This window comes from Glycomyces sp. NPDC046736 (assembly GCF_040645615.1).
GTDB lineage: Bacteria > Actinomycetota > Actinomycetes > Mycobacteriales > Micromonosporaceae > Glycomyces.
In genome coordinates this window covers 167889-224673 of sequence record NZ_JBEYYO010000003.1, presented here as the reverse complement: position 1 = coordinate 224673, position 56785 = coordinate 167889, and the positions used below count along the sequence as shown (strand labels likewise).

The window sequence follows — 56785 nt, the reverse complement described above, 5'->3', positions numbered from 1 at the left end:
CTCCACCCGCCGTACCGTTCGCGCCGCTGACCTGCGGACTTGTCGCGGCGGGAGCCGAGTTGCTACGCTCGCCACTTGTTGGTAACGTTACCAATCCCAAGATCATCTCGACCCGGACAGGAGGCGCGCGATGGAGCTCGGCATCGACTTCGGCGGCTCCGAGATCAAACTCGGCGTCCTCGACCAGGGCGAACCCCTGCGCACCGCCGCCGTCCCCGCCGCCGCGGGCCTCGCGGGCGCCGCTGCCGCCGCCGCCGAACTCATCGGCGCAGACGAACCCACCGCCGCGGGCATCGCCGTCCCCGGCGTGGTCGACCGCGAGGTCGGGACCCTCGTCAAAGCCCACGACAAGCACCCCGCCCTCACCGGCCTCGACCTCGTCGCCTGGGCCCGCGCGACCTTCGACCTGCCCGCCGTGATCGAGAACGACGCCCGCGCCGCACTCGTCGGCGAGACCGCCGCCGGATCGGCCGCCGGAGCCAAGGACGCCGTCCTCATGACCCTCGGCACCGGCATCGGCACCGCCGCGATCATCGACGGCGTGCTCCTGCGCGGCGCGCACGACCACGCGGGCATCCTCGGCGGCCACCTCACCGTCGACCTCGAAGGGCCGCTGTGCAACTGCGGCAACATCGGCTGCGCCGAATCCATCGCCGGAGCCTGGGCCCTGCGCCGCGACCTCGCCGCCCGCGGCGACGCCGTCACCGACGTCAAGGACATGCTCGCCGCCGCCGCGAACGGCGACACCGCCGCCGCGGCCCTCCGCGACCGCGCCGTCCGCGCCTGGGGCGCGAGTGCCGTCGCCCTCTGCCACGCCTACGACCCCGACGTCGTGATCCTCTCCGGCGGCATCCTCCGCGCCGGCCCCGCCGTCGCCGAACCCATCGAGGCCCACGTCAAAGCCCACCTGTGGACCAGCTCCCACCGCCCCGCGTTCGTCATCCCCGACCGACCCGACCTCTCGGTCCTGCGCGGACTCTCCGCGCTCGCCGCCGACCACCGTTCACAAAGGAGCGCACGTGTCCACCGCTAGTCCGTCCACCGAACCGATCGGACGCTACGAGAAGCAGCCCACCGTGCCGCTTCCCGCCGGCGCCCGCGTGCTCACCGGCGCCAGCGCCTGGACCAGCGCCGCCGCCCAGGCCCAGGACCGCGCGCAGGGCACCGCCCCGCTCCTGGTCGTCGACGCCTACCCCGGCGCGGACCTCCCGCTCATCGCCAAGGCGGTCGCCGACGCGCTGCCGGACTGGCGCGTCCTCGACGTCGAGTCGGCCGCCGCCAAGACCGTCGGCGAGATCGAAGCGCTCATCGCCGACAACCTCACCGACGACCGCGTGTTCGGGGTCCTCTCCCACGCGAACGTGGACGCCTTCTACGACGCGGGCCGCCTCGACGCTCTGGCGGCCGACCTCGCCGCCGACGAGCGGCCCACCGTGCTCCTCGGCTGGGGCGCCGACCTCGCCGCGCGCCGCACCGAGGGCCCGTACACGCTGGTCCTGGCCGACATGGCCCGCTGGGAGATCCAGCTGCGCCAGCGCCAGGGGGCCACCAACTGGCGCGCCGAGAACCCCGACGAGGACCGGCTGCGCAAGTACAAGCGGGGGTTCTTCGTCGAGTGGCGCATGGCCGACCGGCACAAGCGGGCCTTCTTCGACCGGGTCGACTTCGTGCTGGACGCCAACGCGATCGGCGCGGCCGGGGCTTCCCGCGAGGCCGGGATGATCACCGGGGACGCGTTCCGGGCCGGGCTCGAAGCCGCCGCGAAGGCCCCGCTGCGCGTCGTCCCGTTCTTCGACCCCGGGGTGTGGGGCGGCCAGTGGATGAAGGAGAAGCTGGACCTGCCGCCCGAGCAGCCGAACTACGCGTGGTGCTTCGACTGCGTGCCCGAGGAGAACTCGCTGCTGTTCGAGGACGCGGACGGCGCGGTCGTCGAGGTCCCGTCCCTGGACCTGGTGCTCTCCGAGCCCAAGAACCTGCTCGGCGAGCGCACCTATTCCAGGTTCGGCGCGGAGTTCCCGATCCGGTTCGACTTCCTCGACACGATGGAAGGCGGGAACCTGTCGCTCCAGGTGCACCCGCTCACCGACTACATCCAGCAGACCTTCGGGATGCACTACACCCAGGACGAGTCGTACTACCTGCTCGACGCTGGCGACGACGCTGTGGTCTACCTGGGGTTCAAGGACGACCTCGACTCCGAGGCGATGATGGCCGACCTCCGCGCCGCGGCCGAGGGCGGCCCGGCGTTCGAGGCCGAGAAGTACGTGAACGCCTTCCCCGCCAAGAAGCACGACCACTTCCTCATCCCGGCCGGGACCGTGCACTCCTCGGGCGCGAACTCGATGGTCCTGGAGATCTCGGCGACCCCGTTCATCTTCACGTTCAAGCTGTGGGACTGGGGCCGTGTGGGCCTGGACGGCATCCCCCGGCCCGTCCACCTCGACCACGGCGAGCGGAACCTGGTCTGGGAGCGCGACACCGCCTGGACCGAGGCGAACCTGGTCGGCCAGGTCGAGGAGCTCTCCAGGGACGGCGAGGACGTCGAGGAGCGCACCGGCCTGCACGAACTGGAGTTCATCGAGGTGCGCCGCAACTGGTTCACCCGCGAGGTCGCGCACGACACCGAGGGCACCGTGAACGTGCTCAACCTGGTCGAGGGCGACGAAGTCGAGATCGTGAGCCCCACGGGCGCGTTCGCGCCGTACACCGTCCACTACGCCGAGACGTTCATCGTCCCGGCCGCGGTGGGCCCCTATCTGATCCGCCGCACCGAGCGCTCGCAGAGCGAACGGTTCGGCACCGTGAAGGCCTCGGTGCGCGGCACGCGCACGACCTGACATATACGACAATCCAACCCCTTGAGAACAAAGGAGTTCGCAATGAGAACACGGAAGATCGCCGCCACTGTGGCGGCCGCCGCCTCGGCGGTGCTGCTGCTCGCCTCGTGCGGCGGCGGCGCGAAGGACGACGGCGCGACGAGCGGCACGCTCGACTTCTACACGAACAAGGCCGCGTGGGAGCCCGACTTCGACGAGCTGAACGCCTCCAGCTCCTCGGCCGTGGACATCGACTTGAACACCACCGGCTACTCCGACGCCGCGCAGTACGACGCGTTCATCCGCCAGTCGTTCCGCACCCAGAAGAGCCCGGGCCTGTTCACGTGGCAGACCGGTCCCTCCCTCAAGGAACTCGTGGACGAGGGCCTGATCGCCGAGACCACCGACATCTGGGACCAGGCCGTCGACGAGGGCTGGATCGCCGAGGACATGCGCGAGGCGTACACCTTCGACGGCAAGCAGTACTGCGTTCCCATGAACGTCGCCTACTGGGTGATGTACTACAACAAGAGCATCTTCTCGGCCCAGGGCATCGAGGAGCCCACGACCTGGGAGGAGCTGGACGCGGCGGCGGCGAAGCTGAAGAGCGCGGGGATCACCCCGTACTACCAGACCAGCACCCTGTTCACGTTCCCGTGGTTCCAGCAGCTCGTGGCCGGCACCGACCCCGAGCTGTACAACGGGCTGGCGACCGGTGAGGTCTCCTACACCGACCCGCGGATCGTCGAGATCATGCAGATCTGGGCCGACCAGCAGGAGGCCGGTTGGTTCTCCGACGCGGGCAGCACCGTCGACCCGGCCGTGGGCCTCAAGCAGGGCGACTACGCGATGATCAACTTCGGGTCGTTCTTCAACGGCTCGCTGGACGGGGCCGGGATGGTCTCGGGCGAGGACTACGACATGTTCGTGATCCCCGCGGTCAACCCCGACCTGGAGAAGACTCCGGTCGCGGTCGAGTCCGGCCCGCTGTGCGTGGCCGAGAACTCCTCGCAGAAGACGCTGGGCCTGGAGTACTCCAAGTGGTGGATGACCCCCGACGCGCAGACCTCCTGGAGCGAGGCCCGCGGCGACGTGGCGTTCAACCCGCAGGCCACCGTGGCCGACCCGATGCTCGAAGAGCTCGGCACCACGGTCTCGGGCGAGGACTACGAGCGCTACGACCGCTACTACGAGGCCACGCCCACGCCGATCCTGACCGTCGCGCTGGAGCAGTTCGGCGCGTTCAACGCCAACCCGGGCGACCCGCTCCCGTTCCTGGAGGCGATCCAGGCCGAGGCGGACAAGTACTGGGCAGACCAGGGGTAAGACGAGATGACGTCCGAGAAGACCCTCACGGCGCGGGCCCGCAAGGCCGACAAGGACCCGTACGCCAAGTCGGCGCTGGGGTTCATCGCGCCCGGCGTGATCGCGGTGGCGGTGCTGCTCTACCTGCCGCTGCTGTGGACGACGTTCCTCAGCTTCACCGAGTACAACGGCCTGGGCGACCCCGCGTGGATCGGCCTGGCCAACTACGCGGAGATGTTCGACGACCCCGAGTTCCTCGGGTCGGTGCTCAACACGCTGCTGTGGGTCCTCGGCACGCTCCTCGTCCCCGTCGGGATCGGCCTGGGCATCGCCCTGCTGACCTGGCGGCTCCCCGGCGGCGTGTGGCTGCGCCTGCCGTTCCTCATCCCGTACGCCCTCTCAGGGATCGGGGTGGGCGTGATCTGGTCGTTCATCCTCGGCGGTGACGGCGCGCTCGACCAGGCCCTCGCGGCCTTCGGCGTGGCCGACACCCCGAGGTGGCTCGTCGACGCCCCGCTCAACACGGTCGTGATGATCCTCGCGACCGCGTGGCAGGGCGTCGGCGTCAACGCCCTGCTGTTCACGATCGGCCTCCAGTCGATCCCGCGCGAACCGCTCGAAGCGGCCCGCATGGACGGCGCGAACGGCCTGCGGCTGTTCCGGTCGATCCTGTGGCCGATGCTGCGCCCGCTGACGGCGGTCGTGGTCGGCCTCTCGATCGTGGCCTCCCTCAAGACCTTCGACATCGTCCAGGGCATGACCAAGGGCGGTCCGGGCCGGGAGTCGGAGACGCTCGCCCTGACGATGTACAAGGAGACCTTCGTGAACTCCGACTACGGCCTGGGCTCGGCGATCGCCGTGTTCCTCACGATCGTGACGCTCGCGGCCTCCATCCTGTACCTGCGCCAGCAGCTCTCAGCCAAGCACGGGGTCTGACATGTCTCGCATCATCCGCACCACCGTCCTGGTCGTCCTCGGCCTGTTCTGGCTGCTCCCGGTCTACCTGCTGGTCATCAACGCCGCGAAGGACCCGGCCACGTTCACGACCAAGGACTCGTGGGTCCCCACCGACTTCTCCCTGTTCGGGAACTTCGCCGAGGCCATGAGCCTCTCGGGCCTCTCCGACAGCCTCGCGTCCACGCTCCTGTACGCGATCGTCTCCCCCGCGATCGCGGTCGTGGTCGGCGCGTGCGCCGGGTTCGCGATCGTGGCGCTGCGCCTCAAGCACGGCTTCGCGTGGTTCGTGGCGATCTTCGGCGGGACCGTGTTCCCGCTCCAGATGATCCTGCTGCCGCTGTTCGACGCCTACTCGCGCACCGGCCTGTTCGACACCCGCACGGGCATGATCGCCGTCTACACCGCCATCTCGATTCCGTTCTCGGCGTTCGTGATGCGCAACTTCTTCTCCGGGATCGCGCACTCGGTGTTCGAGGCCGCGGTGATCGACGGCGCCACCACGTGGCGGATCTTCCGCCGCGTGTACCTGCCGATGGCCTCCAGCGCCCTGGTCGCGATCTTCATCCTCCAGGCCACGTTCATCTGGAACGACTTCCTGCTGGGCCTGGTCCTGAGCCAGTCCGACACGGTGCGGCCCATCGTGACCACCCTCGCGGGGATGCAGAGCACCTACGGCGGCGCCCAAATGTCCACAGTGCTCGCCGGTGGCCTGCTCGTGTCGCTGCCCACGGTGGTGCTGTTCCTGTTCACGCAGAAGTTCTTCGCCCGCGGCCTCGCGCTCGGGCAATATTAGGAGTCCCCATGCGAACCGTCCCAACGGTCGACGACCTCGCGGCCGACGCCGTCACGCACCACTACGACGACATGATCGCGCCCAGCGGCCTGACGAACTTCCTCGGCACCGCCCGGGTCGACCACGACCTGACCGCGATCAGCGCCGTGACGTTCCCGCCGGTGTCCCAGGGCCTCACCCAGACCGCGGTGTGCTTCGTGGACGGACGCATCGTGGAGTCCTACGGCGCGCCCATCACCCACGAGTGGCGACCCGACCGGGTCCGCCGCAAAGCGACCCTCCCCGGGCTCGACCTCGTCACCGACACCGTATGCGCCCCAGGGCAGACGGCCGTGGCGATCGAGGTGAGCGTCACCAACACCGGGGAGTCCCCCCGGACGGTGCCGGTGGCGCTCACCCTCACCGCCGGGGCCGCCCGCTCCACCGAGGCCTGGCTGGACGCGGTCGCCCCCTCCGAAGGCAACACCGTCGAAGCCGGCCAGGCCCGCCTCGTGTTCGCCAACCGGTCCCAGACCGCCTGGTGCGTCCAGGGAGTCGACCGCGAGGCCGACGTGCGGCTCTCGGGGATCGCGCCCGCCACCGGCGCGCACGAAGTCGGCATCGGCGGCGCTGAACGCGGCGGGGAGATCGGCGTGACCCTCGACCTGGCCCCCGGCCAGAGTGCCCGCTTCGGCTACGTCCACGCCGTCGGCGCCACCCGCGAGGCCGCCACCGCGGCCTTCGAAGCGATCGCCGCCGACGTCCCCGGGACCGTCCGGGCCGCCGAGAACTTCTGGGACGCGCAGCTGGACGCCGCGTTCACCCCCGGCAACGAGGAGTTCTCCGGGCATCTGCCCACATTGGAGACCAGCTCCGAGCCGCTGCGTCGCCTCTACTGGTGGGGCGTGCTCGGCACGATCTGGTTCCGCCGCGAGTTCGAAGGCAACGTCCTGGGCCGCAGCTACGACACGCTCATGCCGAACTACTGGGCCACCACCACGTTCATCTGGGACTACAGCCTCTCCTCGATCACCCACGCGCTCCTGGACCCCGAGGTCATGGAACGCCAACTGCGCCACTGGATCGACTCCGACATCCACACCCACTTCGGGACCTCCTCGCTCACCGGCGGGCCCGTGGGCCGCTGGTACTCGGTCAACGACTACGCGATGACCCGACTCGTCCACGACTACGTGCGCTTCACCGGCGACAAGGGCCTGCTCGACACCGAATCGGGCGGGCGGCCCGTCCACGAGCACGTGCGGGAATGGGCCCGCGCCTGGCACGCGCTGCGCGGCTCCTCGCCGCTGGCCGACTACGGCGAGATCGACAACCTCCTCGAATGCGTCTCCTCCTACACGCACGAGGTCGCCAGCCTCAACGCCGCCAACGTGTGGAACCTGCGCACCGCGGCCGAACTCCTCGCCGCGCGCGGCGACGAGGACGAGGCCGCGAAGCTCCGCGCCGAAGCCGACGACCTGGTCGGCGAAGTGGTCGACCTCTACGAGACCGGCACCGGCCATTTCGCCGCGCGCCAACCGGACGGCACCCGCGTCCCGGTCCGCCACGTCTACGACTTCTCGGTCGTGGGCACCACGATTCCGGCCGACCTCGACGACAAGACCCGCGCCGAGATGGTCGACTTCTACCGCGACGAACTCCAGACCGAGACCTGGCTGCGCTCACTGTCCCCTTGGGACCCCGACGCGAGCTTCTCGGTCCGCCCCGACCACCAGTGGAACGGCGCGTACCCGGCCTGGCCCGCCGACGCGGCCCGCGCCCTGGTCGCCCTCGGCGCACCGCAGGTCGCCCTCGACTGGCTCCCCGGCCTGGCCCGCTCGGCCAACCAGGGCCCGCCCGGACAGGCGCACTTCACCGAAGAGGCCATGCCCACCGTCGCGGGCGGCGCCCGCAAGGCCCCGCCGCAGCTGCCGTACATCATCGACTGGGCCTGCTCCTCGGCCGGAGCGTATGTGGCCCTGGTGATCGAGTCGTTCTTCGGGGTCGACCCCAAGACCGGCTCGACCGACCTCGACACCGCGAAGGCCTGCATCGCGGCCCTCGACCCCGACGCGGTCCTCAAGGGACTGCGCATCGGCGATCGAGTGGTCGACGTCCACGCCGACGGCACCGTGGTGGACTCCCAATGACATTGCAGCGCATCGACATCGAACGTGCCATGATCCGTGGCGCGGTCGAGGTCGAGCAGTCCGTGCGGGGCCTGGTCCCGCACCGGCTCACCGAACGTGCCCGGCGGCAGATCCCGCCGGGCACGTTCATGACCCAGGTCAGCGCCGAGAGCACCGGCGTGCGCCTCGCGCTGCGCACCGCCGCCGACGTGATCGAACTCGACGTCCAGGCCCAGCGCCTGGCCGCCGACGCGTCGGAACCCATGCCCGACAGCGTCTACGAGCTCACCGAAGGCCCCGACCTCGCCGCCTCGGCCGCCGTCCCGGTCGGCTCCCGGTACGTGTTCACCTTCGAGGAACCCAGCGGCGAAGTGGTCCCGGGACCGGACGCCACGGTCCGCTTCACCGGGCTCGCCACTGGGGCCGAACGCGACCTCGAACTCTGGCTCCCCTACTACGACCACGTCGAACTCCTCGAACTTCGCGCCGACGCCTCCGTGGCCGCGCTCCCCGAGACCGGCGCGCTCCGGTGGGTCCACCACGGCAGCTCCATCAGCCACGGCTACCGGGCCGACACCACCACCGGCACCTGGCCCGTCGTGGCCGCGCGGCGATCCGGTGTGCGATTGACGAACCTCTCCTTCTCCGGCAACGCGGTCCTCGACCAGTTCACCGCCAGGACCATCCGCGACACCCCCGCCGACCTCATCAGCCTCAAGATCGGCGTCAACATCGTGTGCGGCGACCTCATGCGCATGAGGGTGTTCGAACCCGCGGTCGAAGGCTTCATCGACACGATCCGCGACGGGCACCCCGCCACCCCGATCGTGCTGCTCTCCCCGATCCACTGCCCCCCAGTAGAAACCTCGACCGGTCCGACCATTCAGGACCCGTCCAAGGACTACGAGTGGAGCGTCAGCGCCGGAAGCGAAGACGAGGTCGCCGCCGGGAAGCTCTCACTCCAGACCGTCCGCGCCGCAATCGAATCCATCGTGGAGCGACGCCGCTCCGAAGGCGACCAGAACCTCCACTACCGGAGCGGCCTGGACCTCTACAGCGCCGAGGACGCCCGGGCGATGCCGCTGCCCGACAACCTGCACCCCGGCCCCGACGCACAGCGTCTCATCGGCGAGCACTTCGCCGACCGAGTCCTCACCGCGTTCAACCCCTGAACCGGCGAGACCCAGGGGCGGCCCCCCGCCCCGGAACCTGCAAAGGAGCAGATCATGACGCCACGACCGCTCACACTCTCCGCAGCCGCCCTCACCGGGCTCGCGGTGGCCGCCCTACCCCTGGCCGCCGCGCACGCAGCCGACGCATCGCGTTGCGCCCCTTCCGTACACGCCGAAGTCAACACCGAACTCACCGAGCGCTTCGGCACCTACGGCGACACCGCCGGGCGCTGGACCGGCGCCGACTCCGCGTACAGCGTCGACCTCCCCGACGGGTCGGTCGCCTGGCTGTACTCCGACACCTTCATGGGCGAGGTCGACGAGAACCACGGCCGCCCCATCGAGTCGCCGTTCCTGCACAACTCGATCATCGTCGACGACGGCGGCGACCTCACCACGATCACCGGCGGCACCGAGGCCGAGCCTGAGTCCCTGGTCAAGGTCGCCGGGGCCGACGAGACCCAGCGCTGGTACTGGTTCGGCGACGGCACCGTCGAAGGCGATGTGCTGCAAGTGATGCTGCTCGAATTCGTCAAGACCGGCTCGGGCGTGTTCGACTTCGAGTTCACCGGCAACGCCGTCGCCACATTCGACACCGACGACATGAGCCTGACCGGCGTCACCGAACTGCCCGAATCCGAGGTCAACTGGGGCTCGGCGATCTACGAGGACCCGGCCGACGGCTACACGTACGTGTTCGGCGTCGAGGACAACCAGGCCGACAAGTACGCCCACCTCGCCCGCGTCCCTTCGGGTTCGCTCACCACCGGCGAGTGGGAGTACTTCGCCGACGGCTCGTGGGACGCAGGGCCCGACGGGTCGGCCCGCATCCTTGAAGGGGTCTCCAACGAGTTCAGCGTGACCCGCTACCAGGGCAAGTTCACGCTCGTCACCGGTGACGCGACCGAAGCGCTCAGCGCCAAGATCGTGGCCTACCGCGCCGACGACCTGACCGGCCCGTACACCGGCAAGATCGAGCTGTACACGACCCCCGAGACCGGCGGCAACGTGTTCACCTACAACGCCAAGGCCCACCCGAACCTCGGCGACGACGGCCGACTCCTGGTGACCTACAACGTGAACAGCTTCGTCCCCGACGACCTCTACGAAGAGGTCGACAACTACCGCCCGCGCTACGTGGACGTGTACGTCACCTTCTAACTCCCCAATGGACGAAGCCGCCGCCCGATCCCCAGGCGGCGGCTTCGCCGTGCCTAGCGCGGCGGCCTTTCGAGGTACCGCCTACCGTCCGTAGAGCCGCGGCAGGTCGACCAGCACCACGTCCTCGCGTCGCAAGGAACGCAACGAAGGTGCGAACTCCGATCCGCTGAACAGCGCCAATCTGGTGCGGCTGGTGTCGTACCGCCGCGACAGCAGACCGCGGATGTGTTCGAGCCGTTCGAGATGCGCCAGTCCCACCGTCTCGTTCAGTTTGGCCTCGCCGATGGCGAGCAGCCGCTCGCCGCCCCCGTCGCCGGTGGTGAAGACCGCGACGTCGACCTCGTGGGCGGTCCGGTTCCCCGGATCGTTGACCGTGCCGCTCGCGACCCGGTCGGCGAAACCGCCGAAGTCCTCCTCCTCGGCGAAGTGCCGCGCCCACTCGCGGCAGACCTGCTCGAAGCGCGGGCCGAGCACCTGGCTGGAGAACCTCGGCTGCGCACGGGCCCAGAGCCGTTCAGGATCGCGGCCCCGCTCCCAATCGGTCCAGCTCGGCCGCAGCACCGCCTGGTGGAACGCGATGAGCGGCTCGTTCACCCGGTAGACGGTGCGGTTCTGGCGGAACGCGTCGGTCTCGCGGCGCAGCAGGCCCGCGTCTTCGAGCACGTGCAGCGGATGCGCGACGTCGCCCGCCTTGCGGCCCACGAATCCGCCTATCCCGCCGGTCGTGGCGTTGCCGGCGGTCACCGCGGCGAGAACGGAGTGGTACAGGCCCGGATCGCGGATGTCGGACTCCTCGCTCAGCAGATAGCGGGCCTCCCTGAACAGAGGGCTGGCCGGATTCAGCGGATGCCGCAGCATCCAGGCGTCGAAATCGCCGAGCGAGGCGGGCGCGTCGTCGGCGGTGAACTGCCGCCGGTAGGCGGGCGTGCCGCCGACCACCGAGTTGACCTTGAACGCGAGCAGTGGATCGTCGATGCCCCAGAAGTCGGCGGCGAGCCGGTAGTCGAGGGTCGGGACGACCAGTTCGAGTCCCGCCCGTCCCCGCAGCGGCGCATTGCCCGCCAGAAGCCCGCCCATGAACGACATCGCCGAGCCGCACAGCAGCAGCCGCGTCCGCGAGGAGGTGAACTCGGGCCGCCGCGGCGCGAGCGCGGCCTGGATGATCGAGGGCAGCTGCGGGCTGGCCCTGACCAGGTAGGGGAATTCGTCGATGACCACCGAGACCTCGCGGTCCGCGCCGATCGCGAGCAGCGCGTCGATCGCCTGCCGCCAGTCCTCGAACGCCACCGGCAGCGGCGACCGGGCGAAGGCGCCGACCGCCGCGGCGAACGAACGCAGCGATTCGGCCTCGGAAGCCTGCTCGGCGGCGATGAAGAGACCGCCGGTCACCTCGCTGAGCGCTTCGAGCAGGAAGGTCTTGCCCTGACGGCGCCGCCCGGAGACGACCCCCAGCGTCGCGCTCGACTGCCCGCTGCCCACGAAGCGGCCGAGCGCCGACCACTCGCGCTCGCGGTCGAACATGTCGGGCGGCTTCGGCAGCTCCATCGGGTCCCCAAGAAGTTGAAGTACAGTTCAACTAACTATAGTTCAACTAGGTCGCCGAGGGGGCGCGTCAGCGCGGCGGCGCGGTCGATTCCCTGATGACCAGGCTCGTGGCCAGCTGCACGTGGTGCGAGTCGGGCACGCGGCCTTCGGCCAGTTCGAGTGCGGTGCGCGCGGCGACGCGGCCCATCTGGCGCAGCGGTTGGCGGACCGTGGTCAGCGGCGGGTCGGTCCAGGCCGCTGAGTAGGTGTCGTCGAAGCCCACCAGGCTCAGGTCCTCGGGCACCCGCAGGCCACGCGAGCGGGCCTCGCGCAGCACCCCGAGGGCCATCGTGTCGTTGGCCGCGAAGATCGCGGTGGGCGGCTCGTCCAGGCTCAGCAGCGCCCTGGCCGCCTCCCCGCCCGAGGCCGCGTCGTAGTGGCCGGTGGCGGTCAGCGCCGAGTCGGCGTGGATCCCGGCGGCCTCCAGCGCCTCCCGGTAGCCGTGCAGGCGCTCGCGCCCGAACACCGAGCCGTTCGGGCCCCCGATGTAGCCGATCCGCCTGTGCCCCAAGTCGATGAGGTGCCGGGTGGCCTGCACGCCCCCGGCCCAGTTGGTCGCGCCCACGCTGGTGACGCGGTCGTCGAGCGGGTTCACCGGGTCGATCACGACCAGCGGCAGTCCGAGGCTCTCGCAGGTCTCGATCTCGGCCCCGGTGAGCTCGGAGGTCACCACGATGAGCCCCACGTGGCCCCGCGCGGCGATGTCCCTGATCCGGGCCTCGCCCATCGAGCGCGCGTTCGGGGTCTCCTCGGTGGCGACCACCCCGGTGACCACGTCGACGTCGAACGCGGCGGCCCCCTCGATCACCCCGTCGAGGACGTACAGCGAGTACATGTCGAGGATGTGGTCGAACACGACGTTGATCGAGCCCTTGCCCTGCGGCTCCCTCGGCCCGGTGCTCGGCATGTAGCCCAGCTCCTCGATCGCCTTGCGCACCAGGCGCCTGGTCTCGTCGGAGACCCCGGGGCGGCCGTTGAGCACTTTGGACGCGGTGGCCTTGGACACGCCCGCGCGCTCGGCCACGGCCGCGAGCGTCGCGCGTGGATTGGCCGTTCTGCTCATCGCTGCACCTCGTCTTCGCTGGAGCCGCCAGTCTAACCAGTTTACGAAACAGATTCCGCCCCAGGTGCCTCCCTACACCCGTATACGCAGGCGTGGGCGCGGAACTTTACCCATCTGTAACTTGACGCACTCGCGAGAGCGGCGTAGGTTCGAAACACTGAGAAACCAGTGCGAAACTGTTTCTATACTTCCGGTCCCTCGACCGGACTTCTGAAAGGATTCCAGCAATGGAGCTCGGAACTCGCCGCCGCTCGGTCCTGGCGCTCGGCGCCGCAGTCCCCGTCGTGGCCGCCCTCGGCGCCTGCGGCAACAAGCCCGGCGCGGGCGCCGACGGCGCCACCGCGTGGGGGCTCACCGGAGGCGCCGAAGAGGCCATGCGGGCCTCCTTCGAGGCCTGGAACGAGGCCAACCCGGACAACGAGATCACCGCGGAGTACTTCGCCAACGACGCGTACAAGGAGAAGATCCGCACCGCGGTCGGCTCCGGCAACGCCCCCACCCTGATCTTCGGCTGGGCCGGGGCCACCCTGGCCGACTACGTCGCCAACGACCAGGTCGCCGACATCACCGAGTCCACCGCCGCCCTCACCGACCGGCTCCTGCCCTCGGTGGCCGAGGTCGGGATGGTCGACGGGAAGGTCTACGCCGTCCCGAACAACCAGTCCCAGCCGGTGGTGCTCTACCACAACAACGACGTGCTCGAAGCCGCCGGAACCTCGATCCCCACCACCTGGACCGAGCTGCTCGCCGCCGTGGAAGCGCTCAAGGCCGCAGACGTCACGCCGATCGCCCTCGCGGGCCAGAGCGTGTGGCCCGAGCTGATGTGGATCTCCTACCTGGCCGACCGCGTCGGCGGCGAGGCCGCGTTCCAGCGCGTCCTCGACGGCGAAGCGGGCGCCTGGTCACACCCGGACATGGTCCGCGCCGCCCAGATGATCACCGAGCTGGTCGACGCCGGGGCCTTCGGCGACGGGTTCGCCTCCGTCGTCGCCGACGCCGGGGCCGACCACGCCCTGGTCTCGACCGGCAAGGCCGGCATGATCCTCCAGGGCTCGTGGATCTACCCCGAGTTCCTCACCAACGCACCGGATCTCGTCGCCAGCGGGGGCCTCAGGTTCTCCACGTTCCCGGTCGTCGAGGACGGCGCGGGCGACCCGTCGAACATCGTCGGCAACCCGGCCAACTACTGGTCGGTCTCGGCGTCGGGCTCCGAGGACGACCAGGCCACCGCCGCCGACTACCTCTCCGAGGCCGTCTACGACGACGAGCACCTGGCCTCCCTGTTCGCGATCGGCGCGGTGCCGCCGGTGGCCGGGCTCGAAGACCTCATCGCCGAGCAGGACGACCCCGAGTTCCTCGACTTCACCTACGGCATGGTCCGCGACGCGGCCCACTTCGAACTGTCCTGGGACCAGGCGATCCCCGCCGCCCAGGCGCAGGAGCTGCTCAACAACCTCAGCCGGCTGTTCCTCGGCGAGCTGAGCGCCGAGGAGTTCGCCGCGGCGATGGACGCCACGCTGTGAGCGTCGCCGCCACCGTTCGCCGGGGTGCGCGCCGTCGCGGCGCGCGCCCGGGCGGGCCCTCCCGCTGGATGGCCGCGCCCGCGCTGATCCTGTTCGGGGTCTTCGCGATCGTGCCGCTGTTCGGCGTCGCCGCGCTGTCGCTGGTCCACTGGGACGGGCTCGGGGCGATCACGTGGGCCGGGTTCGACAACTGGACGGCGGCCGCCGCCGACCCGGTGTCGCGGGGCGCGCTGTGGCTCACCGTGAAGCTCACCGTCCTCTGTGTCGTGTTCCAGGCCCCGGTGAGCCTCCTGCTCGGCGTGTTCCTCGCCGGACGGCAGAAGTACCGGGCATTGCTCGGCACGCTGTTCTTCGTACCGCTGCTGTTCTCCTCCGCGGCCGTGGCGATCACGTTCACCGCGCTGCTCGACCCGAACTTCGGCGCGGGCTCGGCGCTGGACCTGCCGCTGCTGGCCCAGAACTGGCTCGGCGACCCCGACCTCGCGCTCTACGTGGTGGTCTTCGTGATCGCGTGGTGCTTCGTGCCGTTCCACACCCTGCTCTACCAGGCCGGGACCCGGCAGATCCCCAAGGAGCTGTACGAGGCCTCGCGCATGGACGGCGCGGGCCCGACGCAGCAGTTCTTCCGGATCACGCTGCCGATGCTCAAGTACACGATCGTCACTTCCACGACGCTCATGACCGTCGGCTCGCTGACCTATTTCGACCTGATCTTCGTTCTCACCGGCGGCGGACCCGGCAACGCGACCCGCGTCCTGCCACTGGACATGTACCTCACCGGGTTCCGCTCCTACGACATGGGCCGCGCCAGCGTCCTCGCGCTCGTCCTGGTCGTGGTCGGCCTCGCGGTCTCGCTGGGCCTCAACCGGCTCACCGGTTCGAGCCGCATGGAAAGCCAGTCGGAGGGCTCATGACCAAGCAGCAGAGCGAACATCGACCCAACGTCCTCGGCGCGGCCTTCGCCTGGCTCTGGCTGGCGATCATTATCGTGCCGATCTACTACATCTTCGTCACGAGCCTGCGCCCGCGCGAGGACTACTACGCCGAGAACCCGCTGGCCTGGCCCGGCAGTCCGAGCCTCGGCGCGTACCAACGCGTGCTGGAGAACGACTTCCTGCGGTTCTTCCTCAACAGCGTCGTAGTGACCGCCTCGGCGGTCGCGGTCACCCTCGCGGTGTCCATCATGGCCGCATACGTGGTGGTCCGCCGCCGGGACCGCTTCGGCGCCAACCTGTTCCGCGTGGCCCTGCTCGGGATCGCGATCCCGATCCAGGCCGCGATCATCCCCGTGTACTACCTCATCGTCCAACTCGGACTGTACGACACGCTCGCCGCGCTGATCCTCCCGTCGATCGCGTTCGCCATCCCGCTGACGCTCTTGATCCTGACGAACTTCCTGCGCGAGATCCCCGAGTCGCTGTACGAGTCCATGCGCATGGACGGCGCGACCGAGTGGAAGATCCTGCTGCGCCTGGTGGTCCCGCTCTCGCGGCCCGCGCTCGCCACCGTGGGCGTGTACCAGGCCCTCCAGGTGTGGAACGGGTTCCTGTTCCCGCTGGTGCTGACCCAGAGCGCCGAGACGCGGGTGCTCCCGTTGTCGCTGTGGAGCTTCCAGGGGCAGTTCGGGGTGGACGTGCCCGCGGTCCTGGCCGCGGTGGTCCTGTCGGTGCTGCCGATGCTCGCCGCGTACATCCTCGCCCGCCGCCAGCTCGTCTCCGGCCTGACCGCCGGTTTCGGGAAGTAACGAGAGAAGGCTCATCAATGGTCGAATCCTGGCAGGACCCGAAGGCGCCCATCGCGGCCCGGGTCGAAGCCCTGCTCGCCGAGCTCACGGTCGAGGAGAAGCTGGCCCAGCTGGGCAGCTTCTGGCCCGCGCGCGACGAGGACGAGGGCGACGGCGAGGTCGCGCCGATGGAGGACGCCATGGACGGCGGCCCGGCGACCCTCGAAGCGGCCTCGGCGCACGGCCTGGGCCACCTGACCCGGGCGTTCGGGACCCAGCCGGTCCACGCCGCCGAAGGCGCTGCGGCCCTTGAGAAGGCGCAGCGCGAGATCGCCTCGCGCAGCCGCTTCGGGATCCCCGCGATCGCCCATGAGGAGTGCCTGACCGGGTTCACCACGCTCGGGGCCACGGTCTACCCGACCTCGCTGGCGTGGGCCGCGACGTTCGCGCCCGACCTGGTCGAGCGCATGGCCGCGCGCATCGGGGCCGACATGCGCGCCGTCGGGGTCCACCAGGGGCTCTCCCCGGTGATGGACGTGGTGCGCGACTACCGTTGGGGCCGCGTCGAAGAGACGATGGGCGAGGACCCGTACCTGGTGGGCCTGACCGGGGCCGCGTACGTGCGCGGCCTCGAAGCGGCCGGGATCGTGGCCACGCTGAAGCACTTCGCCGGGTACTCGGCCTCGCGGGCGGCGCGCAACCACGCGCCGGTCCCGATGGGCCCCAGGGAGTTCGCCGACGTGATCCTCCCGCCGTTCGAAATGGCCCTGCGCCTTGGCGGGGCGCGCTCGGTGATGAACTCCTATTCGGACGTGGACGGTGTGCCCGCCGCGGCCGACCGGCACCTGCTCACCGAGCTGCTGCGCGAGCAGTGGGGGTTCACCGGGACCGTGGTCTCGGACTATTGGGCGATTCCGTTCCTGGACACGATGCACCGCGTGACCGCGACCCGTGTCGACTCCGGCGCGGCGGCGCTCACGGCGGGCATCGACGTGGAACTGCCGACGACGGACGCGTACGCGCGCCTGGCGGACAAGATCGCCGCTGGCGAGTTCGACGAGGCCATTGTGGATACTGCGGTGCGGCGGGTCCTGACGCAGAAGGCCGAACTGGGCCTCCTCGACGCCGAACCCGACCTGGCCGCTCCGAACCCGGACGTGGACCTCGACAGCCCCGAGAACCGAGCCCTCGCGGCCGAGATCGCCGAGAAGTCGGTGGTCCTGCTCGACAACGACGGTTTGCTTCCGTTGTGGCCCAACACGCAAGGCGGCGGAACGACCTCCGGCGAAGACGCGGACGGGCTCGACTCGTCCTCCTCTGGCGGCAAACTGGCCCTCATCGGCCCGACCGCCGACAACGCCCGCACCTTCCTCGGCTGCTACTCCTTCCCCAACCACGTGCTCTCCCGCTTCGAATCGCGCGGCACCGGCATTCCGATCGCCACGCTCCGAGAGGCCCTGAGCGCCGAATGGCCCGACGCCGAGGTGTCCTACGAGCAGGGCGTGCCGATCCGCGAGCTCGACCGCTCCGGCATCCCCGCCGCCGTGGCCGCTGCCGCCGCAGCCGAGGTCTGCGTGCTCGCCGTCGGCGACCTCGCGAGCCTGTTCGGGCGCGGCACCTCCGGAGAAGGCTGCGACGCACCGGATCTCGCGCTCCCGGGCGCGCAGACCGAGCTCGTCGAGGCCGTCCTCGCCACCGGCACCCCCACGATCCTGGTCGTGGTCTCGGGCCGACCTTACGCGCTCGGCGACTACGCCGACCGCTGCGCGGCCGTCGTCCAGGCGTTCCTGCCCGGCGAGGAGGGCGGCGCCGCCATCGCAGGTGTCCTTTCTGGACGAATTAACCCGAGCGGCCACCTCCCCGTGGGCGTCCCGCGCACCCCGGGCGGCCAGCCCGGCACCTACCTCGCCCCGCCGCTGGGCCAGTACAGCGAAGGCGTCTCGAACATCGACCCCAGGCCGCTCTACCCGTTCGGCCACGGCCGCTCCTACACCGAGTTCGCCTACAGCGCAATCGAACTGAGCGCGACCGCCATCCCCAACGACGGCGAGGTCGACATCGCGGTCACGGTCACCAACACCGGCGACCGCCACGGCGAGGACGTCGTCCAGCTCTACCTCACCGACGAGGTCGCCCAGGTGACCCGCCCGGTGCGCGAACTCGCGGGCTTCACCCGCGTCGCGCTCGAACCCGGTGCGTCCCAGCGAATCACGTTCACCCTCCACGCCGACCGCACGTCCTTCACCGGCCGTGACGGCACCCGAGTGGTCGAACCCGGCGCCTTCACGGTCGCCGTGGGCCACTCCAGCACCGACCTGCCGCTCCAGGGCAGGTTCACGATCGAGGGCGCCCTCCGCACCGTCGAAGGCGCGCGAGTCATGACCACAGGCGTCCGAAGCGCCGAGAACTGAAGCAGGAAAGGAACAAGCACATGAGCAGCGAATACACGCCCACTCCGGAAGACAAGTTCTCGTTTGGGATTTGGACGGTGGGTTGGGCGGCGCAGGATGTGTTCGGGTCGGCGACGCGGGCGCCGATGAGTGCGGATCGTGCGGTGCGTGAGCTGGCGGCGATCGGCGCGTACGGCGTGAACTTCCACGACAATGACGTGTTCGACTTCGACGACACGGAAGCCGAACGCGACGCGAAGATCGGGGCGTTCCGGAAAGCCCTGGATGAGACGGGTCTGAAGGTCACGACCGCGACGACGAATCTCTTCAGCCACCCGATCTTCAAAGACGGCGGGTTCACCGCGAACGACCGGGACGTGCGCCGGTTCGCCATCAGCAAGGTGATGCGGAACATCGACCTGGCTGCCGAGTTGGGTGCTGAGGTGTATGTCGCGTGGGGTGGCCGTGAAGGCGCCGAGTCGGGTGGGTCGAAGGATGTCCAGTCGGCGATGGCCAGGATGAAGGAAGCGTTCGATGTCCTGGGCGAGTATGTCGTCTCGCAGGGGTATGACCTGCGGTTCGCGATCGAGCCGAAGCCGAACGAACCCAGAGGCAACATTCTCCTGCCGACGCTCGGGCACGCGTTGGCGTTCATCAACGAACTCGAACGCCCGGAGTTGGTGGGGATTAACCCCGAGATCGGGCATGAGGAGATGGCCGGGCTCGACTACGCGGCCGGGATCCGGCAAGCGCTGTGGCACGGGAAGCTCTACCACATCGACTTGAACGGCCAGACCGGTCCGCGGTATGACCAGGACCTCAGGTTCGGTGCCGGGAATGTCGGCGGGGCGTTCTGGACCGTGGATGCGGTCGAAGAGGGCATCGCGAAGGGCCAATACACGGGGCCGATCCACTTCGATTTCAAGCCCCCGCGCACCGAAGACGATCGGGGCGTGTGGGTGTCGGCGGCGGCGTGTATGCGCAACTACCTGATCCTCAGGGACAAGGTCAAAGCGTTCCGGGCCGACCCCGAGGTGCAGGCAGCGCTGAAGGCCGCAAGGGTCGACCAGCTCGCGGTCCCGACCCTGGCCGAGGGTGAAACCTGGTCGGATGTCAAGGACCTTGAGGTCGACGTCGCGGCCCTGGCGGCGAAGGGTATGGCGTTCGAGGCCCTGGACCAACTCGCCCTCGAACACCTCTACGGCGTCCGTTAAACGAAAAGCGGCACACGGCAAGGGGAGGGTCCCGGAGCTTCGCTCCGGGACCCCCGCTTGCCGCTGACGTGTTTCCGGTTACGGCGCAGGCGAATACGGCGTGTTGTGAATAGTCCCAGTCCCAAGGCAGTCATGCTCGTAGCATGGTTGTCATGGAATCCGATCGAACCGCCGAGCACACAAGTGCCGCTGACGAGGCGCCCGAACGCATCAGCGTTCAGGAATTGCAGCGCCACACCTCTGAAGTGCTCGAACGTGTCGCCAGCGGCGAGAGCGGCCAGATCCTCATCACTAAACATGGGCATGTCGTCGCTCGCATTCTCCCGCCCGATCCTGCTGAAGAACAGACCAACGCGGCGATAGCGGCGGGGATTCTCGACCCGCGCGCGTTGACGCAGCCGTACTCGAACCGGCAGATGCTCCTCGACTTTCCTCCCGAGTCGCGAAGCGTCGGAGGCGCTTCGCTCTCCGATGCGCTCACGGCGCTGCGGGAGGATGAGGGCGAGCGATGATCCGCTGGACCTACTTCGACACCAGCGCAGCGGTCAAGCTCTTCCTGAAGAAGGAGGAGCACGCCGAGGACCTCGATCAGTGGCTGGCCGCGCACGCCGAAGGCCGACCCGTCACCTCCGACCTAACTCGTACCGAACTGCGACGCGCGCTTTTGGCCGCCAATGCCGACGAACAGGCGTGGCAGGACGCCGAACACTGGCTCGGCAACACTGCCCTGATCAGACTCACACCGAGTTTGTGCGATGCCGCCGGGAGACTCGTCAACGAATCGGGTCTGCGGTCGCTCGATGCGCTGCACCTCGCCGCGGCCTTGGAGATCAATGCCGCGATGGAAGCGTTCGTCGCCTACGACCGGCGGCTGCTCTCGGCAGCCGAGGGATATGAGCTCCCGGTCGCAAGTCCCGGCGCAGACTGACCGGTTAGCGCCGAACTGGACATGGAATCGGGCCTGGAGCAGAAGCTCTGGGCCTGTTTTATTTCGTACAAATCGGGCAAATTGTGCCGTGTTTTGGTTCACTGTCGGAAAGGTGACAGTGTCGTTCCCCGGAAGTCGATTCGTGTATCCATAGCCTCATGCGTGTGGTGACATACCAACACGAAATTCCGTTGCGCCTCTTGCAGGCCAATCCGAAACTCGCTACCGAGCTGTATTGCGGCCTGCTCGGCGAGCGGCTTCCCGAGTACACCGACATCCTGGCGGGCTCCGAAGCCCTGACCCGTTGCGACAGGCCGCTTGAGCGCAACTGCGACAACCTCGAAGTGTTCCTGTCCGGGAAGGACCCGGTCTTCGCGCTCATCTTCGAAGTCCAACGCGCCGAGGATCCCGAGAAGCTCTACTCCTGGCCCGACTACCTCATCTCGGCGCGGACGCGCCTGCGCTGCCCGGTGGCGCTCGTCGTCATCTGCCCGGACGAGAAGACCGCCCGCTGGGTCCGCCACGGCGTGGACACCGGCCACCCGGGCTTCGTCCTGATCCCACTCGTCATCGGCCCCGACCAGATCCCGGTCATCACCGATCCCGAGCGGGCTCGCGAGTCGGTCGAGATGACGATCTACTCTCTGCTCGCCCACGGCGAGGGCCGACACGGCGAGGAAATCATGCGCGCCTACTACGCCGCGGTGCCGAATCTCGACCAAAATAAGCAGGACAAGTACACTCGATTTGCACTCAATGCGCTTTCAGAGGAGGCGCGCCAGCGACTGGAGGCAATCATCATGTCAGACGAAACCTCATTCGGCAGCAACCTCCTCGACCGCATCGAAGCAAAAGGTGAGGCAAGAGGCGAGCGCAAGTCACTGTTGGCGGTTCTCGAGGCCCGGGGGATTCCGGTGGACGAGTCGACCCGTGCACGGATCGATACCTGCGATGAAACCGAGCAGATCGTGGCGTGGCTGGTTCGCGCCGCCAGTGCTGACAGCATCACTGAAGTCTTCGACTAGGAGCGTCCGAGCATCATGTCAGATCAGAAATCGTTTGGTGGCAACCTTCTCGACCGCGTTGAGGCCAAAGGCTGGGTGGACGGCTGGTCCAGGGGTGAGCGCAATGCGCTGATGCTGGTCCTCAAGGCCCGGGGATTCACGGTGGACGAGCCGACCCGCGCGCGGATCGAGATCTGCGATGAGTCCGGGCAGCTCCAGTTCTGGCTGGTCCGTGCAGTCAGCGCGGACAGCATCGCCGAGGTCTTCAGGTAGGGCCTCGTGAGTTTGGTCGGGCCTGGAGCGTTCGCTTCGGGCTCGATCGTTTCATCCTCGGGCACCCCTCTCCCCGTGGCGCAATTGCACCGACCCCGATGAAAGGCACTCCTCAAATGTCCGCAGATCTTGACCGTGTCATCCGTGCGCATCGCGCCTCCGATGCCGTGCTTTCGCTTACCGCCGCAGGCGAATCGCTTGCTGGGCGGGAGGTCCGCATCGAGCAGGTTCGGCACAAGTTCCTGTTCGGCTGCACCGGCTTCGAATTCGAGGCCTACGCCAACGGGGACTCGACCGACCCCGACCGGGACGAGCGCCTCGCCGCCCGCTGGGACGGCCTGTTCAACTTCGCGACCCTGCCCTTCTACTGGGGCCGTTTCGAACCCGAGCGCGGCAACCCCGCCACCGAGCGGCTGCTGCGCACCGCCAGGTGGTTCGCCGAGCGCGGACACCCCGTCAAAGGCCACCCGCTCGCCTGGCACACCGTCACCGCGGACTGGCTGCTCGACCTCGACAACGCCGACATCGCCGCCGCGCAGGTCGCGCGGATCGAGCGCGAGGTCTCCGGATTCGCGGGCGTCATCGACATGTGGGACGTCATCAACGAGGTCGTGATCATGCCGATCTTCGACAAGTACGACAACGGCATCACCCGCCTGTGCCGCGACATCGGGCGCATCCCCATGGTGCGCATGGTCTTCGACGCCGCCCGCGAGGCGAACCCGAACGCGGTGCTGCTGCTCAACGACTTCGACATGTCCGCCGCCTACGAATGCCTCATCGAAGGCGTCCTCGAAGCCGGGATCAGGATCGACGCGCTCGGCCTGCAAAGCCATATGCACCAGGGCTACTGGGGCGAGGAGAAGACCCTCGCGATCCTCGACCGCTTCGCCCGCTACGGCCTCCCGATCCACTTCACCGAGACCACGATCGTGTCCGGCGAGATCATGCCCGCCGAGATCGTCGACCTCAACGACCACCAGGTCGACTCCTGGCCCACCACCCCCGAAGGCGAAGCACGCCAAGCCGACGAGATCGAACGCCACTACCGGACCCTGCTCTCCCACCCTTCCGTGGAGGCGGCCACCTACTGGGGCATGTCCGACGGCGGCTGGCTCGGCGCCCCCGGCGGGTTCCTCCGCGCCGACGGCACCCCGAAACCCTCCTTTGATCGCCTCCACGCCCTCGTCAACGAGGAGTGGGGCACCGACGAAACCACGATCGCCGACGACGCTGGACGCGTGCGCTTCAACGGTTTCCACGGCGACTACCGCGTCACCTGCGAAGGGCGGACCGCAGGTTTCACGCTCGACGGCCCCGGAGAGGCAATTCTCAGCGTCGACCTCTCCTGAGGGTTGTGGGCCGCGGTCATGATGGAGTCGTGACGGATGGTCCTAGTGTTGCGAGTCGGCAGGGACCGAAGGGAGCCGCAGCATGAGACCTCTCCGTGCAGAGGAGCCGAGGGAGATCGGGCCGTATCGCGTGCTCGCCGAGATCGGCGAGGGCGGGATGGGCCGGGTGCTGCTCGCGACCGCAGCCGACGGGAAGCTGGTCGCGCTCAAGGTCATGCGCCCGCACCTGCTGCACGACTCGCAGTTCCACGTCAGGTTCCGCCGGGAGGTTCTCACCTCCCGCGAGGTCGCCGCGAGCCGGTGGACGGCCGCCGTGGTCGCCTCCGACGAGAACGCCCCCGAACCCTGGCTCGCCTCGGAGTTCTTCCACGGGCCCACGCTCGCCGAGGCCGTGGCCGCGAACGGACCCCTCGACGAGGCCGCCGCGCGCCGCCTCATGCACGGCCTGGCCTCCGCGCTCGCCGAGATCCACTCCTACGGCGTGGTGCACCGCGACCTCAAACCGTCCAATGTGATCCTCACCGAGGACGGGGTGCGGCTCATCGACTTCGGCATCGCCCGTGCCCCTGCGGCCGGGGGCGAATCGAGCACCATCACCGAGACCGGCGCGCTCGTCGGCGCCCCCGCGTACATGTCGCCCGAGCAGATCACCGGCCGCGAGGTCGGACCGCCCTCGGACCTGTTCTCGCTGGCCGCCACCGTGATCACCGCCTGCACCGGCACGAACCCCTTCGACGCCGAAGCGCTGTTCGAGATCATGAACCGCGTCGTCAACAACGAGCCCGACCTCACCGCCGTCCCCGAAGGCCTGCGCCCCTTGGTGGAGCAGTGCCTGCGCAAGGACCCCGCGCAGCGGATCTCCGCGGTCGACCTCGTGGCCCGCATCGGCGAGCCGCTCGCCGGCCCCTGGCCGCCCGCCGTGGCCGCGGTCGAGGAGCGCCAGCGGGCCGAGGTCGCCGACCTGGCCCGCGCGGTGGGGTGGAGCACGATGGTGCGCCCCGACCGGACCGTGGTCGCCTACGGCCCCGGCCTCGTCGCGGCCGAGGGCCCGGCCCCCGACACGGTGGCCTACCCGGGCGCGAGCCCCTACCAGGCCAGCCCCGCCTACGCGCCGTACTCGCCCGTGCCCGTCTCGGGCCCCGCAGGTGCTCCCGGTCCCTACGGCCCGCCCGGCTACGGCCCGCCGGGCCCCTACGCGCAGATGCCGGGCGGTGTGCTTCCGCCTGCGCCGCAGAAGGACCGGACGGGCCTGTTCGTGGGTATCGGGGTCGCGGTGGTGGTGCTCATCGCCGGGGTGCTTCTCGCGGTGAACATGGGCGGCGGCGATGACGACAAGAAGGAGGCCGGCGACGACAGCACCGGCTCGTCGGAGTCGGCGGACTGGGATGACGACGACTACACGTCCACTGAGGAGGTCGAGCCGGACCCGATCGCCGAAGCGGTCGTGGGCGACTGCTTCTTCAACTACGGCACCGAGACCACGCCCGACCTCGAAGAGTCCTGGGGCTGCGACGACGGCAGCTTCGAGGTGGTGGACCTCTACCCGGGCTCCTCGGATCTGTCCTCTTGCGACTCGGTCACGCTCGCCGACCTCGCCGTGTCCTACCCGGCGGGCGACCTGGTGCTGTGCCTGAGTTATCAGCATCCGCTCGGGGACGCCTATCACGCGCAGCCCGGCGAGTGCGTGTTCGGCCCGGCCGAGGACGACTCGCCGTGGTGGGTGACCGACTGCCAGACAGGGGCGTTCAGGGTCCTGGAGCGGCTGCCGGGCGTGACCGACTCGGGTGCCTGCACCGAGGACACGTACTACAACCACTACATGGGGTACACCACTTCAGAGTCCTATCTGGACGTGATGCTGTGCATGTCGTTCATCTACCCCGACGACGCGGGCTACGCCACGATGGACAACTGCCTCTACATGGACGGCGATCCGGAGTCGGACGACACGACGTACACGTTCGCCGACTGCGCCGACTCGAACATCTACGTGACCGGCCGGACCGACGAGGCCTGGGCGTCCTCGTTCTGCGGCAACCACGGCTGGAACACCTGGGAGTCCTACGACTTCCCGATCCACTCGTACACGATCTGCTGGCAGTACCTCTAAAGCGTCGTCGAACGCCGCTTCGACCTCGCCCGCGCTGAGGCCGTACCGCTCCAGCGAGTACTGGTGGGCGCTCTCGCGACCGGCGGGGCCGATGAGGTCGTTGAGCCCGGCCTGGTCCTCGTAGGCCCAGGCCGCGCCGAGGCGCTCGTAGACCTGCGGGACGAAGCGGTGGGGGTCGGAGACGAGCCGGTGGTAGCTGACGTCGACTACCGCGCTCTCGGGCAGGGCTCTGCGGTGCTTGCGCCCGCGCGCGATGGCGTCGGCGAGGATGCCCAGCCAGGTCCGGCCGATCCATTTGGGGTCGATCGCCTTGCAGTGCAGCGTGGTCAGGGCTTCGGCGAGGGAGCAGAACGAGGCGAGCGCGGTGGCGGGGTCGCGGTGCATCCACACGAAGCTCGCCTGCGGGAACACCTGGCGGATGACGTCGAGATGGGCCACGTGCCCGGGGAAGCGCAGGATCCAGCGCTTGCGCGGTCGTCCATATTGGAGTACCTGGAGTACTTGCCGAAGATACGTGTAGTCGTCGATCGGGTCTGTCTGTTCGAGCCAGGTCCGGTACTCCTGCATCGGAGCGCACGCGAGCGGGAGATAGGTGCGCCACATGACGGCCGAGGACTCGCCGGGTTGCTCGGCATGCACGGGCTGGATCGAATCGTATGCGGGCGAGAGCCGCCTGAGGGCCTCGGAGCGGCGGGCGACGGCCTCGCGGGCCCGGTCGGCGCTGAGCGGGTCGTGGTCCAGCCCGGTGCGCTGGAGCTCCCACAGGAGCGGGCCCCGATGGCCTTCGGTGCGCGAGAGCAGCCGGTGCACCAGAGCGGTCGCGGTGCGCGGGAGGCCCACGATGAACACGGGCCGGTCCACCGGCTCGGCGGCCACTAGAGGGTTGTTGGCGTGGATCCACTTGACGCGCAAGCGGTTCTCATAGCGCAGTTCGGCGTCTTCGAGGCGGAGGTTCCAACCGACGGGGGTGAGGTCGGGGACGCGAGCGAGGCATTGGAGGAGGAAGCCGAGTTCGGCACTGAACGCGTTGTCGTCGGTGTCGGGCTCGATGTCGGCCGCCGCCGCGATCTCCTCCGCACTGGTGCGCCAGTTCGCCAGGGCCCGTTCGGGATCGCGCCGGGCCCTGGTGGTGCGGCCGAGCGCCGCATTGAGCACCATTCGTCGCATGCAGGGGTCCTCACGGCGCGATGTCCCTGAAGGGACGGAAATGTGACTGCTAAGAGGCACAATATAACCGACGGGAGCCTATCATGTACAGACCCGGTCGCATTCACCGAAACCTCCCGTTAACAATTCCTAGTCCTGAGTGGACACAACAAAACTCAGAGGACGGTGAATTCTGTTGGGAGCGTGAGTATCTGGACCCGGGTGGCCCTGGCATAGCGCGCGCAAGTCGTTTGCTACGCTCATGCCAAGCTTGTCTTCGAGGGGTATGGGCCCTGGTCGGCGGAAACGTCGGCCAGGGCCCGTTTTGCGTCTTTCGCCTTCCGGCGCTTCAGGACCGGTCCGCCGAGGCGACCACGGCCGCGATGTCGGCCCGCGCCACGGATTCGGTCAGCGTGGCGGGGGCGATCTCCAGACTGCTGAAGCGCCAACCGTTCTCGGTGTGGCGGGCCTCGTACCGGGCGGTTCCGGCCGCGAACGACACGTTCGCGTCGTCGACGACGAACACGGCCAGGTCGTTGATCCGCACCGAGGCGGTGTCGCCGTCGAGGTCGATGACGAGGTTGGACTTGAAGTGGACGGTCCGCTCGAACCTGTCGTGGCCGCGCCTCACGAGCGCGAGCAGTTCGTCGAAGCCGTGCGCCTCGCCGCGCGGGGAGCGCGTGGTCACGTCGGGAGTGAAGATCTGGTCGGTCTCGTCCCAGCGGCCCTCGTCGATCCAGCGGCCGTGGCGGGCCACGAGGTCGGTCAGCTCGGCGCGGTCGGCGAGCTCGCGGAGCAGGTGTTCGGTGGTCATGACGGTCTCCTTCATGTCGTTAGTGAAACTAACGTTTATATCGCTAACGAATCTACATCGTTAGTCTCACTAACGCAAACGGGTAGGATGACCGCATGGAGACCACCGGTGAACTGCGGTTCGACTACGACGGCGAGGGCCCCGAGCGTCTGAGGCGCCAGATATCGCGCCTCGCGGGCATGACGAGCACCCTGATGAGCCGCACCGCCGCCGACGCGCTCGCCTCGATCGGGGCCCACAAGGCCCATTTCGTGGTCCTCGCCGTGCTCGACGAGACCGGCCCGGCCAGCCAGGCCGCCCTGGCCGACCGCACCCGCATCTTCCGCAGCGACCTCGTGGCCGTCCTCAACGACCTCGAAACGGGCGGCTGGATCACCCGCGCTCCCGACCCCGAAGACAAGCGCCGCAACGTCATCACCATCACCGAAGCGGGCCGGGGACGCCTCGCCGAGATCGACGCCGTGCTCGAAGGCGTCAACGAGCACATCCTCGCCCCGCTCGACGGGGGCGAACGCGCGCAGCTGTTCTCACTGCTGCGCCGCGTGGGCGCCCACCTCGCCGGGAGCCAGTTATCCTATATGATTCGGGCGTGAGTGCCCACTTCGCAGGGCATTACCGCAAGCGCCGCAGCACCTGCTCCTTCACCGCCGTGAACGGCGGGTACACCACCCGCAGCGTGTCCGGCGCGAGCGGCTTCTCCAGCACCGACTTCGCGTGGCTGAACGTCTCGATCGACGCCTTCCCGTGGTAGGCGCCCAGACCCGAGTGCCCGACCCCGCCGAACGGCAGCCCCGGCACGTCGATGTGCGCCATCGCCACGTTGAACCCCACCGCCCCCGACGAGGTGCGCGTCAAGAGCTTGCGCCGAGACAGGTCCGAACCGGTGAACGCGTACAGCGCCAAAGGCTTCTCCCGCTCGTTCACGAACGCGATCGCCTCGTCCAAGGTCTCCAGCGCCACGATCGGCAGCACCGGCCCGAACACCTCCTCGCCCATCACCGCGTCCTTCTCCGACACGTCCGCCAGCACCGTCGGCGCGATGTACCGCTCGTCGCGGTTGTGCCCGCCCCCGCACACCAGCCGTCCCTCGCCGAGGAACCGCGCCAGGCGCTCGAACGAGCGCTCGTCGATGATCCGCCCGTAATCCGGGCTCTCGGCCGGAGCGTGCCCGTACATCTCCCGCACCGCTTCGGCCAGCTCGCGCTCCAGCTCAGGGCCGGTGCCGCCGACGGCGATCACGTAGTCGGGCGCGATGCACGTCTGCCCGGCGTTCATGAACTTCGCCCACGCGATCCGCCGCGCCGCCGCGGCCAGGTCCGCGCCCGGCTCCACGATCGCCGGGCTCTTCCCGCCCAGCTCCAGCGTCACCGGGGTCAGGTGCTCGGCCGCCGCCTTCGCCACGATCTTCCCCACGCGCGGCGAACCGGTGAAGAAGATGTGGTCCACCCGCTCCTCCAACAGCGCCGCGGTCTGCGCCGGACCGCCCTGCACCACCGCCACCGCGTCCGGGTCCAGGTACTGCCTGATGAGCCGCCCCAGCACCACCGCCGTCGTGTTCGCCGCCTCGCTCGGCTTCACCATCACCGCGTTTCCGCAGGCCAGCGCCCCAGCCAGCGGCGCGAGCAGCAACTGCACCGGATAGTTGAACGGCCCGATCACCGTCACCAGCCCCAGGGGCTCGCGCAGGATGTAGGCGCGCGCGGGTTGCAGGTGCGGCGGCGTGTAGACCCGCTTGGGCCGCAGCCACGACCGCAGGTGCTTGCGCAGCGACCGCACTTCGGCGGCCACGAAGTCGATCTCGGAGAGGAACGATTCGGGCGCGGCCTTGCCCAGGTCGGCGCGCAGCGCGTCGGCCAGCTCGTCCCCGGCCTCCCGCAGCATCCGGTCCAGGCCCTTCAACTGCTCCAGCCGCCACGGGATCGGCTTGGTCCGGCCCGTCGCGAAATGGGCCCGCAGCCGGGCCGCCGTCTCGGGAATCGTCTCCGCCTCAGCCGCGGCCTCGCCGCTCGTGCTCGCCATCACACGACTCTATCCACTCCCGCGCACCCGTGCACGACACCCGCAACGGCCTCGAACAGGGCACAGGGGACAGCACGATTGTGTCACGTCACATTCCGCGGGTGTGGCCCCGGAGACACTGCGACCGCCTCGTGACAGGATTTCGCACATGAGTGCCGCGAAACGATCCCCGCTGTTGTCCTGGACCGTCATCGCACCGATCGTGGGCATGATCGTCCTCGCCGTGACGTGGGGAAGGCACTCGGGCCCGGTCATGGTCGCCATCGCGGCCGCCGCGCTCATCGCGACCGTGCTCGCTGCCGTCCACCACGCCGAGGTCGTGGCCCACCGCGTGGGCGAACCCTACGGCTCGCTCGTCCTGGCCGTCGCCGTCACCGTCATCGAGGTCGCGCTGATCCTCACCGTGATGGCCTCGGGCGGCCACGACGCCGAGACCCTGGCCCGGGACACCGTGTTCGCGGCCGTCATGATCACCACCAACGGCATCATCGGCATCGCGCTGCTCGTCGGCGCGCTCAAGTTCGGGTTCACGCACTTCAACCCCGAAGGCTCCGGCGCGGCCCTGGCCACCGTCGCGACCCTCGCGACCCTGTGCCTGGTCCTGCCGACCTTCACCACCAGCGAGATCGGCCCGGTGTTCTCCACCTCGCAGCTCATGTTCGCGGCGCTGGCCTCGATCGTGCTGTACGGCCTGTTCGTGTTCACCCAGACCGGCCGCCACCGCGACTTCTTCCTGCCGGTGACCTCGACCGGGGTCGTCAAGGAAGAGGAGCACGCCGACCCGCCCAGCGGCAAGACCGCGCTGCTGAGCCTTGCGATGCTCATGGTCGCGCTGGTCGGGGTGGTGGGCTTGGCGAAGGTCGAGTCCCCGGCGATCAAGGCGGGTGTGGACGCGGCGGGCTTCCCGGCCTCGTCGGTCGGTGTGGCGATCGCGCTGCTGGTGCTGCTGCCCGAGTCGATCGCGGCGGTGCGCGCGGCCGGTCGCGGGCGCCTCCAGACCTCGATCAATCTCGGGTACGGCTCGGCGATGGCCTCGATCGGTCTGACGATCCCGGCGATCGCGATCGCCTCGTTCTTCATGGACGGGCCGCTGCTGCTGGGCCTGGGCTCGACCCAGATCGTGTTGCTGGGCCTGACCTTGGTGGTGAGCGTCCTGACCGTGGTCCCCGGCCGTGCGACGCGCCTCCAGGGCGGGGTGCACCTGGCGCTCTTGGCCGCCTACCTGTTCTTGGCGATCAACCCGTAACCGGGCGCTCCACACGTCCCAGCCCAGGCGGGCCAGGAGCGCGACGACCACGATCACGAGCACGATCCGCACGAAGCGGGTGCCGCGCGCGATCGCGGTGCGCGCCCCGAACCATGCTCCGGCCATGCAGCACAGGCCCATGACCAGGCCCAGCAGCCACCAGATGTTGCCTTGGAGGCCGAAGACGACGAGCGCCCCGAAGTTGGTGGCGGCGTTGACGACCTTGGTGTGGGCGGCGGCCGAGACGTAGTCGAGGCCGAGGATCGTGGTGAAGGCGACCGAGAGGAAGATGCCGGTGCCGGGGCCGATCATGCCGTCGTAGAACGCGATCGCGATGCCGCACATGAGCATCACGGCCGCGCCGCGCAGCCCGGTCCGCAGTTGCGGCTGGGGGGTGAGGCCGAGTTGCGGCTTGGCCACCACGAGGACGAGCACCGCGAGCAGGACCGCGATGATGATCGGTTTGAGCGCTCCCGCCGAGACCGCGAGGGCGGCGATCGCTCCGGCTCCCGAGCCCAGGAGCGCGAGGCCGACGGTGGGCCACAGGAGCCGGTGGTCGAGTTTGATCTTGCGGGCGTAGGTGATCGCCGAGGTGGTGGTGCCGAAGACCGAGGCCATCTTGTTGGTGCCCAGCATCAGTGCCGGGGGCGCTGTGGGGAAGGCCACCAGGAGTGCGGGGAGTTGCACGAGTCCGCCGCCGCCGACGACCGCGTCGATCCATCCGGCGAAGATCGCCGCGGCGATGAGCAGCGCGAACAGGCCGGGGTCGATGTCGAAGGGCACCAGGCCAAGTTACTTGCCGCCCGGCTGGTCGACACGCCGATGAGGTGAGGAACACGTGGCGGTGCGTAATCGTCTGATATCAACAGGTCATGGACTTGACGAAGCCTATGACCCACTTGGTGAAACGCGGGTACGAGTATACGTTCGACCCCGATGAGCAGCAGCGCCGGAACCTGGAGGAGACGCTCGAAGCGGTTCGGGCCGTGTACAACTGGTCGTTGTCGGTGTTCCAGCGCGAATGGCGCGCGAAGGGGGAGAAGATCTCGTACGCGGAGATCTCGGCCCGTCTGACCAAGTGGAAGAACCAGCCCGCGAACCGGTGGGTCAAGGCCTATTCGTCCGTGCCGCTCCAGCAGATCGCACGGCAGTTGCACACCGAGTACCACGCGTTCCTCAACGGCCGCAGCCGCGAACCGGCCCCCAAGGAGCACGGCGACCAGGACCAGTTGGTGTACTCGCGGGCGGGCTACTACCTCAAGGGCCGCGAGGTCAAGTTGGCGAAGCACAAGGCCCCGTTGGACATCATGTGGGGCTTGGAGCGCCCCAGCCGCGACGACATCACCTCGATCACGGTGCTGCGAGAGGCTCCCGACCGCTGGAAGCTCTGGATCGTGGCCGAGGAGTTCGTGGAGGTCCCGCGCCAGAAGCCCCCCGAATGCGGCGAGTGCGGGCGGGTCCTGGAGGAGTAGGAGCCGCGCGAACGCGAACGGACCGGCCCCGCTGTGCGGGGCCGGTCCGTTGTCGCTCGCGGCCGGGAAAGCCCTTCAGACCCGGCCGCGAGTCGGCGCTCGTCGGTGTTCCTTCAGACAGGGGGCCGACGAGTGCCTTGGCCCGGTGCGGCGCGAACCCCGGCGGCTAAGTCGGGTCCGCGCCGCGCTCGGCGTCGGTGGGTCAGGCGCGCAGTTCGGCCACGGCGACCGCGAGGCGCTTGCCGTAGTCCTCGTCGGCCTTCGCGAAGTTGGCGATGGCGCGCTCGGCGATGTCGTCGCGGCTGACCTTGGCGATGAACCCGGCGAGGTTGGCGATCAGGCGCTCCTTCTCGTCCTCGCTCATGAGGCGGTAGAGGTACCCGGCCTGCACGTAGTCGTCGTCGAGCTCGTGCTTGGGCGTCTCCCACTCGCCGGTGGCACCGGTGACCTGGACCGGGGCCCACAGGGGCTGGCCGGACTGGTACGGGCCGCCGAAGGAGTTCGGCTCGTAGTTCTTCTGCCCGCCGTGGCGGCCGTCGTAGTAGTAGCCGTCGCGGTTGCCGTTGCGCGCCTCGGTGGCGTGCGGGCGGTTGACCGGCAGGTGGTCGGCGTTGGCGCCCACCCGGTAGCGGTGCGCGTCGCCGTAGGCGAACAGGCGGCCCTGGAGCATCTTGTCGGGGCTGGGCCCGATGCCCGGCACGAAGTGCGCGGGGGAGAAGATCGACTGCTCGACCTCGGCGAAGATGTTCTCCGGGTTGCGGTTGAGCTCCAGCTTGCCGATGGTGATGCGCGGGTAGTCCTCGTTGAGCCACACCTTGGTGAGGTCGAACGGGTTGAACTTGTAGGTCGCGGCCTCGGCGGCGGGCATGATCTGCACCTGGACGGTCCAGGACGGGAACTCGCCGCGTTCGATCGACTCGCGCAGGTCGCGCTGGTGGGAGTCGGGGTCGGTCCCGGCGAGGACGTCGGCCTCCTCGGAGGTCAGCGTCTTGATGCCCTGGTCGGTCTTGAAGTGGTACTTGACCCAGAACTGCTCGCCGGCCTCGTTGACCCACTGGTAGGTGTGGGAGCCGAAGCCGTCCATGTGGCGGTAGGACGCGGGGATGCCGCGGTCGCCGAACAGCCAGGTGACCTGGTGGGTGGACTCGGGGGACAGGCCCCAGAAGTCCCACACGTTGTCGGCCTCCTGCGAACCGGTGTACGGGTCCCTCTTCTGGGTGTGGATGAAGTCGGGGAACTTGATCGCGTCGCGGATGAAGAACACCGGGGTGTTGTTCCCGACGAGGTCGTAGTTGCCGTCCTCGGTGTAGAACTTGAGGGCGAAGCCGCGGGGGTCGCGCACCGCGTCGGCCGCGCCGAGGTTCCCGGCCACGGTGGAGAAGCGCAGGAAGGTCTCGGTCTCCTTGCCCACCTGGAGGAACTTCGCGCGGGTGTACGCGCTGACGTCGGCGGTCGCGGTGAACGTGCCGTAGGCGCCGGCGCCGCGGGCGTGGACGACCCGCTCGGGGATGCGCTCGCGGTTGAAGTGCGCCAGCTTCTCCAGGAGCACCTGGTCCTGGATGAGCAGGGGCCCGCCGACGCCGGCGGCCTCGCTCTGGTTGTTGTCGGACACGGGAGCGCCGGACTCGGTGGTCAGCGGCCCCGCGGTGTTGTCGAACTGCTCGCTCATGCTTCGGCCTTTCCTGGCATCTGCGGTTCCCGCTCGCGGAACCCTGGTACTCGACACGATCCTAGCTTAGACTCTGTCTAAACAAAGATCCAGTCCCGTGTAAGTGGTACCACGGTGTTTGTCCTGCTAGAGTGGTTTTTCACTCCCCGACCGCGTGAGAGAACAGCATGAGCGACCTCGTTACCCGCCTTCGCCGCCACAACTGGCGCATCACCCCGCAGCGCCGCGTCATCGCCGAGACCCTCGAAGGCTCCCACGTGCACTTCACCGCCGACGAGATCCTCGAACGCGCCTGCGAGCGCATGCCCGAACTCTCCCGCGCCACGGTCTACAACACCCTCAACGAGATGGTCGCCCTCGGCGAGGTCCTCGAACTCAACCTCGAAGGCCGCTCCAAACGCTACGACCCCAACGCCGACCACGAGCACCACCACCTCATCTGCGAAGGCTGCGGCCAGATGAAAGACGTGCACACCGTCGGCGACCCCCTCGACTGGCTCCCCGGCGACGAGCGGCACGGCTTCGCCGTCACGCGTGCGTCGGTCACCTACCGGGGCCTGTGCCCCGACTGTCGGGAGTCCTGACGGTCCACACCGGACCGGCTTCCTCGTCTTTACAGATCGCGTAGCGTCGACTAACGTTGGCGCCGGTGTGCCGGGAAGTCTGGTCGGCGTCGATTCAGCGACCCGATCGGAGCCCGAGACCGTGCCCAGCTCGAAAGAACCCTGGAAATCCCCCATCTGGCGCTCGCGCCCCGCGTTCCTGTACTCCCAGCGCCCCATCGCCCGCTTCGTGGGCCGCCCCACCGCCGAATTCCTCAAGATCGAACCCGCCGCCGGGGTCGTCCTCGTCGCCTGCGCCGTGGTCGCGATGCTGTGGGCGAACTCCCCGTGGGCCGCGTCCTACGAGGCCGTGTGGGGCCTGGACATCACCTTCCGGTTCGGGGACTTCGAACTCCACCACACCCTCAAGGACTGGATCAACGACGCCCTCATGGCCGTGTTCTTCTTCGTCGTGGGCGTGGAGATCAAGAGCGAGATCGTCACCGGGCAGCTGCGCAGCATCCGCAACGCGGTCCCGCCCATCGCCGGCGCGATCGGCGGCATGGCCGTCCCCGCGCTCATCTTCGCCGCGTTCAACGCCGGCGGGCCTGGCGCGGGCGGCTGGGGCATCCCGATGGCCACCGACATCGCCTTCGCCGTGGGCGTCCTGGCGCTCTTCGGCTCCCGCATCCCTTCGGGCGCGAGGATCTTCCTCCTGACACTCGCCATTGTGGACGACCTCGGCGCGATCGCCGTCATCGCCGTGTTCTACACCGAACGGATCTCGATGCCCTGGCTCGCCGCCGCCGGGGCGCTCGTGCTCCTCGCGATCGCGCTGCGACTGCTCAACGTCTGGTCCGCGCCGGTCTACCTCGTCGTCGGCGTCGCCCTGTGGCTCGCCATGCTCGAATCGGGCGTCCACGCCACGATCGCCGGGGTCATCATGGGCCTCATCATCTCCGCGAAGCCCCTCCTGGATCCTGCGATCGCCCACGCCGAAGCCCAGGAGCTGGCCAAGGACGGCCTCACGACCGAGGAGACCGAGCGGCTCGTCAAGCTCACCCGCGACGCCGTCCCGCCCGCCGAGCGGCTCCAACACCAGAACCACCGGTTCTCCTCGTTCGTGGTCCTCCCGCTGTTCGCGCTGGCCAACGCCGGGGTCGCGCTCAGCGCCGACCTGTTCGCCACGGCCCTCTCGTCCAGCGTGACGCTGGGGATCGTGTTCGGCCTGGTGATCGGCAAACCGGTGGGGATCACGCTCGCCACGTGGCTCGTGGTCCGCCTCGGGCTCGGGCAGCTGCCGCGCGGCACGTCGTGGCCGCTCCTGGCGGCGGTCGGGATGGTGGCCGGGATCGGGTTCACCGTCGCGCTGTTCATCACCGAGCTCGCCTTCCGCGGCGGGGACGCCGCGCTGCTGACCGACGAGGGCAAGATCGGGGTGCTGGGCGCCTCGGTGGTCGCCGCGCTCCTCGGCGCGCTGGCCGTCCACCTCATCGCCCCGAAGGCCGCGGCTCAAGACGAGGCCGACAACGAAGGCCCGGCTCTGAAGGACGCCCAGGGCGCGGGGTTAGGCTTGGCTGACTGCTCTCACGAGCGACTCGAACCAAGGAGGGACGCCGCTTTGGCTCCGCAGAATCTCATGTCCCAGCCACCGGCGACGCAGCTGCCCGAGGACACCGAGGCCCGGAACTACCTCGACGAACACTCGCCGGAGGACACCGTCCGCCGCTTCCCGTGGTTCTGCGCGGCCTGGGCCCGCCTGGCCAAGAACGCCCTGGAGTCGGGCGACGACGTCGCCGCTTACGCCTACGCCCGCACCGGATACCACCGCGGCCTCGACCAACTGCGCCGCTCGGGCTGGAAGGGCCACGGCCCGATCCCCTGGGAGCACAAGCCCAACCGCGGCTTCCTCAAGTCCCTCCACCAGCTCTCCCGCTCCGCCGCCGCCATCGGCGAAGCCGACGAAGCCGCCCGCTGCGCCCAATTCCTGAGGGACTCCGACCCGGCAGCAGCCGACGCCCTCACCTGATAGGCAAACGCGAAGGCGGCCGGGAAGCTTTGCTTTCCGGCCGCCTTCGTCGTCTTTCACGCCAGGAAGATCTGGCCCTCCTCGACCGTGATGTCCACTTCGGACAGGCCAGTCTCGGCCGGGCCCTTCTCCAGCTCGCCTTCGAGCGAGAACTCCGAACCGTGGTTCGGGCACACGATGACGCCGCCCGCGTCCGGGGGGTTCACCGTCGTTCCCATGTGTGGGCACGCGGCCGAGAAGGCCAGGAACTCGTCCGCGTCCGGCTGCACCAGGACCGTGTCCGCCACGACGATCCCGCCGCCCAGCGGCACGTCCGCGGTCGCCGCCAACGGCGTCCCCCCGCCGTCCTGGTCGCCGTCGCCCTCCGAGGACGGGCCTGAATCCGTTGTGCCCGAGTCGGTCGGCTCGGCCGTGCCGCAGGCCGCCAAAGCGCCCGCCGCGCCCGCCCCCGCGAACGCGCACATCAGGCCCCGCCGCGAAGCGCGGTCGCCGAGCACACGCGCGGCCAGGTCGGTGCCGGTACTGCTGTCGGTCATCACTGAACTCCCTGCCTGGTAACGCACCACCGCCGGAAACGGCTTCCGCGGCGACGCTACTGCCGGAAAGCCGAGCTTGTCACGGTTCGGCTCGCGAACTCAAGAGTTTCAGTTGAAGTTTCCATAAAACACTGGGGGCCCGGCCACCCCAATGGCCGGGCCCCCAGAGCGACGCCTACAACCCGAGCGACCGCGCGATCAGCATGCGCTGCACCTCGTTCGTGCCCTCGCCGATCTCCAGCACCTTGCAGTCGCGCCACGCCCGCGCCACCGGCGTCTCGTTCATGAACCCGTACCCGCCGAAGATCTGGGTCGCGTCCCGCGCGTTCTCCACCGCCGCCTGCGACGCGTGCAGCTTCGCCAAAGCCGCGTCGGTCCCGAACGGCTCGCCCGCGTCGGCCTTCAACGCCGCGTCCTGCCACGCCAGACGCGACGTGTGGGCGCGAAGCCGCATGTCCGCCAACATGAACGCGATCGCCTGGTTGGCCACGATCGGCCGCCCGAACGCCTCGCGCTCCTTCGCGTGCGCCACCGACTCGTCCAGGCACCCCTGCGCCGACCCGGTCGCCAGCGCCGCGATCGCGACCCGGCCGGAGTCGAGCAGCTCCAGGAACTGCACGAAGCCCCTGCCGCGCTGGCCGATGAGGTTGGCCTCGGGGACGCGGCAGTTGTCGAAGTAGACCGGACGCGTGTCGGAGGCCCGCCAGCCCACTTTGGAGTACTCGGGGCCGATCTCGAGCCCGGGCGTGCCGGGTTCGACGGCGATGCAGGAGACTTCGCCGGGTCCGGTCTGGGCGGTGGTGATGATCAGGTCGGTCATCTCGGTGCCGGCGTTGGTGATGAAGCACTTGGCGCCGTCGATGATCCACTCGCCGTTCTCAAGGCGCGCTTTGGTGTCGGTGTGCCCGGCGTCGGTGCCGCCGCCCGGTTCGGTGAGCGCGAACGCGCACAGGCCCTCGCCGGCGGCCAGGCGCGGGAGCCAGCGGGCCTGCTGCTCGGGCGTGCCGTAGCGCGACAGGCCCTCGGCGCCGAGGGTCACGGAGGCCTCGACGGTGACGGCCACCGAGGAGTCGATGCGGGCGATCTCCTCCAGGGCCAGGCCGAGCATGAACAGCCCGGCGCCGCTGCCGCCGTGCTCCTCGGGCAGCGTGACGCCGAAGACGCCGAGCTTGCCGAGGTCGCGCACGAGCTGGGCGGGGAATTCACCTCGCTCGTAGAAGTCGCCGATGACCGGCTTGATCTGTTCTTCAGCGAATTCGCGCACTGCGGCGGCGAACTCGGTCTGCTCGACGTCGAGTTTCATGTCTGCTCCCTGGTCAGGTCGCTGTGGCGACTACACCGGTGTGATCGGGTGCCTGCGGTCGGCGAACCGGCGATCCTTGTGGGTCAGCCGGCGGTATCGGGCGATGAGGTCATCGCGGAGTTCCTCGGGCGCGAGGATGTCGTCGACCACGAGTTCGCCCGCGAGGCGGCGCAGGTCGACGTCGGCTTCGTATTCGGCGCGGCGGTCGGCCACGAACTGCTCGCGGGCGGCCGGGTCCTCGATGGCGGCGATCTTGTTGGCGTACACGGCGTTGACGGCCGCTTCGGCGCCCATGACGGCGATGCGCGCGCTCGGCAGGGCCAGCACGGCGTCGGAGCCGAACGCGGGCCCGGCCATGGCGTAGAGCCCCGCGCCGTAGGCCTTTCGGACCACGACGCAGATCTTGGGGACGGTGGCCTCGGCCATGTTGGCGATCATCTTGGCGCCGTGGCGGATGATGCCGCCGTGCTCGACCGCGGAGCCGACCATGAACCCGGGGACGTCGGCGAGGAACAGCAGCGGCACGTTGAAGGCGTCGCAAGTGGACATGAAGCGGGAGGCCTTGTCGGCCGAGTCGGAGAACAGGACCCCGCCGCGGACCGCGGAGTTGTTAGCCACGATGCCGACCGGGCGCCCGTCGAGGCGCGCGAACGCGGTGATGAGTTCCCCGGCCCACCGGGCCTGCACTTCGAGGACCGACCCTTGGTCTACCACGCCGTCGATGAAGTCGTGCATGTCGAACGGCGCGGACTCGCTGGGCGGGATCACTTCGGAAAGGTCGACCGGCAGCGGCGGGCGGGCCGCGCGCACCGGCGCGGGCTGCGTCCAGTTCGAGGGCAGGTAGGAGAGCCAGCGGCGCACGTCGGCGATCGCCTCGTCCTCGTTGCGGCACAGGAAGTGCCCGACACCGGACTGCTCGGTGTGGACGCGGGCCCCGCCCATGTCCTCCAATGTGGTCTTCTCGCCGGTGACCATCTCGACCATGCGGGGGCTGCCGAGGTACATCGAGGCGTTGCCGTCGACCATCGCCACGATGTCGCAGAACGCCGGGATGTACGCCCCGCCCGCCGCCGAAGGCCCGAACAGCGCGCAGGCCTGCGGGATCTGCCCCGAGGCACGGACCTGCTCGTGGAAGATCCGGCCCGCGCCCCGGCGGCCGGGGAACAGCTGCACCTGGTCGGTGATGCGCGCGCCCGCCGAGTCCACGAGGTAGACGATCGGGTGCTTTTCGACCTGGGCCGCTTCGATGGTGCGGATGATCTTCTCCACCGTGCGCGCGCCCCAGGACCCGGCCTTGACGGTGGAGTCGTTGGCGACCAGGCGGATCGGACGCCCCTGCACGGTGGCCGAGCCGACCACCACGCCGTCGGCCGGGAGCGTCGGGTCCGGGTTGGCCCACAGGGCGTCCTCGCGGAACGAGTCGGGGTCGCACAGGCGCCTGATGCGCTCGCGGGCGTGGTACTTGCCCGCGGCGGCCGCCGCCTGGTGGTACTTCTCGGCCCCGCCGCGCTCGATGCGCGCCCGTTCGGCCGGGTAGTCCCCGCTGAAGTCCACGGCGCCGCCCTCCTCGCCCCTCGACCCGTCCCTTAACGATCGTTAAGGCACCGTAATCCTGGCATGTGGAACGCCACCCTGTCAACGCATCCGCCGCACCCGCGAATTCGGTGAATGCCGAGCCTCCTCCGCGCCCGAAACCGACCCGAGACCGCCCCGACGCATGACCGTTCCCTCCCGCGCGCGCACCCTTCGGGCGATCCCGACCCCGAATTCACCCGCCGACCATTCCCAGTAGGCAATTGACCAGCGATTCCATGCCTTCTAGGCTCGACGCTGAATCCCCACCCCGCGCCCCCCGTCACGCTCGGAGACACATGAGCGCCACCGCCACCACGGCAGGCCCCGAACCGGCACGACCCGACAGCGCACCACCCCCCGCGCCCGCGATCACCCGCCCGCCCCGGCTCCGCGAGATCGACGGCCTCCGGGGCCTGGCCATCGCCGTCATCGCCGTCTACCACATCTGGTTCGACCGCGTCTCCGGCGGCGTCGACGTCTTCCTGCTCATGTCCGGCTTCTTCATCACCGCCGGGTTCCTGCGCTCGGCCGACCAAGGCCGCCCCCTCGGCCTGAGCGCCTACGCCGCCCGCATCGTGCGCCGCATCTTCCCGCCCGCGCTCATCGTGGCCGCCGCGATGGTCCTCATGACGCTCCTGTGGCTGCCCCGCGCCACCTGGGACCAGCAGCTCGGCGACATCCTCGCCTCCGCGCTCTACTACGGCAACTGGCACCTGGCCGCGAACTCGGTCGACTACCTCTCCTCCAACAACGGCGCCAGCATCATCCAGCACTACTGGTCCCTCGGCGTCCAAGCCCAGTTCTACGTGCTGTGGCCGCTCCTCATCGCCGCCGTGCTGTGGGCCGCCAGGCGCGCCGGGCTCTCCCCGATGCGCGCCGTCGCCGCCGTCCTCCTGGCCGTCTTCGCCGTCTCGTTCGCCTTCGCGCTCTGGGAGACCGCGACCAACCAGGCCTACGCCTACTTCGACACCCGCGCCCGCATCTGGCAGTTCGCCGCCGGCGGCCTCCTCGCCCTCGCCCTGCGTCCCACCGCCAGGGCCTGGACCCGCCACCTCCGCGGGCCGCTCCCCGCGCTCCTCGGCTGGGCCGGCGTCGCGGTCCTGGTCCTCGGCGGCGCCGTCCTCGAATCCACCGCGTTCCCCGGCTGGGCCGCGCTCGCCCCCGTCACCGGCGCGGCCGCCGTCGTCCTCGCCGCCACCGCCGCGCCCGGCACCGGCGCCGGGCGCCTGCTCAACACCTGGCCCCTCCAGCGCCTCGGGGACCTCTCCTACACCCTCTACCTGTGGCACTGGCCGATCCTGGTCTGCTACCTCGTGACCACCGACCGCGACACGGCCACCCTCGGCGGCGGTCTCGCCATCCTCGCCGTCTCCACCGCCCTCGCCGCCGCCACCCACTGGGCCCTCGAACGCCGCCTGCCCGCCTCGGGCCTGGGCCAGAAGACCGTCCCCGGCGGCCTCGCCCTCGGCGCCGCCGCCCTCGCCGTCACCCTCACCGCCGTCTGGGCCATGTCCGCCTACGTCTCCGGCGAGCGCGACCGCCTCGACCCGGCAGCCGCCGACCCCGCCGACCACCCCGGCGCGGCCGCTCTGGCCGGGGACGCTTTGGTGACCGACGCCGATTTCATCCCCTCCACGATCGACGCGGCCGACGACCGCGACCCGTCGCTGTCGTACGCGTGCAACCAGACGATGGAAGGTTACGAGCCGATCCGCTGCGATTTCTTGGGCGGCGAGCGCGTCTCGGGGGAGGAGGCCGAGGACGCCGAAGCGGAGGCCGAGGCCACGGTCGTGATGTTCGGCGGCTCCAAGATCTGGCAGTGGCTGCCCGCGATGGCGCAGGTCGCGGCCGAGAACGACTGGCACCTGGTCACGTACGTCAAGAACGCGTGCATCCCCACCAGCGACCAGCCCGACACCGGCGAGGAGCGCTACCTCTCCTGCGACGTGTGGAACGACGCCGTGGTCGACCAGATCGACCGACTCGCCCCCGACCTGGTGTTCACCTACGGTTCGCGGATCGGCTACGAAGTCGAGGAGACCTTCCCCGACTACACCGAGCGCTACGAGGAGCTGCTGGCGACCGGCGCGGAGGTCGTGGCCGTGAGGGACACCCCGAGCCCCCGGTTCGACGTGCCCACGTGCGTCGACGTGCACGGCGCCGACGACCCCGAGTGCAGCGTCGACCGCGGCGAGTACTTCGAGGAGGGCACCTTCGCCGACCTGGCGGTCCCCGAAGGGGTCGCCAAGATCGACCTCACCGACTACATCTGCACGGCCGTGACCTGCCCGCCCGTGGTCGGCAACGTCCTGGTCTACCGCGACGACGCGCATTTGACGAACACGTACGCGGCCACGCTCGCGCCCTACCTCGAAGCCGAGCTCGAAGCGGCCGGCGTGCTCGCCGAGTAGCGGGAAGGCCCGGCCGACCGGCCGGGCCTTCCCTTGCGTCCTAAGCGGTCACGGTGTCGAGCGCGATCTCGACCATCTCGGAGAACGACTCCTGCCGGTCGGCCGCGGGCAGCTCGGTGCCCTTGAGGATGTGGTCGGAGATCGTGCACAGCGCCAGAGCGCGGGCCTTGAACTTCGCGGCGAGCGTGTAGATCGCCGCGGCCTCCATCTCGATGGCGAGGATGCCGTACTCGGCGAGCTTCGCCTCGACCTCGGGGGCGTCGGTGTAGAACGTGTCCGAGGAGTACAGCTGGCCCACGTGCAGGTCGATCCCGCGCGCGGCCGCGGCGTCCACGGCCCCGCGCAGCAGGTCGAAGTCGGCCACGGGCGCGAAGTCGACGACCCCGGAGAAGCGGATGCGGTTCATCGAGGAGTTGGTGGACGCCCCGATCCCGGCGACCACGTCGCGCAGTTCTATCCGATCGTGGATGGCCCCGGCCGAGCCGACGCGCACCACGGTCTTGACGCCGTAGACGTCCAAGAGCTCGTGCACGTAGATCGAGGCCGACGGCTGGCCCATCCCGGTGCCCTGGACCGACACCCGCTTGCCCTTGTACGTGCCGGTGTAGCCGTACATGTTCCTGACCTCGGTGTAGCACTCGGCGTCGGTCAGGAAGTTCTCGGCGATCCACTTGGCCCGCAGCGGGTCCCCGGGAAGGAGGACGCTCTCGGCGATGTCGCCCGGCTTGGCGGAGATATGCGCAGTCATGACGCCAGCCTCTCATAAACATCCCATGTATTTGCGGCAACCGGCTGTGAGGTGGATCGCCGCACCCCGTTCGCGCCCCCGCCACCGGGATCCGGTAACCTTCTCCGCGGTGGCGTGTCCGAGCGGCCGAAGGAGCTCGCCTCGAAAGCGAGTGTTGGGTAACCCTCAACCGTGGGTTCAAATCCCACCGCCACCGCCAGCGAACGAACGCCGGGTCTCTCGCAGGCCCGGCGTTCGCCGTTCCTGGCGACATGCGGCTAACCTGGCCGAACCGCGCGAGCGCCGCCCCGAACCGGCACCTGAGGGCAGGCCCCGCGGCAGTCGCCGAACCACGACGAAGGGCAGCGGGTGCGCAGCAACTCCACCAGCGGAAAGATCTTCAGCGGCGCGCTGATCGCCCTCTCGGCGCTCCTGGCCGCGATCCTGCTCCTGCACCGGTTCATCCCCAACCGCTGGTTCAACCTCGGCAGCCTCATCGAGACGTTCCTGCCCTGGTTCGGCCTGGCCATCCCCCTGCTCCTGGTCCTGGCCGCGATCCGCCGCCGCCCCCTGGCGATCGTGTGCGCACTGGTCCCGGCCGCCGTGTGGCTCTACATGTTCGCCGGGCTCATCCCCGACAAGCACGTCGGCGACGGCGACTTCCGCGTCCTCGCCCACAACGTCAACGCCGAGAACACCGAGACCGAGGCCACGGCCGACGCGCTCCTGGCCGCCGACCCCGACGTGATCGTGCTGGTCGAACTCACCGAGGACCAGCGGTACGAGTGGAGCGAGGCGCTCTCGGCCCAGTACCCGTACTCGGTCTCCTACGGCACGGTCGCCATGTGGTCGGCCTACCCCGTGACCGCCTCGAACGAGGTCGACCTGGGCCTCGGCTGGCCCCGCGCCTTCCGCGCCGCCGTCGACATCGAGGGGCAGCCCGTCGCCTTCTACGTCGCCCACCTGCTCTCGGTGCGCGTCAACACCGAGGGCTTCACCTCTGTGCAGCGCAACGAGACCGCCCGGCTCCTGGGCGAGGCGATTTCGGACGAGGACCTCGACCGCGTGGTCCTCGCCGGGGACCTCAACGGCACCGTCCAGGACCGCGCGCTCGCTGACATCACGTTCCAGCTCGAGTCCGCGCACGCCACCGCCGGGAAGGGCTTCGGGTTCACCTGGCCCGCCGACACCCCGATGGCCCGCATCGACCAGATCCTCTACCGCGGCTTGAAGGCGACCGGCTCGGACGTCCTCGACGCCACCGCCTCCGACCACCGACCCGTCCAGGCCGACTTCTCGTTCTGAGGCGTGCAACCTCGCGGGCCGCTCCAGGCGTCTTGCAGACGTGACCGAAGACGACGCCACCTTGATCCTCCCGGCCGTGACCGACGCCGACCCCGGCGACACGGCTGTGTTCGCGCGGGTCGCGGACGCCGCGCCGCGTGAGAGCGGGCACGCCCTGATCGAGCTGGACGGGGTCGGCATGACCTACGCCGGACCGCCGCCGGTCGAGGCCCTCAAACCAGTCGAGCTGCGCATCGGTGACGGCGAGTACGTCGCGATCGTGGGCCCCTCTGGCTCGGGCAAGTCGACCCTGCTCAACCTCCTGGGCCTGCTCGACACCCCCACCTCGGGCACCTACTGGCTCGACGGCCACGACACCTCGAAGATGAAGGAAGCCCACCGCACCCAACTGCGGGCGAACAAGATCGGGTTCATCTTCCAGTCGTTCCACCTCATGGCCCACCGCACCGCCACCGAGAACGTGGCCATGTCCCTGGTCTACCAAGGCATCCCGCGACGAAAAAGGCGCCAGATCGCCCGCGAGAAACTCGAACTCGTCGGGCTCTCCCACCGCCTCGACGCGCTCCCCACCACCCTCTCCGGTGGTGAACGCCAAAGAGTGGCGATCGCCCGCGCCCTCGCGGCCGACCCCAGCCTGCTGCTGTGCGACGAGCCCACCGGCAACCTCGACTCCAAGACCGCCGACGCGATCATGACGACCTTGGACGAACTCCACTCCGAAGGCCTGACCATCCTCATCATCACCCACGACCACGAGGTCGCCGAACGAGCCGAAAGAGCCGTCACCATCCGCGACGGCAGCCTCCGCGAAGGCAACCACCTGCACGACGACCACCACCGCGAGGCCACCCCGACCGACCGCCCGGACCCTGACACGGTGGTCATGCAGGCGGCCCCGACGATGGTGCAGCCGTTGCCGAACGCGCAGCGCAACACCTGAGGTGAAGACGTTCCGGGGCGCTGACCCGGGACCACTGGGGCACTGATTCCTCCCGATGACCATGCCACCCAGTGGCGAGCGGGCCCGCGCCGAAAGGCGCGGGCCCGCTTGTCGTCGTGCTGAAACGAAACCGTCCGCCGCCACCCGATGTCGCGCGGGCGGCGGCGGACGAGCTGTGGTCCGGGCTGCTAGTCCCGGTCGGGCGGCGGCGATTCGCCGTCCTCGTCTTCGTCCTCTTCGTCCTCGTCCTTGTAGTCCGAGCCGTTCGAGATGAGGATCCAGATCGGGCTGCCCTTGGGAGCCGAGCCGGTCATCGAGGTCGTGGCCGCCTCGCCCTCCTTGCAGTCGGAGTCGAACTTCCCGGGCGCGATGGAGACCTCGAAGCCGGCGTTCGCGACCTTGGAGCGGGCCGAGTCGGGGTCCATGCACTTGACCGAGGGGATCGAGACGAGGTTCTCGCCGTTGACCACCTTGTCCTTGGGCGCGGGCCAGTCGGCCTTGTCGAGGTCCTTGACCGCGGCCTTGAGGACCTTCACCCCGGTCTGGCGCACCTGGTCGTGGAAGTTCCGGGCCAGGTTGTCGTGCGAGGAGTTGTCGGGGTCGCCCACGAACGTGGCCGTGGTGGCGTTCGGGGTCGAGGCGATGAACCAGTAGGAGCGGTCGGAGTCGGCGGTGCCGGTCTTGCCCATGATCGGGCGGCCGAAGTCGTCGGCCTCGCGGGCGGTGCCGCCGACGCACTGGGTGCGGTCGGCCGAGTCGTACACCGGGCAGTGGGCCGCGCTGACTGCCGCGTAGGCCACGTTCTTGTCGATGGCCTGGTCGCACTTGGGTTCGGCTGCCGCCGACCAGTCGGACCCGTCGCCGCCGTTGATCTGGAGCACCGGCATCGGCTCGCAGTGGAGCCCGCCGGCCGCGACGGTCGCGTAGGCCTCGGCCATGTCCAGCGGGGTCGTGGTGTCGCCCATGCCGAGGGTGAACACGCCGTACTTGTCGAGGCGGTCGCGGTTCTGGTCGACGCCGCTGCCGGGGTAGAACGTGACCCCGAGGCGCTCGGCCATCTCGACGGCCTTGGAGGTCCCGACCATCTGCTGGAGCTGCGCGAACGCGGTGTTGGAGGACTTGCCGAACATGCCCCACATGTTCAGGGGCGCACCGGAGGCGTAGGCGCCGTCGTTGGAGGGACACCAGTGCTTGACGTTGTCGCTGGCGTTGCCCACGTACCCGCCGCACGCGGAAGGATCGTTGCCGCTGGTCAGGTACATGGTCGTGTACTGGTACGGCGAGGGCAGCGTGGTCTTGAGCGGGTACCCGGCCTCGAGCGCGGCGAGCATGGTGAACATCTTGAACGTCGACCCGGCCGGGAAGCCCGAGGACTGCTCGTTGCCGCTGAGCAGCGGGATCGTGGTGTTCGGATAGCTCGACTCGATGTCGTCCCGGCCGTCGGTGCGCGGCCCGTTGTGGGTGAGGTCGAGGCTGTAGACGCGGTTGACGGCCATCGAGCGGATGTGCCCGGTGCCGGGCGTGATGGTGACCGCGCCGAGCGCGCGCGGGTCGTCGTCGTCGATCTTGTCGTGGATCGCGTCCATGGCCTTGGCCTGGAGGTCGGGGTCGAGGCTGGTCACGATCTGGAACCCGCCGCGCTTGAGGAGGCTGATGCGGTCGCGGGGGGTCTCGCCGAAGGCCTCCTGCTTGCTCCACCAGTCCTTGAAGTAGTCGCAGAAGAAGCCCCAGTCGGCGATCGCGACGTCGACGCATTCGCTGCGGACCGGGCGGGGGTTCAGGCCCAGGGGCTGCTCCTTGGCCTCGTCGGCCTCGGCCTGGGTGATGTAGTCGAGGCTGGCCATGCGGTCGAGGACCCAGTCGCGGCGGTCGATGATCTCGGTGTCGTCGCCCTCGCCGTCGAGGAGGCCGTCGGCGTAGGAGGGGAACTTCGGCAGCGACGCGAGGGTCGCCGCCTCCCACAGCTCCAGTTCGCCCGGGCCCTTGTCGAAGTAGGTGTAGGACCCCGAGTGCACCCCGTAGGCCTGGTTGCCGAGGTAGATCACGTTGAGGTAGCCCTCGAGAATCTCCTCTTTGGACATCGAGTCCTCGATGGCCATCGCGAACCGCGCTTCTCGCAGCTTTCGGTCGTACGTGTCCTCGGACGCTTCGATCACGTCGTCGATGGTTGAAGCCGAGTAGATCAGGGTATTGCGAACGAACTGCATGGTGAGGGTCGAGGCGCCCTGCGAGTCACCGCCCTGGTTCGCCACCGCGGCCCGGATGATCCCGGCCCAGTCGACCCCGTTGTGCTCGTAGAACTTCGAGTCTTCGGCGGCGAGCAGCGCGTCGATCATGAGGGGGGAGACCTCGTCGAGCGTGACTTCGCGTCGGTTCTCCTCGTAGAAGGAGGTGATGAGCGTTTCGCCGTCCGAGGCGTACACATAGGACGTCTGCGGCAGGGCCGACTTGGTCAGTTCCGTAGGCAGCGACTCGAAAGACTGAATGCCGTTCTCGGCCGCCAGCCCGAAGAGCCCGGCGAGGGGGAATGCGGCGGCGGCCGCGAGAATCCCGGCGAGGATGCCGCTGACGAGTAGGGCTAGGGCGCCCCCCAGGGGACTCCGGTCGCGTTTCAAGGTCTCCACCGCCTCAGATTAGAACGTGCGTCGGGAACCGCTGGAGTTGCTACGGCCAAGTACCAACGGTTGGCCCGCGACCTGCGCGGGGACCGAGGCCCGCCATTCATACGCCGCGAGCCGGGAGGGGAGGTGCCCTCGTATCGGAATCGTTATCATCGCGAGCTGCCATCGCGTGATGAACCGTAGGGGTGAAGCCGTCCCGTGGCGTCCGATTTTCGTCTCGGAGAGTAGTCAAACCCTTACAAGAGGTGTAGGGTCCGTTCTGACGGCGACTTTAAGTGATCGAGAGGTCACTCGAATGTAGTCGTCGGGGGGTATGAAGGGGAAGATCTCACGGGGAGGTCATGCGGATGGGACTGCTGATCGACTGGACGACCAAGGCGTTGTGTCAGGAAGGTGATCCTGATGCTTTGTTCGTGCAAGGCGCAGAGCAGAACAATGCGAAGAAGGTATGCCGCGGCTGCCCGGTCAGGCTTGAATGCCTCGCCGACGCACTCGACAACCGCATCGAATTCGGTGTCTGGGGCGGCATGACCGAGCGGGAGCGGAGGGCACTGCTGCGCAAACACGCCGACGTCCGTTCCTGGCGAGCGGTCTTCGAGGTCGCACTGGAAGAAGAGCAGCGAAGCGCCCGCAAGGGCAGTCGGCGCCGGATCCCGGTGAACGTAATGAACTACTGACCGGCACACCGCACACCAGCGGAAAAGTCAGACCACCGCGCCCGAGACGGCAAAAGCCGTCCGGGCGCGTTTTCCATGCCCGCCGAAAACCTTCCCGCACGCCACCAGGCAAAATAACAAACACTCACAAAGTTATCCACAGGGGAAAAATAATCCTTGGCAACCCTTGACGGACATGTGATTGTTAGTAGATAAAAACGTCTGATGTCGCCGGTGGTGGTGGAAGTGCGAATCAGGGGTACCGGTTCTGGCAGGACCGGCGGAGAAGTGGGAATCTCCGGAGCCGCCGTCAAGTCCGAGCGCGGTGGCCACCGCGCTCGGCTCCTGCCAGGACACCTCGCGAGGAAGATCGCGGGCGGATCGCAACCAGCGATCCGCCCGCACCTCACACCTCGCCCGCCGCCACTGCACCGAACGCTCGCAGATCGTCCAAATCCACGACCTCGACGCCCAACGACGGCAACCACCGCTGCGGCACCGCCGGGCAGGCAGCCGTGTACCGCACCGCAACCCGCTCCTCGGCGGCCCGCCGCCGGGCCAGGTCCGCGTGCGTGCGCAGCACCGCCGCCACCGGGTCCTCAGCGTCGGCCTCCTCCAACGTCGCCGCCGCGCCCAGGGCCCGCTCGGCCGACAGGTCCGCCGCGAGCGGGGTCAGGCGGTTGAGGATCATCCCGTCCAGCGGCATGTGCTCCTCGGTGAGCCGCCGCGTGAAGTACACCGCCTCGCCCACCGCCGCCGGCTCGGGCGCCGCGATCACCAGGAACGAGGTCTGGTCGTCTTGCAAGGCCCGGAACGTGGCCTCGGCCCGCTTGCGGAACCCGCCGAACGTGTCCTCCAGACTCGCCGTGAACTCGGCGACGTCAGTGAGCAGATGCCCCCCGAGGACCTTGTTGAACACCCGCGTGAACACCGCCGCGCTGGCCCCCATCAGCGACAGCATCGAACGGCGCGCCCCTGGAGTCGAGGCCGACAGCAGCCGGATCACCCGCCCGTCCAAAAGCCGCGCCAACCGGGCCGGGGCGTCCAGGAAGTCCAGGGCCGACCGCGACGGCGGCGTGTCGAGCACGATCAGGTCCCACTCGCCCGTCGCCCGCAACTGCCCGAGCTTCTCCATCGCCATGTACTCCTGCGTGCCCGAAAAAGTCGAGGACACGGCCTGGTAGAACGGGTTCGCGAAGATCTCCGCGGCCCGGTCCTCGGTCGTGTGCGAGGCCACGACCTCGTCGAACGTGCGCTTCATGTCGAGCATCATCGCGTCGAGCGAACCGGCCCGGACCCCCTCGACCGGCCGCGGGGTGTTGTCCAGGGCCTCCATGCCCAGCGACTGCGCGAGGCGGCGGGCCGGGTCGATCGTCAAGACCACCGCGCTGCGCCCGTGGGCCTCGGCCGCGCGCAGCGCGAGCGCGGCCGCCGTCGTCGTCTTGCCCACGCCTCCCGAACCGCAGCACGCGATCACGTGCTTCTCGGCGTTGCCCAACAGGGCGTCGACGTCGAGTTCAGGATGCATCGCGGGTCTCCTCGACGGGGCGGCGCCCGCCGGGGCGCAGGGTGCGGGCGAGCTGGTAGAGACCCGACAGGTCCACACCCTCGGGCAGCAGGGGCAGTTCCTCGACGGGGCGGCCGAGCCGTTCGAGCCGGTCACGATAGGCGTCCACCGCCTCGATCTCGGCACGGGCCGCCGCGTACTCGCTGTGCAAGCCCTCGGCCAGACCGGCCTCGCCGCTCAATCCCGCGCGGGCCAGGCCCGCGGCGATCTCCTCGGCGGTCACATCAGCGGTCTTCGCGCCCGCGACCTTGTTGAGGATGACCCGCCCCACCGGCAGGTCCGCGGCCATGAGCTCCTTGAACGCGTCCTTGGTCTCCTGGACCGGCATCGCCGCCGGGGTCGTCACCAGGTGCACCGCCGTCAGCGACGAGTGCAGCATCCGCGCCACCGAACGCGAGTGCTTCCCGATCGGCCCGGTCTTGGCGAGCCGCCCGCTCTCGACCGTGACGTTGAGGAACTTCACCACTCGCCCCGTGGGCGGCGCGTCCAGGACCACCGCGTCATAGGCCATCCGCCCCGACTCGGTCCGCGAGACCGCCTCCTTGAGCTTCCCGGTCAGCAGGATGTCCCGCAGCCCCGGCGCGATCGTGGTCGCGAAGTCGATCGCCCCGAACTTCTGGAGGACCTTCCCGGCCGACCCGAGCCGGTAGAACATCGTCAGGTAATCCAGCAGCGCCTCGTCGGCGTCCACCGACTGCCCGAACACCTCCCCGCCGTCGAGCCCGGCGGCCAGGTGCCGCTCCTCGTAACCCAGCGACGGAGCGTCGAACAGCGGCGCGATCCCTTGGCGCCCTTCAACCTCGACCAACAGCACCCGCCTGCCCGCACCGGCCAGCGACAACGCCAGGGCCGCGGCCACGGAGGTCTTCCCGGTGCCGCCCTTCCCGGTGACGATGTGCAGACGCGAAGCGTTCGGGGCAAGGGCACTCATTCATCGGAGTCTAATCAACCCGCGGCGATGCCGCAGATGAGCCATTGCGGCTGGCCCGGTTCGGCGACGAGCGCGAACTCCCACGTGGCGGGCGCCGCATCCGAGCCGCTGACGCTGATGTCCGCGGTGACCGTGGCCGCCCCGACCGAGCGGCCCGTCTCGGTGATCGCGCCCCATTCGAGGTCCTCGGCGTCGTCGGCGATCGCCGCGACCGCCTCGCTCAGATCGCGGTCGGCCTTCTCCGCGCACAGCCACGCGGCCGCCGCCGAGGCGTCGCGCTGGTCCAGAAGCGCTTCGAGGAACGCGTCCACGGTGTCCGCGGGCGAATCGGGCGAGTCGGTGACCTCGACGAACAGCCGGGTCGCGCCCAGCACCAAGGCCACGCAGAACGCGATCGCGGCGGCGACGATGAGGACGGTCCAACCCCGGCCCCCGCGGCGTGACGCGGGCTCGGGCGGCGGTTCGGAGGCCCCGGCGGTCCCGGCGCTCTGCCGGTCCTGGCGCGGCACTGCCGCGGGCCGCTCCGGGGTCTCGGGCGGCGTGGCGGTGGTGTCTGTCGACACGGGTGCTCCCTGGTGCGATGTTGCGACCTGGCGGCCGCGGGACTACGGGGAGGCGACGCAACTCTGAGCGTAGCGGTGCGCCGCGGGCGAATCAAGACGCCGTACTGTGGGCGCATGGAGAAATGGGAGTACTTGACGGCGCCATTGCTGATCCACAACACGAAGATGATCCTCGACAACTTCGGGGACGAGGGCTGGGAACTGGTGACGGTGATCCCGGGCCAGAACTCCGAGCAGCTCGTGGCCTACTTCAAGCGCAAGAAGGAGCAGTAGCGATGGTCGATGTGGACAAGGCGCTCGCGCGCCTGGGCCTCCAGCTTCCGGCGGTCGTGCCGCCGGTGGCCTCGTACCAGCCCGCGGTTCGCTCGGGCGTGTACGTCTACACCTCGGGCCAACTGCCGATGGTGGACGGTTCGCTCGTGGCGACCGGCAAGCTCGGCGCCGAGGTCGACCCCGAGCAGGGCTACGAGCTGGCCCGGATCTGCGCGTTGAACGCGCTGGCGGCGGTGGCCTCGATCGCCCCGCTGGACCAGGTGGTGAAGATCGTGAAGGTCGTGGGCTTCGTGGCCTCGGCCCCCGGTTTCACCGGCCAGCCGAAGGTCGTCAACGGCGCCTCTGAACTGCTGGGCGAGGTCTTCGGCGAGGCCGGGACCCACGCGCGCAGCGCGGTCGGCGTCTCGGAGTTGCCGCTGGGCGCCCCGGTCGAGGTCGAGCTGATCGCCGAACTCGAACCCACCGCCAAGAACGTGCTCGTCTAGACAGTGCTCGCAAGGCCGGTTCCGCGTCGCGGGGCCGGCCTGCTTCGTCGGCGGGTCCGGTTGCGCCGCAACCGGACCCGCCGAGCGCATCAGGTGATGGTGGGCAGGACCCGGGTTTCGACCTCGCCGAGGGCGATGGTGGTGCCGCGGGGGCCGGGGGCGGTGGCGGTGACCTTGACGGTGTCGCCGTTCTCCAGGCGCCACCCGCCGGTGACGGCCTCGCCCGAGCCGTACATCAGGCCGGGGCGCAGGACCGCGCCGCCCGCGGTGAGTTGGGCGAGCTGCTGGGCCGGGGTCCAGTACGAGTCGGAGAAGTCGGCTCCGGCGACCGCGACGCCGTTGACTTCGATGGCCAGGCGCAGGTCGTAGCCGTACCGGTCGGACTCCTTGAGGTAGGAGGCCATGTCGGGGCCCGGCTGCGGCGCGGCGGTGCGGGCCGCATTGAGCGCCTCGATGGGCGTGACCCAGGCGCTCATGGACGTGGCGAACGACTTGGACGCGAACGGGCCGAGCCCGTCGGTCTCCAGTTCGGCGAAGTCGCGCGCGGTCCAGTCGTTGAGCAGGACCGCGCCGAACACGTACTCCTCGAACGCGTCGGGCGAGACCGGCTGGCCGAGCACCGATTCGCCGCCGACCAGGAACCCGACCTCGGCTTCGATGTCGAGCGCGCCGGTGGGCCCGAAGACCGGCTGGCCGTCGGCGCCGCGGCGGTGCCCGGCGGGGCGGACGAGGTCCATGCCGGAGGGGATGAGCGTCGAGGCCCGCCCGTTGGAGGCGCGCGGGTGCACCCGGTCGGCCCCGGGGGCGCGCATGGTGAAGTCCACGTAGTCGGTGACCAGGAGCGGCGCGTGCATGATCGCCTCGCCGATCGGGGTGAGCCAGTTGGACGCGATGTCCTGGAGGCTCGGCTCGCTCAAGGCCTCCTGGACCTGCGATCGGACCTGCTTCCAGGCCTCCTTGCCCAGGGACAGGAGCCGGTTGAGGGCCGGGTCGCGCAGCGCGGTGCAGGCCCCGCAGGTCTGGCAGTCGCCCGAGAGCACGGCCTTGTGCATGTCGAGGATCTGGTCGCCGATGCGAACGCCGATGCGCGGCAGGTTCTCCTCGGCGGTCGAGAAGACCCCGAACGGCAGGTTGTGGATGTTGTAGGGGCTGTCGTCGGCTCCGGGAACCCAGCAGGTCGTCACGTTCGTCCTCCAGTCGCTTGTGTGAAGGACTAACGAGCGCCGCGGGCGAAAGGTCACTCTGTGCGACGGTGGCGGCGGAGAACTGTGAACCATCCCACCCATGCCGCGAGGGCCACGAGTCCGAAGAACACCCGCGTGCCCGTCGCGATCTCGCTGCCGAGGAGCGCCGGGACGGCGAACACCACCGCGACGCCCAGCAGGATCGAGCGCCCGAGCGCGCCCCTGAAGAGCCCTTCCCCGAAGATCTTGGAGCGCCACTCCGGGTCGTCGGCGTTCGCGTCGACCCAGCGGGCCCGGACGCGGCGCGACTCGGGCGGGGCGTGGTCGGCGAGCGTGTCGGGGTCGAGTTCGGCCGCGGCCTGCCGGGAGCGCTTGGCCAGGTCGTCCATGCCCAGGCCCTCGGCGATCGCGGCGAGCGCGAGGTGGGTGCGGGGCTGGTCGGGGGCGAGGTTGACGGCGTTCCAGGCCGCGTCGAGCGCGGGCTGCCCGGCCCCGGCGCGGCGGGTGATGAGCGCGTAGTGGATGTGGTGGCGCCACGAGTCGCGGTTGGCGTCGAGGAGGCTGGCGGCGGCCTGCATGGCCTCGTCGCGGCGGCCCATGTCGGCGAGCGCGTAGCCGCGGGTGATCATGGCCCGCGGGTGCTCGGGCCGGTGGGCGAGCGCGGCCCCGGCGTAGACGAGCGCCTCGTCGGGGTCGTTGTCGGCGAGCGCGCAGGCGGCGGCCATGGCGTTGGCGTCGGGGTCGAGGGGGTCGACGCGCAGGGCCGCGTCGGCTTCGGCGCGCGCGTCGTACACCTGGCCGACCTCGTACATGAGCTCGGCTCTTTGCAGGTGCTCGGCGACGGAGCGGCGAGTGGGGTCTGGTTCCATCGTCTACTCCCGGACGGGACTCAGGGCTGGTACAGCAACGCTACCGCGGTGGCGGCGAGGCCCTCGCCGCGTCCGGTGAAGCCCAGGCCGTCGGTGGTGGTGGCGGAGAGCCTGACGGGGGCGCCGATCGCGGCGGCCATGGCGGCCTCGGCCTCGGCCCGGCGGGGGCCGATCTTGGGGCGGTTGCCGATGACCTGGACGGACACGTTGCCGATGGTCCAGCCGGTGTCGCGGACGCGGCGGGCGGTCTCGGTCAGCAGGGCGAGCCCTGAGGCGCCGGCCCATTCGGGTCTGCTGGTGCCGAAGTTGGAGCCGAGGTCGCCGAGCGCGGCGGCGGAGAGCAGCGCGTCGCAGGCCGCGTGGGCGGCTGTGTCGCCGTCGGAGTGCCCCGCGAGGCCGGGCTCGCCCGGCCAGTCGAGGCAGGCGAGGCGGCACGGCCTCGTCTCGTCGAATCGGTGCACGTCGCTGCCGTGCCCTATGACGAAGGGCGGCATGGTGCTGTCGTCGTGGTTCACGCTTGACGCGGTCTGCGGGCGGTCCGGTTACTTGACCGGGGCCTCCGAGAGCAGGACCTTGTCGAGGATGTTGTCGGCCTCGGTCTTCACGCAGTCCTCGGCGAGGGCGATCTCGCCGGTGAGGATCTCGCGGGCCTTGGAGAGCATGCGCTTCTCGCCGGCGGACAGGCCGCGTTCGCGGTCGCGCCGCCACAGGTCGCGCACGACTTCCGCGATCTTGAGCGGGGAGCCGGAGGCGAGCTTCTCGACATTGGCCTTGTAACGCCGCGACCAGTTGGTGGGTTCCTCGGTGTGGGGGGCGCGGAGCACTTCGAAGACCTCTTCGAGGCCTTCGGCGCCGACCACTTCCCGGACGCCGACGAGCTCGACGTTCTTGGCTGGAACCTTGACCGTGAGGTCACCCTGTTCGACGCGCAGCACGAGGTATTCCTGTTCGATACCACCGATGACGCGAGTCTCTACAGCTTCAACGAGTGCGGCCCCGTGGTGGGGGTAGACAACGGTCTCGCCGACACTAAAACCCATAGGATCGAAACCCCTTTCGCTGTGTCTAGCCTAACACGTCATCGGGGTTTTCCCCGACAGCGGATCGCCACGAATTCCCTGGTCAATTGGTATGTGACTGATTACTCTACGGCACCTTGGACTTCCGGGGCGGCGGCGGACTCGGCGAATGAGGCCTGGGTCGCTTCGGTGCGCGGGGGCTCGGCGCGGCGCATTCGGACGTGATCGCCGATGGCCGCCGCGAGCGATTCGCGACTTCCCCGCTCGCGGCGCTCACCACTTCGAATCCTCGAATGTCGACTCGATGCCTTTCGGCCCCAACGGGTTCGGTGTGATTCGAGGATGGAGTGAGATCTGGGGCCCATCGTGAGCCCGGCCCGGGGAAATGATGAGGGCTCGTCGTCTACGCTGTCGTTCAGCATGCCTGTCGGAACTCAGGGAGGACCAGCAGTGGTCAGGGGAATCAGCACGGCGACCACCCTTCGTCGCGCGGCCGCGATCGCGATCGCCGGAGCGGCCACGGCGGCCCTGTCCGCCTGCGGGGCCGGTCTGGAGACCCAGACCGACTCTAAGGCCACCGCCATCGCGGGGATCAACGTGGACGAGGGCGACCTCGCGTTCCGCGACCTCCAGATCGAGTTCGACGCCGTCGGCGGCTACATCGCCGGTGAGGACGCCGCGCTGCGCGTCTGGATCGGCAACGAGGGCCAGCAGGCCGTCAGCCTCGTGGGTGTCGAGGTCGAGTCGGGGATCGGCACGGTGACCTTCGTCAGCCCCGCCGCCCAGGCCGAGGCCGAGGCGTCCGCGAGCGAAGCGGCCACCGAAGAGGAGACCGCCGAGGACGAGACCGGCGACGAGGCGTCCACTGAGACCCCGTCGGCCGAGGAGACCACCCCCGCAGAGCCGCTCTTCGACGGCGCGGAGGTCTTCGACATCCCGATCGCCCCCGCCGACTACGTGCGCCTCGACCAGGCTGTCGAAGGCGGCGACTACCTGCTGCTGGAGAACCTGAGCGCGGACCTCGCCCTCGGCGACGTGATCACCGTGGTCTTCCACTTCTCCAACAACGAGCAGGTGAAGGTCGACCTGCCGTTCGGCCAGTCCCTCGACGCGGACGACCGCGAGTACTACGAGCCCAAGGACGAAGGCGGGCACTAAGACGCGTCGCAAGGCCCCCGATCCTCGCGGATCGGGGGCCTCTGGCGTTCTCAGCGGCAGAGCGGCCAGCGCCGTTCCACGACTTCGTCGCGGCCCTTGCGGCGGAAGTACGCCTCCAGGCTTTCGGCGTCCTCTGCGTGCCAGCGGATCTGGGACTGGTGGAGGTCGGCGGGGGTGAGGTCGCCGACTTCGGGGTACATGGCGCCGATGGCGCGGGCGAGCGCCACGGTGGCGGTCGCGTCGCCTGAC

49 protein-coding genes, 1 tRNA gene and 2 pseudogenes (1 of these 52 running past the window's edge) are annotated in these 56785 nt (G+C 69.4%); 32 read left to right on the top strand and 20 right to left on the bottom strand.

Features of this window, described 5'->3' with window-relative positions:
* Nucleotides 1–130: 130 nt before the first annotated feature.
* From AB0B28_RS04745 to AB0B28_RS04710, 8 genes are read left to right on the top strand one after another with little or no spacing between them, the layout of a single operon-like run.
* Nucleotides 131–1033 (top strand): ROK family protein, encoded by a 903-nt coding sequence (locus tag AB0B28_RS04745; protein WP_360116505.1) that lies wholly within the window; start codon nt 131–133, stop codon nt 1031–1033.
* The gene (locus AB0B28_RS04740) at nt 1020–2837 is read left to right on the top strand and encodes a class I mannose-6-phosphate isomerase (RefSeq protein ID WP_360116502.1); all 1818 of its coding nucleotides are present in this window, start codon (nt 1020–1022) and stop codon (nt 2835–2837) included. Before AB0B28_RS04745 ends, AB0B28_RS04740 begins: the two co-directional genes overlap by 14 nt.
* Before the next feature lie 42 nt (nt 2838–2879).
* The gene (locus AB0B28_RS04735; RefSeq protein ID WP_360116499.1) at nt 2880–4142 is read left to right on the top strand and encodes an extracellular solute-binding protein; all 1263 of its coding nucleotides are present in this window, start codon (nt 2880–2882) and stop codon (nt 4140–4142) included.
* A 6-nt stretch (nt 4143–4148) separates the two neighbouring features.
* Nucleotides 4149–5057, top strand: a complete 909-nt coding sequence (locus tag AB0B28_RS04730; RefSeq protein ID WP_360116496.1) for a sugar ABC transporter permease — start codon at nt 4149–4151, stop codon at nt 5055–5057.
* 1 nt (nt 5058) lies between these two features.
* Nucleotides 5059–5871 carry a carbohydrate ABC transporter permease gene (locus tag AB0B28_RS04725; protein ID WP_360116493.1) on the top strand — a complete coding sequence of 271 codons (813 nt, stop codon included), beginning with the start codon at nt 5059–5061 and terminating at the stop codon, nt 5869–5871.
* A gap of 8 nt (nt 5872–5879) precedes the next feature.
* Nucleotides 5880–8000 carry a hypothetical protein gene (locus AB0B28_RS04720; RefSeq protein ID WP_360116490.1) on the top strand — a complete coding sequence of 707 codons (2121 nt, stop codon included), beginning with the start codon at nt 5880–5882 and terminating at the stop codon, nt 7998–8000.
* Nucleotides 7997–9151 carry an SGNH/GDSL hydrolase family protein gene (locus tag AB0B28_RS04715; RefSeq protein WP_360116487.1) on the top strand — a complete coding sequence of 385 codons (1155 nt, stop codon included), beginning with the start codon at nt 7997–7999 and terminating at the stop codon, nt 9149–9151. The genes AB0B28_RS04720 and AB0B28_RS04715 overlap by 4 nt, the downstream gene beginning before the upstream one ends.
* A 54-nt stretch (nt 9152–9205) precedes the next feature.
* Nucleotides 9206–10312 carry a DUF4185 domain-containing protein gene (locus AB0B28_RS04710; RefSeq protein WP_360116484.1) on the top strand — a complete coding sequence of 369 codons (1107 nt, stop codon included), beginning with the start codon at nt 9206–9208 and terminating at the stop codon, nt 10310–10312.
* Between the two features lie 81 nt (nt 10313–10393).
* On the opposite strand, the gene AB0B28_RS04705 is transcribed toward AB0B28_RS04710, so the two are convergent.
* Together AB0B28_RS04705 and AB0B28_RS04700 are read right to left on the bottom strand one after the other, a co-directional pair.
* Nucleotides 10394–11851, bottom strand: a complete 1458-nt coding sequence (locus AB0B28_RS04705) for an ATP-binding protein (RefSeq protein WP_360116934.1) — start codon at nt 11849–11851, stop codon at nt 10394–10396.
* A gap of 73 nt (nt 11852–11924) precedes the next feature.
* Nucleotides 11925–12959: a LacI family DNA-binding transcriptional regulator gene (locus AB0B28_RS04700; RefSeq protein WP_360116481.1), complete on the bottom strand. Its 1035-nt coding sequence runs from the start codon at nt 12957–12959 to the stop codon at nt 11925–11927.
* 227 nt (nt 12960–13186) lie between these two features.
* Here AB0B28_RS04700 and AB0B28_RS04695 point away from each other — a divergent pair, with 227 nt between their 5' ends.
* From AB0B28_RS04695 to AB0B28_RS04645, 11 genes and pseudogenes are all read left to right on the top strand, one after another.
* Nucleotides 13187–14482 carry an extracellular solute-binding protein gene (locus tag AB0B28_RS04695; RefSeq protein ID WP_360116478.1) on the top strand — a complete coding sequence of 432 codons (1296 nt, stop codon included), beginning with the start codon at nt 13187–13189 and terminating at the stop codon, nt 14480–14482.
* A 68-nt stretch (nt 14483–14550) separates the two neighbouring features.
* Nucleotides 14551–15396: a sugar ABC transporter permease gene (locus AB0B28_RS04690; RefSeq protein WP_360116931.1), complete on the top strand. Its 846-nt coding sequence runs from the start codon at nt 14551–14553 to the stop codon at nt 15394–15396.
* Complete coding sequence (locus tag AB0B28_RS04685; protein ID WP_360116475.1) at nt 15393–16226, top strand: carbohydrate ABC transporter permease; 834 nt, start codon at nt 15393–15395, stop codon at nt 16224–16226. The genes AB0B28_RS04690 and AB0B28_RS04685 overlap by 4 nt, the downstream gene beginning before the upstream one ends.
* Before the next feature lie 17 nt (nt 16227–16243).
* A complete protein-coding gene (locus AB0B28_RS04680; protein ID WP_360116472.1) occupies nt 16244–18616 on the top strand; it encodes a glycoside hydrolase family 3 N-terminal domain-containing protein in 2373 nt (790 codons plus the stop codon).
* Nucleotides 18617–18636: 20 nt separating this feature from the next.
* On the top strand, nt 18637–19809 hold the full coding sequence (gene xylA, locus AB0B28_RS04675; RefSeq protein WP_360116469.1) for a xylose isomerase: 1173 nt from the start codon (nt 18637–18639) through the stop codon (nt 19807–19809).
* A 152-nt stretch (nt 19810–19961) separates the two neighbouring features.
* The gene (locus AB0B28_RS04670) at nt 19962–20321 is read left to right on the top strand and encodes a type II toxin-antitoxin system prevent-host-death family antitoxin (protein WP_360116466.1); all 360 of its coding nucleotides are present in this window, start codon (nt 19962–19964) and stop codon (nt 20319–20321) included.
* The gene (locus AB0B28_RS04665) at nt 20318–20737 is read left to right on the top strand and encodes a type II toxin-antitoxin system VapC family toxin (RefSeq protein ID WP_360116463.1); all 420 of its coding nucleotides are present in this window, start codon (nt 20318–20320) and stop codon (nt 20735–20737) included. Before AB0B28_RS04670 ends, AB0B28_RS04665 begins: the two co-directional genes overlap by 4 nt.
* Nucleotides 20738–20901: 164 nt before the next feature.
* Complete coding sequence (locus AB0B28_RS04660; RefSeq protein ID WP_360116460.1) at nt 20902–21762, top strand: hypothetical protein; 861 nt, start codon at nt 20902–20904, stop codon at nt 21760–21762.
* Nucleotides 21763–21777: 15 nt separating this feature from the next.
* Nucleotides 21778–22014 carry a hypothetical protein gene (locus tag AB0B28_RS04655; RefSeq protein WP_360116457.1) on the top strand — a complete coding sequence of 79 codons (237 nt, stop codon included), beginning with the start codon at nt 21778–21780 and terminating at the stop codon, nt 22012–22014.
* A gap of 167 nt (nt 22015–22181) precedes the next feature.
* Nucleotides 22182–23366 (top strand): endo-1,4-beta-xylanase, encoded by a 1185-nt coding sequence (locus AB0B28_RS04650; protein WP_360116454.1) that lies wholly within the window; start codon nt 22182–22184, stop codon nt 23364–23366.
* 82 nt (nt 23367–23448) lie between these two features.
* A pseudogene (locus tag AB0B28_RS04645) lies at nt 23449–24237 on the top strand (serine/threonine-protein kinase); the annotation flags it as partial.
* 963 nt (nt 24238–25200) lie between these two features.
* On the opposite strand, the gene AB0B28_RS04640 reads toward AB0B28_RS04645, so the two are convergent.
* Nucleotides 25201–26643 carry a sulfotransferase gene (locus tag AB0B28_RS04640; RefSeq protein ID WP_360116451.1) on the bottom strand — a complete coding sequence of 481 codons (1443 nt, stop codon included), beginning with the start codon at nt 26641–26643 and terminating at the stop codon, nt 25201–25203.
* Between the two features lie 328 nt (nt 26644–26971).
* A complete protein-coding gene (locus tag AB0B28_RS04635; protein ID WP_360116448.1) occupies nt 26972–27436 on the bottom strand; it encodes a nuclear transport factor 2 family protein in 465 nt (154 codons plus the stop codon).
* Nucleotides 27437–27531: 95 nt separating this feature from the next.
* Between AB0B28_RS04635 and AB0B28_RS04630 the strand changes: the two genes are divergently transcribed.
* Entirely contained in the window at nt 27532–28029 is a 498-nt protein-coding gene (locus AB0B28_RS04630; protein ID WP_360116445.1) for a MarR family winged helix-turn-helix transcriptional regulator, read from the top strand.
* Nucleotides 28030–28048: 19 nt separating this feature from the next.
* On the opposite strand, the gene AB0B28_RS04625 is transcribed toward AB0B28_RS04630, so the two are convergent.
* The gene (locus tag AB0B28_RS04625; RefSeq protein WP_360116442.1) at nt 28049–29455 is read right to left on the bottom strand and encodes an aldehyde dehydrogenase family protein; all 1407 of its coding nucleotides are present in this window, start codon (nt 29453–29455) and stop codon (nt 28049–28051) included.
* 148 nt (nt 29456–29603) lie between these two features.
* Between AB0B28_RS04625 and AB0B28_RS04620 the strand changes: the two genes are divergently transcribed.
* Nucleotides 29604–30701 carry an ionic transporter y4hA gene (locus tag AB0B28_RS04620; RefSeq protein WP_360116439.1) on the top strand — a complete coding sequence of 366 codons (1098 nt, stop codon included), beginning with the start codon at nt 29604–29606 and terminating at the stop codon, nt 30699–30701.
* Between the two features lie 6 nt (nt 30702–30707).
* On the opposite strand, the pseudogene AB0B28_RS04615 reads toward AB0B28_RS04620, so the two are convergent.
* Nucleotides 30708–31472: pseudogene (locus tag AB0B28_RS04615) on the bottom strand (TSUP family transporter); the annotation flags it as partial.
* A gap of 101 nt (nt 31473–31573) precedes the next feature.
* Between AB0B28_RS04615 and AB0B28_RS04610 the strand changes: the two are divergent.
* Complete coding sequence (locus AB0B28_RS04610) at nt 31574–32173, top strand: helix-turn-helix domain-containing protein (RefSeq protein ID WP_360116436.1); 600 nt, start codon at nt 31574–31576, stop codon at nt 32171–32173.
* A 202-nt stretch (nt 32174–32375) separates the two neighbouring features.
* On the opposite strand, the gene AB0B28_RS04605 is transcribed toward AB0B28_RS04610, so the two are convergent.
* Nucleotides 32376–33842 carry a catalase gene (locus AB0B28_RS04605; RefSeq protein WP_360116433.1) on the bottom strand — a complete coding sequence of 489 codons (1467 nt, stop codon included), beginning with the start codon at nt 33840–33842 and terminating at the stop codon, nt 32376–32378.
* 167 nt (nt 33843–34009) lie between these two features.
* Here AB0B28_RS04605 and AB0B28_RS04600 point away from each other — a divergent pair, with 167 nt between their 5' ends.
* Nucleotides 34010–34426 (top strand): Fur family transcriptional regulator, encoded by a 417-nt coding sequence (locus tag AB0B28_RS04600; protein ID WP_360116430.1) that lies wholly within the window; start codon nt 34010–34012, stop codon nt 34424–34426.
* A gap of 121 nt (nt 34427–34547) precedes the next feature.
* Complete coding sequence (gene nhaA / locus AB0B28_RS04595; protein WP_360116427.1) at nt 34548–36413, top strand: Na+/H+ antiporter NhaA; 1866 nt, start codon at nt 34548–34550, stop codon at nt 36411–36413.
* 56 nt (nt 36414–36469) lie between these two features.
* Here nhaA and AB0B28_RS04590 read toward each other — a convergent pair whose 3' ends face one another.
* From AB0B28_RS04590 to AB0B28_RS04580, 3 genes are all read right to left on the bottom strand, one after another.
* Complete coding sequence (locus tag AB0B28_RS04590; RefSeq protein WP_360116424.1) at nt 36470–36949, bottom strand: Rieske (2Fe-2S) protein; 480 nt, start codon at nt 36947–36949, stop codon at nt 36470–36472.
* A gap of 175 nt (nt 36950–37124) precedes the next feature.
* Nucleotides 37125–38252 carry an acyl-CoA dehydrogenase family protein gene (locus AB0B28_RS04585; RefSeq protein ID WP_360116421.1) on the bottom strand — a complete coding sequence of 376 codons (1128 nt, stop codon included), beginning with the start codon at nt 38250–38252 and terminating at the stop codon, nt 37125–37127.
* Nucleotides 38253–38282: 30 nt separating this feature from the next.
* Nucleotides 38283–39806 carry an acyl-CoA carboxylase subunit beta gene (locus tag AB0B28_RS04580; RefSeq protein WP_360116418.1) on the bottom strand — a complete coding sequence of 508 codons (1524 nt, stop codon included), beginning with the start codon at nt 39804–39806 and terminating at the stop codon, nt 38283–38285.
* Nucleotides 39807–40123: 317 nt separating this feature from the next.
* Between AB0B28_RS04580 and AB0B28_RS04575 the strand changes: the two genes are divergently transcribed.
* Nucleotides 40124–42238: an acyltransferase family protein gene (locus AB0B28_RS04575; RefSeq protein ID WP_360116415.1), complete on the top strand. Its 2115-nt coding sequence runs from the start codon at nt 40124–40126 to the stop codon at nt 42236–42238.
* A 40-nt stretch (nt 42239–42278) separates the two neighbouring features.
* Here the strand turns inward: AB0B28_RS04575 and deoD are convergent, their stop codons facing one another.
* Nucleotides 42279–42986 (bottom strand): purine-nucleoside phosphorylase, encoded by a 708-nt coding sequence (gene deoD, locus AB0B28_RS04570; protein ID WP_360116412.1) that lies wholly within the window; start codon nt 42984–42986, stop codon nt 42279–42281.
* A gap of 108 nt (nt 42987–43094) precedes the next feature.
* On the opposite strand from deoD, the gene AB0B28_RS04565 reads away from it, so the two are divergent.
* The 3 genes from AB0B28_RS04565 to AB0B28_RS04555 all read left to right on the top strand — a co-directional run bounded on the left by AB0B28_RS04565 (nt 43095) and on the right by AB0B28_RS04555 (nt 45210).
* A tRNA-Ser gene (locus tag AB0B28_RS04565) sits at nt 43095–43185 on the top strand.
* A 149-nt stretch (nt 43186–43334) separates the two neighbouring features.
* A complete protein-coding gene (locus tag AB0B28_RS04560; protein WP_360116409.1) occupies nt 43335–44270 on the top strand; it encodes an endonuclease/exonuclease/phosphatase family protein in 936 nt (311 codons plus the stop codon).
* Nucleotides 44271–44448: 178 nt separating this feature from the next.
* Complete coding sequence (locus AB0B28_RS04555; RefSeq protein ID WP_360116928.1) at nt 44449–45210, top strand: ABC transporter ATP-binding protein; 762 nt, start codon at nt 44449–44451, stop codon at nt 45208–45210.
* Between the two features lie 188 nt (nt 45211–45398).
* On the opposite strand, the gene AB0B28_RS04550 is transcribed toward AB0B28_RS04555, so the two are convergent.
* The gene (locus tag AB0B28_RS04550; protein ID WP_360116406.1) at nt 45399–47834 is read right to left on the bottom strand and encodes a transglycosylase domain-containing protein; all 2436 of its coding nucleotides are present in this window, start codon (nt 47832–47834) and stop codon (nt 45399–45401) included.
* A 344-nt stretch (nt 47835–48178) separates the two neighbouring features.
* Between AB0B28_RS04550 and AB0B28_RS04545 the strand changes: the two genes are divergently transcribed.
* Nucleotides 48179–48508 carry a WhiB family transcriptional regulator gene (locus tag AB0B28_RS04545; protein WP_360116403.1) on the top strand — a complete coding sequence of 110 codons (330 nt, stop codon included), beginning with the start codon at nt 48179–48181 and terminating at the stop codon, nt 48506–48508.
* 385 nt (nt 48509–48893) lie between these two features.
* Here the strand turns inward: AB0B28_RS04545 and AB0B28_RS04540 are convergent, their stop codons facing one another.
* From AB0B28_RS04540 to AB0B28_RS04530, 3 genes are read right to left on the bottom strand one after another with little or no spacing between them, the layout of a single operon-like run.
* Nucleotides 48894–50015: an ArsA-related P-loop ATPase gene (locus tag AB0B28_RS04540; RefSeq protein WP_360116400.1), complete on the bottom strand. Its 1122-nt coding sequence runs from the start codon at nt 50013–50015 to the stop codon at nt 48894–48896.
* Nucleotides 50005–50985, bottom strand: coding sequence for an ArsA-related P-loop ATPase (locus AB0B28_RS04535; RefSeq protein ID WP_360116397.1), 981 nt, complete (start codon nt 50983–50985; stop codon nt 50005–50007). The genes AB0B28_RS04540 and AB0B28_RS04535 overlap by 11 nt, the downstream gene beginning before the upstream one ends.
* A gap of 14 nt (nt 50986–50999) precedes the next feature.
* Nucleotides 51000–51548 carry a hypothetical protein gene (locus AB0B28_RS04530; protein WP_360116394.1) on the bottom strand — a complete coding sequence of 183 codons (549 nt, stop codon included), beginning with the start codon at nt 51546–51548 and terminating at the stop codon, nt 51000–51002.
* Between the two features lie 114 nt (nt 51549–51662).
* Here AB0B28_RS04530 and AB0B28_RS04525 point away from each other — a divergent pair, with 114 nt between their 5' ends.
* Together AB0B28_RS04525 and AB0B28_RS04520 are read left to right on the top strand one after the other, a co-directional pair.
* Entirely contained in the window at nt 51663–51821 is a 159-nt protein-coding gene (locus AB0B28_RS04525; protein WP_360116391.1) for a hypothetical protein, read from the top strand.
* Nucleotides 51822–51823: 2 nt separating this feature from the next.
* Nucleotides 51824–52306 carry a RidA family protein gene (locus AB0B28_RS04520; protein WP_360116388.1) on the top strand — a complete coding sequence of 161 codons (483 nt, stop codon included), beginning with the start codon at nt 51824–51826 and terminating at the stop codon, nt 52304–52306.
* A gap of 89 nt (nt 52307–52395) precedes the next feature.
* On the opposite strand, the gene AB0B28_RS04515 is transcribed toward AB0B28_RS04520, so the two are convergent.
* Genes AB0B28_RS04515 through AB0B28_RS04500 form a run of 4 tightly spaced genes read right to left on the bottom strand, consistent with a single transcriptional unit; the run spans nt 52396 to nt 55399 of the window.
* Nucleotides 52396–53490, bottom strand: a complete 1095-nt coding sequence (locus AB0B28_RS04515; RefSeq protein ID WP_360116385.1) for a fumarylacetoacetate hydrolase family protein — start codon at nt 53488–53490, stop codon at nt 52396–52398.
* A gap of 53 nt (nt 53491–53543) precedes the next feature.
* The gene (locus AB0B28_RS04510; RefSeq protein WP_360116382.1) at nt 53544–54359 is read right to left on the bottom strand and encodes a tetratricopeptide repeat protein; all 816 of its coding nucleotides are present in this window, start codon (nt 54357–54359) and stop codon (nt 53544–53546) included.
* A 20-nt stretch (nt 54360–54379) separates the two neighbouring features.
* Entirely contained in the window at nt 54380–54853 is a 474-nt protein-coding gene (ispF, locus tag AB0B28_RS04505; RefSeq protein WP_360116925.1) for a 2-C-methyl-D-erythritol 2,4-cyclodiphosphate synthase, read from the bottom strand.
* A 48-nt stretch (nt 54854–54901) separates the two neighbouring features.
* Nucleotides 54902–55399, bottom strand: coding sequence for a CarD family transcriptional regulator (locus AB0B28_RS04500; protein ID WP_091037357.1), 498 nt, complete (start codon nt 55397–55399; stop codon nt 54902–54904).
* A 429-nt stretch (nt 55400–55828) separates the two neighbouring features.
* Between AB0B28_RS04500 and AB0B28_RS04495 the strand changes: the two genes are divergently transcribed.
* On the top strand, nt 55829–56536 hold the full coding sequence (locus tag AB0B28_RS04495; RefSeq protein ID WP_360116378.1) for a hypothetical protein: 708 nt from the start codon (nt 55829–55831) through the stop codon (nt 56534–56536).
* 50 nt (nt 56537–56586) lie between these two features.
* Here the strand turns inward: AB0B28_RS04495 and AB0B28_RS04490 are convergent, their stop codons facing one another.
* Nucleotides 56587–56785: the final stretch of an exonuclease domain-containing protein gene (locus AB0B28_RS04490; protein ID WP_360116375.1), read on the bottom strand. It continues 491 nt past the right edge of the window; 199 of the gene's 690 nt are visible here — the last part of the coding sequence; the start codon falls outside the window, past its right edge — the gene reads right to left on this strand; the stop codon is at nt 56587–56589.

Bases quoted from the DNA above. Each gene is read 5' to 3' on its own strand.
- AB0B28_RS04745 (WP_360116505.1), top strand. From the start codon at position 131: ATGGAGCTCGGCATCGACTTCGGCGGCTCCGAGATCAAACTCGGCGTC.
- AB0B28_RS04735 (WP_360116499.1), top strand. From the start codon at position 2,880: ATGAGAACACGGAAGATCGCCGCCACTGTGGCGGCCGCCGCCTCGGCG.
- AB0B28_RS04730 (WP_360116496.1), top strand. From the start codon at position 4,149: ATGACGTCCGAGAAGACCCTCACGGCGCGGGCCCGCAAGGCCGACAAG.
- AB0B28_RS04725 (WP_360116493.1), top strand. From the start codon at position 5,059: ATGTCTCGCATCATCCGCACCACCGTCCTGGTCGTCCTCGGCCTGTTC.
- AB0B28_RS04720 (WP_360116490.1), top strand. From the start codon at position 5,880: ATGCGAACCGTCCCAACGGTCGACGACCTCGCGGCCGACGCCGTCACG.
- AB0B28_RS04715 (WP_360116487.1), top strand. From the start codon at position 7,997: ATGACATTGCAGCGCATCGACATCGAACGTGCCATGATCCGTGGCGCG.
- AB0B28_RS04710 (WP_360116484.1), top strand. From the start codon at position 9,206: ATGACGCCACGACCGCTCACACTCTCCGCAGCCGCCCTCACCGGGCTC.
- AB0B28_RS04700 (WP_360116481.1), bottom strand. From the start codon at position 12,959: ATGAGCAGAACGGCCAATCCACGCGCGACGCTCGCGGCCGTGGCCGAG.
- AB0B28_RS04695 (WP_360116478.1), top strand. From the start codon at position 13,187: ATGGAGCTCGGAACTCGCCGCCGCTCGGTCCTGGCGCTCGGCGCCGCA.
- AB0B28_RS04690 (WP_360116931.1), top strand. From the start codon at position 14,551: ATGGCCGCGCCCGCGCTGATCCTGTTCGGGGTCTTCGCGATCGTGCCG.
- AB0B28_RS04685 (WP_360116475.1), top strand. From the start codon at position 15,393: ATGACCAAGCAGCAGAGCGAACATCGACCCAACGTCCTCGGCGCGGCC.
- AB0B28_RS04680 (WP_360116472.1), top strand. From the start codon at position 16,244: ATGGTCGAATCCTGGCAGGACCCGAAGGCGCCCATCGCGGCCCGGGTC.
- xylA (WP_360116469.1), top strand. From the start codon at position 18,637: ATGAGCAGCGAATACACGCCCACTCCGGAAGACAAGTTCTCGTTTGGG.
- AB0B28_RS04670 (WP_360116466.1), top strand. From the start codon at position 19,962: ATGGAATCCGATCGAACCGCCGAGCACACAAGTGCCGCTGACGAGGCG.
- AB0B28_RS04665 (WP_360116463.1), top strand. From the start codon at position 20,318: ATGATCCGCTGGACCTACTTCGACACCAGCGCAGCGGTCAAGCTCTTC.
- AB0B28_RS04655 (WP_360116457.1), top strand. From the start codon at position 21,778: ATGTCAGATCAGAAATCGTTTGGTGGCAACCTTCTCGACCGCGTTGAG.
- AB0B28_RS04640 (WP_360116451.1), bottom strand. From the start codon at position 26,643: ATGCGACGAATGGTGCTCAATGCGGCGCTCGGCCGCACCACCAGGGCC.
- AB0B28_RS04635 (WP_360116448.1), bottom strand. From the start codon at position 27,436: ATGACCACCGAACACCTGCTCCGCGAGCTCGCCGACCGCGCCGAGCTG.
- AB0B28_RS04630 (WP_360116445.1), top strand. From the start codon at position 27,532: ATGGAGACCACCGGTGAACTGCGGTTCGACTACGACGGCGAGGGCCCC.
- AB0B28_RS04625 (WP_360116442.1), bottom strand. From the start codon at position 29,455: ATGGCGAGCACGAGCGGCGAGGCCGCGGCTGAGGCGGAGACGATTCCC.
- AB0B28_RS04620 (WP_360116439.1), top strand. From the start codon at position 29,604: ATGAGTGCCGCGAAACGATCCCCGCTGTTGTCCTGGACCGTCATCGCA.
- AB0B28_RS04610 (WP_360116436.1), top strand. From the start codon at position 31,574: ATGGACTTGACGAAGCCTATGACCCACTTGGTGAAACGCGGGTACGAG.
- AB0B28_RS04605 (WP_360116433.1), bottom strand. From the start codon at position 33,842: ATGAGCGAGCAGTTCGACAACACCGCGGGGCCGCTGACCACCGAGTCC.
- AB0B28_RS04600 (WP_360116430.1), top strand. From the start codon at position 34,010: ATGAGCGACCTCGTTACCCGCCTTCGCCGCCACAACTGGCGCATCACC.
- AB0B28_RS04590 (WP_360116424.1), bottom strand. From the start codon at position 36,949: ATGACCGACAGCAGTACCGGCACCGACCTGGCCGCGCGTGTGCTCGGC.
- AB0B28_RS04585 (WP_360116421.1), bottom strand. From the start codon at position 38,252: ATGAAACTCGACGTCGAGCAGACCGAGTTCGCCGCCGCAGTGCGCGAA.
- AB0B28_RS04575 (WP_360116415.1), top strand. From the start codon at position 40,124: ATGAGCGCCACCGCCACCACGGCAGGCCCCGAACCGGCACGACCCGAC.
- deoD (WP_360116412.1), bottom strand. From the start codon at position 42,986: ATGACTGCGCATATCTCCGCCAAGCCGGGCGACATCGCCGAGAGCGTC.
- AB0B28_RS04555 (WP_360116928.1), top strand. From the start codon at position 44,449: ATGACCTACGCCGGACCGCCGCCGGTCGAGGCCCTCAAACCAGTCGAG.
- AB0B28_RS04545 (WP_360116403.1), top strand. From the start codon at position 48,179: ATGGGACTGCTGATCGACTGGACGACCAAGGCGTTGTGTCAGGAAGGT.
- AB0B28_RS04540 (WP_360116400.1), bottom strand. From the start codon at position 50,015: ATGCATCCTGAACTCGACGTCGACGCCCTGTTGGGCAACGCCGAGAAG.
- AB0B28_RS04535 (WP_360116397.1), bottom strand. From the start codon at position 50,985: ATGAGTGCCCTTGCCCCGAACGCTTCGCGTCTGCACATCGTCACCGGG.
- AB0B28_RS04525 (WP_360116391.1), top strand. From the start codon at position 51,663: ATGGAGAAATGGGAGTACTTGACGGCGCCATTGCTGATCCACAACACG.
- AB0B28_RS04520 (WP_360116388.1), top strand. From the start codon at position 51,824: ATGGTCGATGTGGACAAGGCGCTCGCGCGCCTGGGCCTCCAGCTTCCG.
- AB0B28_RS04510 (WP_360116382.1), bottom strand. From the start codon at position 54,359: ATGGAACCAGACCCCACTCGCCGCTCCGTCGCCGAGCACCTGCAAAGA.
- ispF (WP_360116925.1), bottom strand. From the start codon at position 54,853: ATGCCGCCCTTCGTCATAGGGCACGGCAGCGACGTGCACCGATTCGAC.
- AB0B28_RS04500 (WP_091037357.1), bottom strand. From the start codon at position 55,399: ATGGGTTTTAGTGTCGGCGAGACCGTTGTCTACCCCCACCACGGGGCC.